The sequence below is a fragment of the Stieleria mannarensis genome (assembly GCF_014154935.1).
Taxonomy (GTDB): Bacteria; Planctomycetota; Planctomycetia; order Pirellulales; family Pirellulaceae; genus Stieleria; species Stieleria mannarensis.
The window spans coordinates 115,344-165,841 of sequence record NZ_JACEHH010000020.1 but is presented as its reverse complement, the minus strand read 5'-3'; the positions used below and the strand labels follow the sequence as shown (position 1 = coordinate 165,841).

Below are 50,498 nucleotides of genomic sequence, written 5' to 3'. Positions count from 1 at the left end.
GCTGGGAGAGACGGCGTTTGCGCAGCAAGCAAACGCCAGAGAGGGGCTGCGGCTTGCGAAAGTCTCGACGATTTCCGCTACGATCAAATTGGTCACTAAGACAATCGACGTCCCTCGCAACCGGTAACGAAACTCTTGGCGAGTTCCGCTACCCGATTGTTTGCCGGACATGCAAACCTCGAATCCAATCTCACCTTCACCCCATCCGATCCGATGAAAACGTCCAGTAAATCTCACTCTCCTGCCTTGTCGCGTCGCACGGTGTTGCGAGGCGTCGGTGTCACGATGGCGCTGCCGTGGTTGGAATCGATCCCCGTCTGGGGCGCCGAGACGGTCGTGGGGGACGACCCGGTCGCCGCACCGAAACGATTTGCGGCGGTGTTCATGGGATGCGGCATCAATCGCAAGCATTGGTGGGCCAAGGGCAGCGGTGGTGCGATAGAGCTGGGCAAGAGCCTGGCGCCGATGGAGCCGTTGAAGCACAAGATGAATTTCATCACCGGCTTGTTCAACCAGAACGCGACGCACGTCGGCATCCACCCAGGCCAGACCGGCAACATTCTTTCCGGGGCGCCCCTGCAAAAGGGATCCGAGCTGCGTGGCGACATCAGCATGGACCAAGTCCTGGCCAATCATTTCCAACAGGAAACGGTCGTCCCCAGTTTGGTACTCGGGTGCGAACAACCCGTCACGGGCTATCACGAAACCAATTTTTCGATGGCCTACAGCTCCCACATCTCCTGGCAAAACAAGACTTCGCCGGTGCCGATGGAGGTGTATCCGTCGCTGGCTTTTGACAGCCTGTTCGACAATCGTGGCAGCCGCCGTGACGAAAGCATTCTGGATCGTGTCGGTGAAGAAGCGGCGTCGTTGAGTCGACGGGTCAGCAAGAGCGATCAATTGAAGTTGGACGAATACTTGAACAGTGTCCGCGAAGTGGAAAAGCGTGCAGCGTCGATGCGGGCGGCGCGAGAGAAAGCGCGCCAGCGGGCCGACGACCGCGGCAAACCGCTGGCGGCGATGCAGCGTCCCGACGACGGATTGCCGGAAGACATTCGCGAGCACATGCGGTTGATGTGCGACATCGTGGCGATCGGATTCCAGAGCGACAAATCACGCGTCGCGTCGCTGCTACTGAATCGCGACCTGTCGGGGCTGTTCTACCCCTTTCTGGATGTCGAAAGCACGCACCACTCGGCGTCGCACAATGACCTTTCCGATGCTTACGAACGCATCTCGCGGTACTACTGCAGCCAGTACGCCTACTTGGCCAAACGGCTTGACGCCATGCCCGAAGCCGGCGGCACGGTCTTGGACAACGCCTGTTTGTTGTTCATTTCCAGCATGTGGTCTGGCAACGCCCACGATTCCAGCAAGGTCCCGGTTCTGTTGACCGGCGGTTTGGGTGGCACGCTGGAAACCGGCCGCGTGTTGGACTATGTGGGCAAGGACGATGCCGACCGAAAGCTGTGCAGCATGTACCTGTCGATCATGGATCGAATGGGCGTCCGGCAAGACACCTTCGGCGACGCCGAAACGCGTCTGGCGGGGCTGTAGTCCGGAGAACGTTCGAAAGACCTCGCGACGCTCGCCAACGCGTGGACGACAGCGGACGGGGGCATCGCGCAATCCATCTAAACTCTCTCCCTCGGGGAGAGACGGCGTTTGCGCAGCAAGCAAACGCCAGAGAGGGCCCGCGACTTGCGAATCTCTTGGCGAGTTCCGCTACGCGGGCGCCGGCGGTGCATTCAATCGGTCGACGGAAAAGAAATCCTCGTGGATCTCCTGGCCGATCGTGTTGAGCTGGCACTGGAACTGGTCGATGGACTGATGCAGACCGTCCTGGATGATGTCGTCGATGACCGCGTAGTCCAGGTTGGAGCAGAGCCGACCGAGAAGTTGCTCGGAGTGGTAGCAATACGTGTCGGATTCGCTGCCGGTGATCATCCGCATCGAATCGCGCGCCCGCATCACGGCGAAATGCATCGCCCTGGGGAATTTGCGATCCAGCATCAGGAATTCGGCGACGCGTCTCGGCACGATCTTGCCTCGCAATCGGCGATAGGATTCCAGGGCGCTGGCCGAGCGTAATAGCGCCGCCCAGCGGACCACATCCAGCGAAGGCCCCACGCCGCTGCCGTCGGGCAACAGGTTGTAATACTGCACGTCCAACAAACGAGACGTCTTGTCGGCCCGTTCGATCATTCGGCCCAGGCGAGAAAAATGCCAGGCCTCGTCGTGCGACATCGTCGCGTCCATGGCGCCGACCAACAGATGGCTTGTCAAGCGAACGCGTTCACAGAACTGCTGGGGTTGCTCGAGCGTTTCGGGGACGTGCCCGGCGGCTTGGACCAACAGGTGAAAGGTGTTGAGTTGTTCCCAAACCACGCTCGAAATCACTTCGCGGATCGTCCGCGCGTTCTCGCGGGCGCGGGCCACGCAACTGATCATTGAGTTTCCATTCTGATCGTCGAATGACAAAAACTGTAACACGTTTTCCCGCGTCGGCCTGTCATAGCGTTTGGCAAATTCGTCTTGGTCGGCCGTCGTTTCCAACAGCGGCGTCCATTGTTTGCTTAACGGTTCCGCTTCGCCGAGCGTCAGGTTGTAATTGACGTCGATGAAGCGAGCGATGTTTTCGGCCCGTTCGATGTAGCGGCTGAGCCAATAGACGGTTTCTGCGACTCGACTTAGCATGACGATGCCTCCTCTGCGTTCGATGTGGTCGCGGAGTTGGTCGCGTTACCGTTGCGCAACACCCAGGTGTCCTTGCTGCCGCCTCCCTGGGACGAATTGACGACCATCGACCCTTCCTGCAACGCGACACGTGTCAGTCCGCCGGGCATCACGAAAACCTCTTTGCCGCACAGCACGAACGGGCGAAGGTCCACGTGGCGTGGTTTCAGCTGATCACCGACCAGCGTGGGGACCGTCGACAGGTTCAACATCGGCTGCGCGATCCAGTCCCGCGGATTCTTACGAATCGCTTCGGCGCACTTGGCGCGTTCATTGGGCGATGCATGCGGGCCCATCAAAATGCCGTAGCCGCCTGATTCGTTGGTCGGTTTGACGACCAATTGATCCAGGTGGGAGAGGACATGCTCGCGTTGTTTGTCGTCGTCGCACAGAAACGTCGGGACGTTCGGCAGGATCGGGTCTTCGCCGAAGTAATATCGAATGATGTCGGGCACATAGGCATACACCGCTTTGTCGTCCGCGACGCCGGTCCCCGGGGCGTTGGCCAAAGACACGCGTCCGGCGCGAAAGACGTCCATCAGATGCTTGACGCCCAAGCACGAATCGGCGCGGAAACTGGCGGGATCCAGAAAGTCGTCATCGATGCGACGGTAGATCACATCGACACGTTGCAACCCGCGGGTCGTGATCATGTGTACGAAACCGTCCTTGACGACCAAGTCCGAGCCGTGAACAAGTTCGATTCCCATTTGCTGGGCCAGGAACGAATGTTCGAAATAGGCTGAGTTGTGGACGCCGGGTGTCAGCAGCACGGCCACCGGGTCGGACACGCCCGGGGGGGCACAGTCCAACAATGTTTTCAGCAATTGTTCGGGATACTCGTCGATCGGTTCGACCGACATGCCTTCAAACACGTGCGCGAACGTGCGTTTCATCAATTCGCGGTTCTCCAAGACGTACGAAACGCCCGACGGACAGCGCAGGTTGTCTTCCAAAACATACAACTGTCCGTCGGCGTCGCGAATCAGATCCACGCCGCTGATATGACACCAAACTCCCTCGGCAGGCCGCAGACCGACGCATTGTTTTCGAAGCGTTTTGGAGGACCCGACCAACGCTTCCGGGACCGCCTTGTCTTTGATGATCTTGCGATCGTTGTAGATGTCATCGACGAACAGATTGAGTGCCCGGATGCGTTGTTCCAGCCCGCGGGCGATCGTCGACCACTCGTCGGCATCGATGATTCGCGGCAGCAGATCGAACGGCCAGACCTTTTCGGTACCGGCCTGGTGGCTATACACGTTGAACGTGATGCCCATGTTTTGCAGATTCAGCTCGGCCGACTTCTGTCTTTGCTGGAGGCTCCCATCGGCCAGCGTTTCCAGCCGCCGGACGAAACGTTCCCCGCTGGCGCGGGGGCGTCCGTCGGGGGCAAACATCTCGTCGAATCCATCTTCCATCTCATACGGTAAAAGCAGCATCGCCCGTTCTCTGAAGTGATCAAAACACGCAAGGGTCAATTCAAGAACGCTGGATCCGCCTATCACAGCGACGACACGACGGCAAACAACCACTGATCCCGGCCGCGTCGTTCCAGTCTTTCACTGGTCAAGGGTTTACCCTCGGCACACGGCGCGCCATGGACGGGCGCATCGACCGGCCGTGGACTGCGACGCCCTAAGGATGCCCTAACGGCGACCGCGCAGGTCGCACCCGACGGCCGCTGTGCTCTATTGAGCATCATCACGCGCCAAGATCATTTGCAATTGCCGGACATCACGCGTTCACCAGCGGTTTTTGCAGTCTCCCCACAAGAGCGTGACTGAACCACGCACGTCGCGCGGGCGAATCTGCACAGCTTCGGCGCACCCTGTGCCGCCATGTCACCGACTTGCCGGCACGTCGTTGGGCAGCCCGTTGGTCAGGCCCTGCAGGGAGCGACAACACTTGTCGCTGCGACACGGAGCGGGAAACGATTTAGCCCACGGATGGCAGCGCGAACCCACAGATCTCCCGGTCGCATCACATCCGTGGGTTCGCGCTGCCATCTGTGGGCATCCAACGTCCGGAACAATCGGGGGGGGAAGTAATGAAAACGCATTACGATCGATGACCGAATCGCCCCACGACCTCGGCAGAGTGGGAGGTTGGCATTTCTTGACAAATCTGCACACCCCAGACGGTAAATCGCCACACTGTAGGAATAACGTAGACGGACAGCAAAACTGTGACCTGCAACGCTCGTCACAGGGCGGCCCCCCAGCAGGGACCAACCTCTGGCGCTGGTAGCGATGCCGGAGGGATGGCCCACGCCGTTTGGCGGGTGGGCCGGTACTTTCCAGCGAACCGGTGCTGTCCAGCGAGATTGCCTCCCCACGGAGTAGATGACGGGCATGAACCCCAGCGCACAGCCTAATCCCGAGACACCGTCGGCAAATGCTGAGATGCCGTCGGCGCGTGAAGCGCGGTACAGCGAATTTGTCAGCTTACTGGCGCGGCATGACCAATCGATTCGCCGGTTCGTCCGCTCGCTGCTGCCGTCGGCCCAGGGGGTGGACGACGTGATGCAGGAGACGGCGCTGGAGTGTTGGAAGAAATATGAATCGTTCACGCCCGAGACGACCGAAGACGCGGCCGAAGAATTTATTCGCTGGGCCTGCGTGATCGCGCGCTACAAGGTGCTCAGCTGGCAACGCGACCGCGGTAGAGACCGATTGGTGTTCCGCGAAGGTGTGATCGATCAATTGGCCCAGACCGCGATGCGTGACCTGAGTCAACGGGAGCGCGAGCGAGACGCGATCGAGGATTGCCTCAGGGAACTGGATGATGCGCATCGCCGCTTGGTCCTGAGCGTTCATGCGCCCGGCGAGTCGGTCGCGAAGATTGCCGAGGAAACTGGAATCAAGGTGCGGCGGTTGTACAGCAAGGTCAACGCGCTGCGGAAACGGTTGTTGGACTGTGTCCAACTACGACTGATGGAGGAGGGATGAGATGAATGATCATCTTCGCAACCTGATTTTTCAAGCGATCGATCGGACGATTTCGGACGACGATTTCGAATCGTTGCAGAATGCGCTGGAACAACACGAGGACGTCCGCAGCGAATACTTGCGAGCGGTCGGGTTGTACGAGTCGCTCGCGGAAATCGCCGCCGAGTCGGATGACCTGGTGGATCGAGATTTGGGCGGTCGTGACACGTCACTCCAGAGCCCCTCCGCATCGCCGCGCGGCGCCGGATCGTCCGATCCGGCGGCGTGGGCGTGGCAGCGGTGGGCGATCGCGGCGTCCCTTCTGTTGTTGGCCAGCGGTGCCGCGTATTGGTTCGGACGCATCAATGACCGCAGCGATCCGATCGCGGTCGATCTTCGGCCCCAGCAAGTCGTCCAGCCCGACCAAGTCGTCCAGCCCACCGAATCATTGATCGCCGGCCACGCGACGCTGCGGCGATCGGTCGATCTGCGCTGGGCGACCGGATCGGTCACTTATCGCGAAGGCGACGTGTTGCCCAACGGGCGGCTGCGATTTGATGAAGGCGTCGCCGAGATCGATTTCTTTTGCGGTGCTACGCTGATCGTCGACGGTCCGGCGGAGTTGGACGTCGAATCCGACTGGTCGGTTCGGGTGATTCAGGGCCGGCTGCGGGCGAGCGTGCCACCGGCGGCACGCGGGTTTATCGTCAAAGCCGCGGACTCGGAAATCATCGACCTGGGCACTGAGTTCGCCGTGGAGGTGTCGCCCCACCAAGCACGTGTCGAGGTGATTGACGGCGAGGTCGAACTTCGGGGCGGTAAAAATCACGGCGACCTTCTGGTGACCGGACAGCGCCAGTGGCTGAAGGGTTCCCAGTCCGATCCGGAATCGCTCGAAGGGCTCAGCACGGTCCGCGACCTCGAGCGCCGACGTGACGACGCCCAGGCACAACAGTTTCAACAATGGAAAACGCTTTCACGGCAGCTGAGCGACGACCCGCGACTGATCGCGTATTACCCGATCGCCCAGTCACAGTCGGACCGCTTCGTGCCCAACCGCGCCGCCACGGGTCATGAACTCGACGGCATCCTGGTCGGCCCCGTCACACCGGCCGACGGCCGATTCGGCCCTGCCTCGACCGGTTTGGAATTCGACCGTCCGGGGGCGCGGGTGCGGACTCGGATCGACGGCGAGTTTGCCGCGTTCACGTTCGCGTGCTGGGTCCGAATCGATAGCCTGGAACATCGCTACAACTCGCTGTTCATGGGCGACGGTTATGAAAACGGTGAACCGCATTGGCAGATTCACGAAGACGGCCGGGTGATGTTTTCAATCATGGTCGATGACACGCCGGGATCGGGACTGGGACCGGCCGAAGATGCCCGATTGCACCGGATCTATTACACCGATCCAATCTGGGATGTGTCCAAGAGCGGCAAGTGGTTGCATCTGGCAGCCGTCTATGACCCACAGGGCAGAACGGTCAATCAATTCGTCAATGGCGAACCGGTCAGCAGCGAACCGATCACCGATCAATTTCACGTCACGACACTGCGGATCGGAACGGCGGAGATCGGAAACTGGGGACAACCGCTTCGCGATTCAGCGTGGTTTGCCGTCCGCAACCTGAACGGCGCGATCGACGAATTGGCGATCTTTGACGCCGCGCTGACGCGCGAAGAAATTCAGACACTTTATGAACACGGAAAGCCGTTGGGGTACTAGCAACGCGGCCGACGATCCTTGCCATGGCAATCGCTGCTAAAACGTAGCTACCTTCGCCAGAAGGTGGATCCTCGGCGGCGACCACGCTCTGGCGAGCGTAGCTACTTTCGAGTCTCGCAATCCACACTTCACTCCATCCCCATCCCAATGATCTCTATGATTCGCCCCATCTTCGCCATCGCGTGCCTTGTGCTGCTGGCCTGCACCGGCCGCGGCGCCGACAAGCCCAATGTGCTGTTCATCGCCGTGGACGACCTGCGTCCGGAACTCGGTTGCTACGGTTCCGAAATCGCCGTCTCGCCGAACTTGGACGCTTTGGCCGACGATGGTCTGCTGTTCAATCGCGCCTATTGCCAACAGGCGATCTGTCGACCGTCGCGGGCGAGCCTGATGACCGGTGCCCGGCCCGAAACGACGGGATTGTTTCACAACTATGTTTCGTTGCGAGAACTGCAACCGAACATCGTCACGCTGCCCCAACACTTCATCGCCCACGGTTACGAAACCGCTTACTGCGGCAAGATCTTTCACCAAGGCGATACCGACGAAGAAAACTCGTGGAGCCGCAACCCGGTCAAATGGATCAAGGGAATCAAAAAGCCGGTCGGCGGCTACGCGCTGGCGGAAAACAACAAGATCAAAAGCGACAACATGAAGGAGATGCTGGCCAAGTATGGCGAAGCGGCACGGCGCGGGCTGGGCAGCGGCCCGGCGTACGAAAACGCCGACGTCCCCGACACCGCCTACGCCGACGGCTACAACACGCGGCTTGCGATCGAGACGATGAAGGAGATGGCGGCCGGCGATCAACCGTTCTTCTTGGCACTGGGGTTCAAAAAACCGCACCTCAATTGGACCGCGCCGAAGCGTTACTGGGACCTATACGATCCCGCGAAAATCCCGATGGCGACCCACACCGACGCGCCCGAGGCCGGTGCCGCGATGGGGCTGCACGCTTCGTTCGAATTGCGGACCCGCGCGGGGATTCCCAAGATCGGCCCGCTGGGGCCTGAACTGTCGCGGACACTTAAACACGCCTACCTGGCTTGCGTCAGCTACGTCGACGCGCAAGTCGGATTGATGGTCCAAGCCCTGGAGGACGCCGGCGTTCGCGACAATACCATCATCATCGTTTGGGGGGACCACGGCTGGCACCTCGGCGACATGGGCGTCTGGGGCAAAGCGACAAACTATGAAATCGCCACCCGTGTCCCGCTGATGATCTGGACACCGGGGATGAAATCACGCGGCCGACCGACCGACGCGTTGGTCGAATTGGTCGACATGTATCCGACGCTGTGCGAACTGGCCGGATTGCCGATTCCCGATCATGTCGAAGGCCACAGTTTTGCGCCGCTGTTGGACAACCCCGAAAAACAATGGAAAAAGGCGGCGTTCAGCCAGTACCCCAACCCGGCCCTCCGCGAATGGGCGGCCAACCCGCTGTCCCAAGGCATGCGCGAAACCTGGTTCGGCCCGTTAATCGAAGAGGTCGAACAGCGGATCATCAAGCAGATGGGATCAACGTGGGATCGCGAACTGTTCGAACAACATCTGATGGGTTACACGATGCGGACCGACCGCTACCGGTTGGTCGTCTGGCGTGACCACCGCAATCCGCAAACCGATCCGGTGTATGTTGAATTGTTCGATCACCACAGCGATCCGGCGGAATCGAAAAACATCGCCGATGATCATCCCGAATTGGTCCGCACACTCACCGAACAACTCGACGCCGGCTGGAAAGCGGCGTTGTAAGCGGCCTTGAAAGCGAGACCGTTCACTCGGTCCGAAATTCCCCCTCCGCGTCACCCCCGATCCGACGCGGCAGTTTGCACTGATCCAGAGAACTTCCCATGTCCACATCCGATTGGAAACCAGCCATCATGCTGCGATGCATTTTGCTCCTTTGTTTCATCGTCCTTCCCCAGGCCCTGCGCGGTGAAGAGATCGATTTCGAGGAACAGATTTTGCCGATTCTCGAAGATCGTTGTCTGTACTGTCACGGCGAAGACGAACAAGAGTCGGGACTGCGGTTGGACCTGCGTGCCCGAATGCTTCGCGGAGGTGATTCGGGGTTGCCGGCGGTTGTTCCCGGCAAGCCGGACAAGAGTTACCTGGTCGAGGTGATCAATCATGTCGATGAAGACATGGCGATGCCGCCGGATGACGATAAGCTGCCCGCGGAGGAAATTGATTTGTTGACGCGGTGGATCCAAGCCGGGGCGGTCGTCCCGGGACAGATGGAGGACGTCGCGAGCGAACGGTCCGATCACTGGGCATTCCAAAGCGTCGTGCGGCCGGAGGTTCCATCAATCGACGGCGTCGCTGCCGCGCCGAAAACACTGTCGGTCATCGATGCGTTTCTGCTGCGATCACTGGCCGATCAAGGACTGTCGTATTCCCCGCCGGCCGATCCGCGTTCGCTGATCCGACGCGTCTCGATCGTGTTGACCGGGATCGCCCCCACGCCGGAGCAGACCGACGCGTTCATCGAAGCGTCGAAGCTCGATTCCGAACAAGCCTACACCGAACTGGTCGATCGGCTGTTGCAATCCCCGCACTTCGGTGAACGCTGGGCGCAACACTGGTTGGACGTGATTCGTTGGGCCGAAACCAACGGGTCCGAAGCCAACCTGTATCGTAAGAACGCTTGGATCTATCGTGACTACGTGGTCCGTTCGTTCAACGAAGACAAACCGTACGACGAGTTTGTCCAAGAGCAGATTGCCGGCGATTCGATGGGTGCGGGCGAAGCGACCGGATTCCTGGTCGCCGGGCCACACGTGCCCGCCGCGACGGTCGGCCGCGAACCGGCGGCGATTCGACAAGCTCGCGCCGACCGCATGGACGAAATCATGCAGACCGTCGGTGCCTCGGTGATGGGCGTGACGATCGGCTGTGCCCGCTGTCACAACCACAAATTTGATCCGATCACGATTCAAGACTACTACTCGATGACCGGCGTGTTTCAAGACGTCGAATTCGGCAGCCGTTACCCGGAATTCGCCGCCGACCACCCTCGCCGTCAACGCGGCGAAGCGATCTGGAAAGAGATCGCCAAGCAGCGCCGGGTGCTCCGCCAGGCGGGAAGCTGGGAAGAGAACTGGGGCGCGTTCCGTGAAATGCACTTCCAACCGATCACGACCACCGCGATCCGCGTGCGATTTAAAATGGCCAACGTCGGTTTGGACGAATTGGAAGTGTTCGGCCCGGAAAACTACGGCGAAAACCTGGCCCACAAGCGACGCGGTACCAAGGTCTCGGGTTTCCCCGAAGACGGATTCGAAGGCCGCAACCCGATCCGACGCGTCAACGACGGCGAATACGGAACGATGACCTGGCGCGCCAAAACGGAAAAGGACGCCGAGCAAAAACCCTACGTCCGCTTCGATTTCGAACATCCCGAAACCATCAGCCGCATTCGATTGAGCAGCAATCGCGAGTACTACTTCGATACCGATTACTTGGACAAGAAACCGTACTTGCCACGCTACGAATACGACGTCGATATCATGAAAAGCGACGGCAGCTGGCAACCTTGGGTCGGGACTTGGCACACCAACACCCAATTGGACAAAGACCATCCGGAACGAAAACCGTCGCTGAAGAAGATCCAGAATCAAATCGATTTGTTAAGCGAAGAGGGGCCGCGGCCGAGTTTTGTCGGCCGTTTTGTCCGCCCCGACGTGACCCGTGTGCTGCTTCGCGGCAGCCCGGAAAACCCGCGTGACGAAGTCGACCCGGCGGGGCCGGCCATCTTCGGCGGCGACCTGGGACTGACCCAACAGGCGCCGGGTCCGAAACGTCGTGCCGAGTTTGCCAAATGGATCACCAGCGAGGAAAATCCGTTGACCGCGCGGGTGATGGTCAACCGGCTGTGGCACCACGTCTTCGGCGCGGGCATCGTGACGACGACCAGCGATTTTGGAACCGCCGGCGCCGCTCCGACGCATCCCGAGTTGTTGGATTGGTTGGCCGCCGAATTCGTCGATCCGACCGATTCGGCAAACGCCGCCTGGTCGACCAAAGCGATGATCCGCCAAATGGTCCTGTCCGCCGCGTTCCGTCAATCCAGTGCGCCGCGACCGGAGGGGCTGGCCAAGGATGCCGGATCGGCGCTGCTGTGGCGGTTCCCACCCAAACGCGTCGAAGCGGAGGTGATTCGTGATTCGATTCTGCAGGCGTCGGGCTCGCTGGACCGCACGATCGGCGGACGCAGCTATCGAATTCACAACGAAAAGAAGACCTATGCCCAGTGGGAAGTGGTCAAAAACTACGGCCCGGAAACTTGGCGGCGGATGCTGTACCAAGAACGCATGCGTCGCGTCGACGACCAGATGTTCACGGCGTTTGACTTTCCCGACTGCGGTCAAGTCCGCGACAAACGTCCGGTGTCGACGACGCCGCTGCAAGCATTGAATCTGATGAACAGCGATTTTGTGATCTCGCAATCCGAGTTGATCGCCGAGCGTGCCGAACGAGAATCCGGTGCGGAATTGAAGGCCGCGGTCATTCGCTGTTTTGAATTGTTGCTCGTCCGCCAGCCCGAACCGGACGAATTAAACGCCTGTTTGGAAATGGCCCGTCAGACGAGTCTGTCGCTCGTCTGCCGAACGCTCCTGAACACCAACGAATTCGCCTTCCTGCCCTGACCCTCGTGCGATGGCCCTTCCGGGCGGTCGCGTGTGAAACGCTTAACCGACGACCTAGAAAGGACGTCGTACAATCCATCCATCAAAGAACGACCATGACAAACCCAGAAAAACTCTCCCCGCTGGGCCGACGTCTGCTCGATCGACGCGGCTTCTTGCACACCGCCGGCCTGTCGACCAGTGCGTTGGCATTGACCAGTTTGCTCAGCGGCGATGGACTGTTGGCTGCCGACGTGAAAACCGCCGGCGGAAAGACACCGATCCGTCCGGAGATCGATCCCAGCCAACCCTATGCCGCACGGCCCGGCCACTTCGACATGCCCGCCAAACAGGTCCTGGTGATCTATTGCCCCGGGGCGGTCAGCCACGTCGACACGTTCGACTACAAACCCGCGTTAGATGATCTGCACGGCCAAAAGCCGCCGGGGATCCCCGAAGTGACCTTCGAAGGCCCGACGGGCAACATCGCCAAACCGTTTTGGGAATTCAAACCACGCGGGGAGACCGGCAAAATGGTTTCCGATTTGATACCGCATCTGGCCCAGCACGTCGACGATTTCGCCTTCATCCATTCCCTGACCACCGACACCAGTGCTCACCCGCAGGGCGAAAACTTCATGAACACCGGCTTCACGATGGAAGGCTTTCCGTCGTTCGGGGCCTGGGTCACGTATGCCTTGGGAACCGAGAACCAGGAACTGCCGGCCTTTGTCGCGATCAACGACCCACGCGGTTTGGCACGAAGCGGCAAGAATAACTTTGGCAACGGCTTCTTGCCGGCCGCGTTCCAAGGCACCGATTTCAGTGCCGCCGCGCCGCCGAATAACTTGCACCGCCCCGACGTGCTGTCCGCCAAAGAAGACCGATTGAGCGTCGATCTGCTGGCACGGCTGAACGCCAAACACCTGGAACAATACCCCGACGACGCCGATTTGGCCGGTCGGATCGCCAGCTATGAACTGGCCGGCAAGATGCAGACAACCGTGCCCGACGTGATGGACATCTCCGGCGAGACGGCGGAAACGCTCAAGGCGTATGGGGTCGAAGGCGGCAGCAAACTGCGCGGCCAGTACGCCCGCAACTGCATCCTGGCCCGTCGGTTGCTGGAAAAAGGTGTCCGCGTCGTGCAGTTATTCAACGGCAGCGACCCGGCCGGCGGCAACGGCATCACCAACTGGGACTCACACGCCAACATCCTGGAAACCCACGCGATGCAGGCGGAGATCATGGACCAGCCGACCGCGGCCTTGTTCGCCGATTTGAAACAACGTGGCATGTTGGAAAACACGTTGGTGGTTTGGGCCACCGAATTCGGACGGATGCCGTTCTTGCAAGGCAACGGAACCGGACGTGACCACAACCCCGACGCGTTCACTTGCTTCCTGGCCGGTGCCGGTGTCAAGAAAGGCATCAGCTACGGCGAAAGCGACGAATTCGGATTCAAAGCCGCGGCCAACACCACCACGGTCTACGACTTCAACGCCACGTTGTTACACCTGATGGGACTCGATCACGAACGATTGACGTACTATCACAACGGGCTGGAACGCCGGCTGACCAACGTCCACGGCCACGTTGTCAAAGACGTGTTGGCGTAACGGGTTCTCCCCATACGACGTCCCTTCCGGGGCGTCGCACTGAAAGCTCGGAACGTGAAGTGTCTTGCTGATTCATTACGATGCGTTCCCTCTCTAAAATGGCTCCCCTCTCCCCAACACAGATCGCGCGAAAAATAGTGATCAATCAGTGACGTTGACCGCGATCTGTTTTGGGGAGAGGGGAGCCAGAATCATCACTATCGTCTTGCAAAGAGACGCGCCGACCAACCTCTGTCTGGCAACATTGTCTTGCTTGCAAGTGTATTGGTCAGCAATAGATTTCACGTTCCCCAATTTCACCCCCACACACTGCCAGTACGACACTCCTGGAAAGGACGTCGCACCACCACGCACTGAAATTGGGAACGACACTTGCAGTGGACATTCGCGGCGGCCGGTCGGGGTGCCAACTCGGCTGCCGCACCTTGCCTTTGGGTGGCACTGGGCCTTCTCGCTGGCACCCAGGAGCGTCCGAGGACATCCGAGATGAACCATTTGCATGGGGTGGTGATCGGGGCGTGGCTTCTTGTGGGATTGCCGGCGTTTGCCGATGACGATCCAGCCAACGTGCCTGCGACGCGTCAGGTTGAGGCGGCGGCACCATCGACTTTGTCGCCAACGACGATCCAAGGCGGCGGGTTTGTCGAACCCAAGCCGGGACAAGGTTCTGGCAATCCCGTCCTCGGCGGCTGGTATCTGGGCGTGTACGGCCGTTACAGCACGACGGGATTGTTGCTGACAAATGTTTATCCAGGCACACCGGCGGCCAGGGTGGGATTGGAGGTGGGCGATCGGATCGTCGCGGTCAACGGACGCCGCATCGGCGTGTTGCCGCACGGAACGCTACGCATCGACACGGCGCTGCAGTGGTCGGCCAGTCGCTCTGGATGGGTCCGGCTATTGGTCAGCGATCGACGCAGCGGTCGGTTGATCAATGTCGACGTGCGACTGGTACGCGGCAGCGTCCACTTTTGAGCCGACGGTTGCAGTCGATTTGGCGACGGGAGATGGGGCAAAACGATGGGGGCAAAACGATCATAGCGAGAGAAGGAGGCAGAATGATGATGCACGTTCCAATTAATCCAACTCCCAACTCCCAACTCCCAACTCCCAACTCCCAACTCCCAACTCCCAACTCCCAACTCCCAACTCCCAACATTCTGCCTCTTCTCTACCGTCATCCTCACACGGGCCGCTCGCTTACGCTTCCCGCTGGCATTTCGCCCCCCCTCATTCTGCCTTCCATCGTTTTGCCCCCATCGTTTTGCCCCCATCGTTTTGCCACTCATTCTTTTGTCGCCGGCATCGCCGGCGCAAAAAGCGAGGCCGCGGCGTGAACCGCGGCCTTCGGGGGAAAAACACGGCACGGCGACGCCGTGCCAACCTCAACCAAAACGTCGATCAATCATCCTCCTTTTTCGGTTGCGAATCGGATTCCGACGCTTGCTCCTTCGCTTCCACCAGGTCGCTTCGCGTCAGAGCCAATTTGTCATAATCATCGCCGGGAATCACGTAGTACCACTGGGCGAAACGGCGGTTCAGCGTCTGGGCCTTCTCTCTACCTTGCGTGATTTTCTCCTGATAGGATTCCCACGCGTCCAAGTCCGAACGATACGCTTCCATCTTGGACTCGTACTCCTCCTTCAGCGTCTCAAGTCTCTCGGCCTGGGCTTGCTCCTCGGACGCTTCCTCACCGGATTCCTCAGATGACTTCGAATCGTCGGAATCCGCCTCCGCTTTCTCCTCGGCGTCTTGCAACTCCTGCGGCTTCTCCGGCTCGGTCGGTTTGGCAGGCTCATCGCCAAGAAATTGCGGATCGAAGTTGACGGTGACAAAAACGTATCGCCCCGGTTTCTCGCTGGCATCTTTATCGGAATCATTACCGACTTGCTCCGCGTTTCCGTCTTCTTCGCCCGTTTGATCGTCCGACGTTTGAGACTGATCGGCGTCGTCACCGGACTCGGCGTCCTGGTCGTCCCCGCCGAGTCCGATTTCCAGCTCCTCTTGACTGCCCGTAAAGACCCTTCCGAAGTACAGGTTGTACACCAATCCGTCATCGGTCGCCGTCGCCAGTTCACCTTCACGGGCGATCAACTTCAGTGTGTCTTGATTGTTCTGGTCGGGTTGCAGCAAGAATCCTCGCGACAGCAAGTCGGACTGCAGGCGGTCGACGTCGCGTTGTGAGGCGAGCGCGTTGCGATCGAGTTGCAACTCGGGAGTCAGGCCGGTTTGCTTGGGACGCACCCCGGCGATTTCCAGGTTGGCGATGGCATTGACGGTGTCGCGGATCGCATCGCGATTGACTTGCTCCGTTTCCTGGTCGATCCCTTCCATCTGCCAATCATCGACGGAACTTTCGCGTTGCAGCGTCGTCACCTGACGCTCGGTCACGGTACCTTTCAGTTCATCGAACTGGTAATCGTTCAGCGTGACGTTGACGACATCCGAGCTGTTGATGTCGAACAGGTCGGTGTCGATCCAATCAGAGAACTTCGTGGAAAGGTCGATGTTCAACGTCGCCACATAAACTTCGTCTTCGTCGGGATGACGAACGTAGTACTGGTCGGTCTGGTCCTCGACTTTTTTACCGATGATGTAATCGGCCAGCACCGAATCGTCTTCACCACGCAGGGTCAGTCGCTTGCCGACGCCATCGACCTGGCCGACTTCCAGCGAATCAGTTTTCGGGTTGACGACGCCGTAACGTGCATGATCGGCTTGCCAACGGGTGACCATGGCTCCGCGTTTGATTCCGATCACGCTGCCGGCGGTCCGCGCCAGTTGGTCGGCTGCATCGGCCGGGTAATTGTGGTGTGACGGGATCACCCACTGACCGTTTTCGGTCCGCCGCACGCTGAACTGTTTCGATTCGACCTGATCGGGATCGATGACCGCGACGTTCAGTGCCGAGGCCAGCGTGGGATCACGGAACTCGGGGTAGAACTCTTGGCCGACCTTGCCGTATTCGGCGATGATCGCAGGCCGGGTGGCCAGTTCGATCGCCCCGGTTGCCAGCAGGCACAGCAGCGCCACGCCGGCATACAGAACGGTTCGACGCGTCTCTGCTCCCATCGCGAGCCAATGACGTTTCACCGTTTGGGCCGTCGCATCAATCGTTTCTTTGGCTTGACCACCGGATCGACTGTCGCTGCCCGGTTGGGTGTGGTTTTGAGTTACAGTGGACATGGGAATTGATCGAGAAGTTTTCGGGACGTTGGTTAGCTGGACAGCGTCACTCTGACGGAACGACGCTCGCCAGAGCGTGGAACATGCCTGTGATCCACCTTCTGGCGAAGGTAGCTACATCGGGACGGCGATTCACGGTGTTTCATGGTTAAACTGGTGCTGTCCAGTGATTCGAGGAATGATTTAACATGCAATCTTGGGATCGCCGTTATTCGAACGCTCATGCGGCGTGTTTGCGACGGCGCGAATCGATGACGCTCGTCTGTTCGTCTCGTTTGCGTTGGACAAAGACGAAGGCGCCCAAGGCGAATGCGGGGATGGCCGGAAGACAGACCGACCAGAACCGGATCGTCGACTCCAGCGATTTGATCTGGCGATTGGTGCTCGCGCGGATCTTGCGGATCTCGTCGTTCTTTTGCTGTTCGATCTGGGCTTCCGCCAGCGACAATCGCTTCTGCTCGGCCTGTTGAGCCTGTTCGAGCATCTGCGCTTTGGCGATCGGATCCAGGTCATTGTTCTCCTGAATCTCTTTGACGCGTTTGCCCAATTGCTGGCGACGCAGCTCCAGCTCTTCGTCGGCTTGTTGGTCCGCTTCCCGTTCGGCCTGGTTGGCCGCTTCCAGGAACTGTCGCTTTTGTTGCTCGACACGCACCAGCGTTCGATGAGCCGGTCGTCGGCTGCGGAGTTCGATGAACGAGTCGTCACCGACCAGCGAATCGACGGCATTCAGCACGAAGGTGACGTTGTCGAATTGGGTGCTCAGGTTGCCGAGATTTCGCTCTTCGAAGAAGAAGTCGGAAATCATGTCGACGTCGGCGACGAAGATGGCGTTGACGTTGTGATCATCCGACTCGCGGGTCACGCGGGCGGCCAGCGTGTGCACGGCGGAGTCGATGACTCGAAACGGATTGCGCCGCGGGTTGGCCGTCCCCTGCATCGAAAAGAAGTTGAACCCGCCTTCGTCGACGAACTCTTCCCATTGCAGCACACCGGATTGTTTGCTGGTGTTCAACAGCGGACGAAAATCAAACTCGCCGCCCCGACGCTGCACCCGGCCGGGATACAACGCGATCACTTCCTGTAGCCCCTTGGTCGTTTCGTCATCGGGGTTGAACGATTCGGTGTCGCTGCCGCCGCGGGTCACGAAGACGTATTCGGCCGGCAGCATCGCGAATTCGGGGTGCGGGTTGTTGACGTCAAACACACACGCGTCGTATTGCCAATCGATTCCCAGCGCGTCCAACAACCGAGTCGCTCGGCCGCCATCGGCCTTTTGCTCCGGCGGCGGACCGCCTTGCCCCATGAATCCCGAGTGGGGCGAGCGTTTGGGTTGCCGCGGGGCACCGGTCACGCCGAACCCGTTGCTGCCCAACGACAGCGGGAATGGATCGTCGAACACCAACAGCGGGCTGCCCGATTTGGCATAGTCCACCAGATGATCCATCTCTTCACTGGTCAGCGACGAGGGCATCACGGCCAACAGAACGTCGAACGCGGTGGTGTCGATGGCCGACGACGGCGACACCTCTTGGACGTGGTATTGCTTCTTCAGCTCCTGAACGATCTGCCAATCCCTTGATCCGCCCATCAAGTTGGCATCGGTTCGCAGCACGCCGACGGTATGGCGTTTTTCATTGGCGACGGTTTGGATCGACCGTGTCAGTTCGTATTCAATCGGCAGCCCCTTGCCAAAGAAGGGGACGACGACCTTGTCATAGCTGCTGATGATCACGGCCCCCAAGTAGACGTCGGTCTCGCTGCGGCGACCATCCACCTCCGTCATCACTTGGACCGGTTCGATGCCAAAGTGCTCGGCTTCCTCGGCCTGTTGGCTGAACGGCTGGACGTCGACATAACGCACGTCCAAACTTTTCCCGCCCAGTTCGTCGAACTGTCGCAACAGCCCGACCAACCGCTTTCGTGTTTCGACGTATTCACGCGGGACATCGGGGCTGATGAAGGCCTGGATTTCGATCGGTCGCTCGGTGTCCAACTGGTCCAGGATGTCGTGCGTCGCCGCCGACAGGCTGAACAGTCGTTCGCCGGTGGCATCGACGCGCAACACGCTGTAACCGGCCCAGGTCGTCACACAGGACAACACGACCGCGACGCTGATCGCACGCACCGCATACTGAACTCCGATCGCCGGCTCGCTGCGGGTGTGCCAATGACGCCGAGTCATCAGGGTGTGGTTCAGATACAACATCACGACGGTGAAACCGGCAAAGTACAACAAGGCGGTCAGCGGGATCACGCCCATGCCGAAATCGCGGAACTGTTCTCGCAAGCTGAATCGGTCCAGCAGATCCCCCAGCCCGATCGTGGCGCCGATCTGACCGATGAACACCGGCAACGCACAGATCACGATTCCCAACACGAACGCGACCGTCATGTTGGCCGTCAACATCGACGCCAGCATCCCCGCACTCAACATCGCCGCACCGGCCAGCCAGTATCCGAAGTAGGTCGTTGCGATCAGCCCCCAATCGGGATTGCCCAGGAACATCAAAACGAACACGTGAGCCATGGAGAACACGAGCGCGACACTGTACACCGCGACGACGGACAGGTACTTGCCGATCAAGATTTCCAGTTCGGTCGCCGGCAGCGTGAACAGCAGTTCGTCGGTTCCCGACTTTCGCTCGTCGGCCCAGACACTCATCGTCACCGCGGGAACAAAAAACAGCAGCAACAACGGGTACCACTCGGTCAACTGGTCCAGTGTGGGTTCGTTGCCGGTGAAGAACCTGGCATTGAACGCCAGGGCGCCGCCGAGCACAACGAACACGACGATGAACAGGTAACCGAGGACGCCGGAGAAATAGCCGGCAAAGTTACGTTGAAAGATAGCCCGAATCACTTGTTGTCGAAGTTGCATGGTCGGTTCTCAATCGATTCGCTTCTTTTGGAGGTTAGGCGGCGACGGTCAATTCACGGAACTTTTCTTCCATCGCATCACTGTGCTCGCCGAGTTGGTCAGTCGGTCCGTCGAACACCAACCGCCCCTCGTTGATCATCACCACGCGGCTGCAAACGGCGTGGACTTCTTGCAAGATGTGGGTGGACAACAGCACCGTCTTGGTCTCTCCCAACTCGCCGATCAGCTCGCGGACGCCGTGCACCTGGTTGGGATCCAACCCGCTGGTCGGTTCGTCCAAGATCAATACGTCGGGGTCATGCAACAAGGCTTGCGCCATCCCGACACGCTGACGATAGCCGCGAGAGAGTTTTCCGATCGCTTTCCCCCAGACGTCGTCGAGCGAACATTGGCGGCGGACCCAGCCGAGTCGTTCTTGCAAGCGGTCGGGCGACAACATCCGCGCCTGGCCGACGTAACGGAGGAACCCGTGGGGCGTCATCTCGGAATACAGCGGACCGTTTTCGGGCAGGTAACCCAATCGCTGGGCTGCTTCGATCCGATCTTGGTGCACGTCGTGACCGGCGATTTTTGCCGTCCCCGCGTCGGGCGACAAAAACCCCGTCAGCATCTTCATCGTCGTCGACTTGCCGGCCCCGTTGGGGCCCAGGAAGGCGCAAACCTGGCCGCGGGGGACCTGCAATGAGATGTCCTCCGCCGCGGCAAACTCGCCATAGTACTTGCACAAACCGTCGGCGTGGATCATCCAAGGGAGATCCGTCGGTGCGTCCGCCATGGAGTCGTTTCCTCGTTGCTGGGTAGGGGAAAGGGGGGCAATGCGGTTGCAGGACCGATCGCATGGCAAGCGTCGTGCCAATCGTGCAATTCGCTCGTCACACGCAAATGCGATGCTCGTCGCCGTCGGCACGCCCCGTCACAGGCGACAAACTGTCGTGATCGACCGACAACTTGACGCGGTGAAGCAAGAAGAAACCCCTCCTGCCAGGAGGGTTTCTTTCAAAAATCGCAGGTCTCCTGCCGGGGAGAGTGACTTACTTGGTTAATGGTTCCATCTCTTCACTCGATGCGTCCTGGGCCGAGCAGCGCGGGGAGGCCGGACGCGACGATCGGCACAACGATTGCAACAGGGTCAAAGTCTGCGTCTTCGACTCTCACCCATCTGATGCAAGTTTGTTGGAGGAGAATCAATCGTGAAGGGTATCCCTGCCGTATTGGAACTGGTGGGCATCGATCCGTCGCGTTTTGATGAACTCGATGTCGCTCGCTGTGTGGCCCGGTTGGGCGGATCCATGATCGGACGGCAAATCGTCTTCAGCGACGCGTCACGACTGGACGCGGCGCTCGACGAATTGTTTGCACGCTTTGGCGCCCAAGCGTTCTCCTGTGGCGAGGGCGCGAGCGACCCCGCGTACCTCAAACCCGCGTACCTCGAATCCGAACACCGCCTGGAGGTCTCCCATGCCTGATTGGCCTGAAAACCTGTTGTCACTGACGTTGTTGTCCGGCGGCGTGGTCGCCGCGTTGGGGCTGGTCGCCCTGGTCACCTACATGGCGTTCTTCCAAAAACCATAGGCCCACGATCGCGCGCCACATGTCCGGCGTCCCCTGCTAGCGGGAAGCGTCACGGCCTGTTGATTGATTAGCCCGTAGCACTTAGCAAGGGGCGGGGCAGATCCGCTCGCTCGCGATTCGGGTTCCTGCTGTCCGGTTCTTTCATCGAATACGATTCAATCAACAGGCCAGTCTGCGAGCATCGCGCGCGAACGCTGGGAACATGCGAGGAGGCAGAATGATGATGCAGTCAAACGACGCAAGCTCGCTCAGGCATCGTCGTCCCGATGATGCATGTTCCAATTAACCCATCTCCCATCATTCTGCCCCCCGTCATTCTGCCTCTTCTCTACCGTCATCCTCACACGGGCCGCTCGCTTACGCTTCCCGCTGGCATTTCGCCCCCTCATTCCGCCTTCCATCGTTTTGCCACCATCGTTTTGCCACCCCGCCTCCCGCTGGCAGCCTCCGCTACGCTTCCAGTTCGTACTCTTTCAGCTTGCGTTGCAAGGTCCGCACGCTGATCCCCAGCAGCTCGGCGGATTGGGTGCGGTGGCCGCCGGTGTGTTCCAGGGTTCTTCGGATCGCTTCGCGTTCGATTTCGGCCAGCGTCATGCCGGGTTGGATGATCGCCTGCGCCGACTCGGCGCCGACGATGTGGGGCGGCAGGTGTTTTTCATCGATGATTTCATCCAGCGTCAACACGATGATGCCCTCGAGCGTGTTGCGCAGTTCGCGGACGTTGCCGGGCCACTTGTACGCCTTCATCGCCTCGAGCGCCGCGGCGGAAATGTCGCGCACCGGGCGCTCGTTTTCGGCGGAGAGCTGGTCGATAAAGTGCCGGATCAACAGCGGAATGTCGTCCTTGCGCTCGCGCAGCGGGGGCAGCGTCAATTCGACCACCTTGAGTCGGAAATACAGGTCCTCGCGGAACTCCTTGGCTTGGACCTGTTGCAGCAGTTCACGGTTAGTTGCGGCGACCAGCCGCACATCGACGTCGATCTCCTTGGACCCGCCGATCGGCATCACCGTGCGGTTCTCTAGCGCCCGCAACAGCTTCGCCTGCAGCGCGAGGTCCAGTTCGCCGATTTCGTCGATGAACAGCGTGCCGCCGGCGGCGGTTTCGAACAGTCCCTTGCGGTCGGAGGTGGCACCGGTGAAGGCACCTTTTTTGTGACCGAACAACTCGCTTTCGACCAATGATTCCGGCAACGCGGCACAGTTGACCGGGATCAGCGGCTTGTCGGCGCGACGGCTGAGTCGATGGATCGAGCGCGCGACCAGTTCCTTGCCCGTGCCGCTCTCGCCGGTGATCAACACCGTGCTCCTGGTGTCGGCGACCAGGCGGATTTTTTCGAACAGGGCGCGGATACTGGCGCTGGTCCCGATCATGTTGTCCAGACCGCGTTGCTTGGTCAGTTGGGACTGCAGGGCCGCGATTTGTTCGGCCATCGCACGGCGGCGGAGCGAGGATTCGATCCTCTCGGTCAGCTCGTTCAGATTCACCGGCTTGGGGATGAAGTCATCGGCGCCGGCTTTCAATGCCGCGACGGCCGCGTCAACGCTTTCGACACCCGAAACGACAATCACGATCGCGTGCGGCGCCCGCTTCTTGGCGATCTCCAGCAGCTCCAGCCCATCCGTCTTGGACATCCTCAAATCGGTGATGATCACCGCCACGCCCTCACCGATCAACTCCGCGGCCGACTCGCCGTCGGGGACCGCGACCGGGTTGTAGCCGCGGCGGCCGAGCCACTGGGCCATCGAGTCGCGGCTGCCGGGGTCATCATCGACGATCAGGATTTTCCAGGCTCGTGATTCAGTCATGGTGGGGCGTGACAGGGACTTCCTTGGGGAGGGGCCATCGGCACTGGCGGGATCATCCGCCAACGTTGCTACGCCGGCACCCGGCCGCCAGTTCGCCGGACATTTTGTCAGGTCGGCCGAAAGCCGTGTCGCCAATTTGACGTGATTTGCCGGCGCAGCAAGCATCGATTTTTCCCGCCGGAGTCCTCGCGTGGAATCGGCATAGAAGTTGCCTCCCAAAGTACGACGTTCCTTCCGGGTCGTCGCCACAAATTCCAAGCGAACGTTGGTGTCGCATCTTGAGGCGACTCCCGGTCGCTGTATTTCGGGGACCGTCATCCAGCCCTTCCACACGCCAATCGAACCATGTCCAAATCAAACGGGACAAAACGCCCTTCCAACCATCGGTTTCCGGCATTGCAAGAAAGGTCGCTTGAAGAGGGACGCAGCGAGCGGGTGCGGATTTTAATGGCCAGTCATCGGGCGGAGGCCTGTTTGACAGCGCCGGCGCCGGGGCGTGAGTCGGATTGGAGGGACAGCGTGTACCGGGCGCTGACGTTGTTGCGGGCCTCGATGGGCGAGGCGAGTGAGCGTGGGGAGTCGGCGGGCGGTTTGATCGCGGAGTTGAAGGTCAAGGGCGGTAAATACTATCACCGCGTGGATCGGCTGCAGCAGGAATTTGACGAGATGGTTCGGCGTTGCGAGGCGACGATCGAGCACTTGCGCTGCGAGGGCGAAGGCGAATCAATCGACTATGCCGATATCCGCCAGCGCGTCACCTGGTTGTTGACCTCGCTCAAGCACCACCAAGCCCGAGAGGCCGACCTGGTCTACGAAGCCCACGGCCTGGACCTCAGCATCGGCGACCACTAACAAGTGTAGAGCCGTTGTCCTCAACTGCTCCCCTCAAGATTCTCAGAATCGCCGATTCCAATGCCAATGGTTCGCGGCAAAACGATCCATGAGCAACCCCAGCGGGACGCATCCGGCCTATTGATGAACCCCGATCAGTCATCAGATCAGCCGCGAACGAACGGGCCTTGTTAGACAACGAAACCACACCAGGGCCGTAGGCTCACGCCCAATAGCCCCTCCTTTATGAGCCGACGGCGCTAGCGGCGGGCCTTGGATGCCCTTCGAGCCTTGTAAGGCCCTTCGCTGCGGACATCGGATCGTGCTTGCACATTACAATGGTCTTCGTTCCATTGAAGCCGGCCGGTTGGTACGAGTCCGCCGGTGTTTTGTTGACTCTTACGGGATGACCCTCCGATGCGACAGTCGTGGTTGGTGCTTGGAATGGCGGTTTGCTTATTGACCAGATCAGCGGTGTGCGGCGAAGTCACGATCACGCCCGATGTGGTCTATGGCCACAAGTCGGGGATGGCGCTGACGATGGACGTGTTCACTCCGACCGAAAATGCCAACGGGGCGGGCGTCCTGTTCATGGTCAGCGGTGGGTGGTATTCCAGCTGGCGGCCGCCGGAACAACAACAGCAGCGTTTCAAACCGCTGACCGACAAGGGGTTCACGGTGTTTGCCGTTCGCCACGGCAGCAGCCCCAAGTTCTCGATCCCCGAAGCGATCGCGGATGTGCGCCGCAGCGTTCGTTTCGTGCGTGCCCACGCGGACCGATTCCAGATCGATGCCGACCGGCTGGGCGTGTATGGCTACAGTGCCGGTGGGCATTTGTCGTTGATGCTGGGCACGGCGTCCGAGGAAGGGGATCCGACCGCGAAGGATCCGCTGGACCGGGTCTCCGATCGCGTCGCCGCGGTCGTCGCTTTCGTCGCGCCGACCGATTTGCGGATCATGGTCAAGGACGCGCCGGATCGGCTGCAGGCCTACAACCGCTTCCCCGCCTTGGACCTGGACCTGGAAAACGCGGCGTCCGCGTCACCGCTGGTCCATGTCACTCCCGATGATCCGCCGACGCTGTTGATCGCCGGCGACCAAGACGACTTGGTCCCGATCCAGCACAGTCGCAACATCCAGGCCGCGTTCGAGAAAGCCGACGTGACCAGCCGCTTGATCGAAGTGGCGGGCGCCGGCCACGGTTTTCAAGGGGAAGACGCGCGGCGGTCGACCGAATCGATGGTGGACTGGTTTGTGATGCAACTGGCTCCGTAGTGGCAGGGAACTTACATGGGAGTGGTGGAAGAGGTGGCAGAATGATACGGGGCAAAACGATGGGGGAGAAATGCCAGCGGGAAGCGTGACGGCCTGTTGATCTAATCAGCCGCACGGCACTAGCCGCGGTTCTCGCCGCCGCAAAACCGGGGCTAGCGCCCATCGGCTAATCGTTAGCTGTTTCATTTCGACTAAATCAACAGGCCGGTGAGCGAGCGGCCCGTGCAGGGATGTCGTACGTCAGAGGGATGGTAGAATGAGAGGGATGTGTTTTGAATCGCGCGGTCTTGGGTCGCGTGGGCAGGTCGGACCGACGGCGACTTGGCGAGAGGGTACAATCAGGGGGTGTAAGGATGACTCATAAGGTCCACGTCCCACTCCCCGGTTGCCTCCATCATGAGCGGTCCCCGCAGCGGCTCGGTCGATCCAGCCCCCCAGACGGCCGAACTGGTCGGGACGCTGTGGATCATCTTGATCGCCAGCCTGGCCGTGCACATGTTTTCGCTGTTTGCGGCACGGTGGTGGTTCGCGGAGTTGCGGTGGGCGCAAACGCCATTCCATTCGACCGTGGAGATGGCCGGGGCGATCGTGGCGATGGGCGTGGCCTGGATGCTATTGTCACTGGAACGGCTGAATGCAGGCACCAGCTACAACATCTGGATCGCATCGGCATTGGTCGGCATGGGCATCCTGGACGGCATGCATGGGATGGTTCCTCCCGATGAAACCTTTGTCTGGCTGCACTCGTTGGCGACGTTGGTCGGCGGATTGCTGTTCGCGATGGTGTGGCTGCCACCGCACTGGCAACACCGTGTCCGCGCCTGGCCCTGGATCGTCCTGGTCGTCTCACTGATCCTGGGGCTGGGGTCGATCCTGTTGGGCGACCGGGTTCCCGCGATGACCGAAGGCGGGCGGTTCACACCGCTGGCGTTGCAGATGAACATCTTCGGCGGCCTGCTGATGTTTTCCGCAACGGCGCGGATGGTGTTGACCTATCGGGCCACCGGCAATTCAGACGACCTGTTGTTTTGTCTGCATTGTGGGTTGTTCGGCGCCGCGGCGATCATGTTTCGGGAATCCAGGCTCTGGGATTTGCCCTGGTGGGGCTGGCACTTCTTGCGGCTGATGGCCTACGGCGTGGCGCTCTGGTTTGTGGTCAAGACGGACGCCCGCACGGCCAAGGCGTTGCGACGCCGCGCGGCCGACCAGGCGCGGGTCCAGGCGTTCAAGGAGAACGCGGACCAGCTGGAACAGGCCAACGCGAAACTGCGGCGTGAACAACACCTGATCAATTCACTGGTCAACACCATCCCCGACGCCGTGTTCTTCAAGGACCGACAAGGACGCATCATTCGCGCCAACGAGTCGATGGCCAAGGACGCCGGGTTCAACAGCGCCGAAGAACTGATCGGCAAGACGGACGATCAGATCTGGTCGGGGGACCTGCATGCCCAAACCGCCACCGACGAACAAAGGATCTTGGAAACGGGGGAACCGATCGTCAACAAGGAGGAAATGCCGATCCGCGAGGGCGGCCAGCCGCGCTGGGTGCTGGTCACCAAGATGCCGCTCTACGACGAAGACGGCCAGATCATGGGCGTGTTCGGCGTCGCCCGCGACATCACCGAAATCAAGCTGCAAGAATTCGAGCGTGAGCGACAGGCCGAGGCACTGGCCAAGGCCAAGGAGGCGCTGGAACGCAGCAACACCGACCTGCAACAATTCGCCTACGTCGCCTCGCACGACCTGCAGGAACCGCTGCGCGCCGTCGCCGGACATTGCCAGCTGCTGGAAATGGCCCTGGCCGACCAAGCCGACGACCGAGTCAAAATGTTTTTGCACCACGCGGTCGACGGCGCCAAACGGATGCAGGAACTGATCAACAACCTGCTTGATTACTCGCGGGTGGAATCGCGCGGCCGGGAGATGGTCGCGACCGACGTCAACGGCGTCGTCGATGACGCGATGAAGAATCTGGCCGTTGCGATCGACGAGCATAACGCGGTGATCCAATCGGGCGACTTGCCGACCGTCAACGGCGATCGCGACCAATTGGTCCAGCTGTTTCAGAATCTGATCGGCAACGCGATCAAGTTTTGCGGTGACAAGACACCGGAGATTCAAATTGAAGCCGTTCGGGAACAGGACGAGCGCGAAAGCGACCACTGGCTGTTTTCCATTTCCGACAACGGCATCGGGCTTGAACGCGAGTATCAAGAGCGAATTTTCGTCATTTTCCAGCGGCTTCACGCGCGGAGCCACTATCCTGGGACCGGCCTGGGACTCGCCATCGCCAAACGGATTGTCGAACGCCATTCCGGCCGGATTTGGGTCGATTCTCAACCCGGCGTCGGCAGCACGTTCTATTTCACCCTTCCACCGGCATAGTTCATGTCCGAATCCGAATTCGAGAGTCCTATCGACCAGAAACGCAAGATCGAAGTGTTGTTGGTCGAGGACAGTCCCAGTGACGCGATGTTGACGATCGAAGCACTTCGTGAAGGTTGTGTGACCGAATCGTTACACCATGTGGAAGATGGCGTCGAAGCTCTGGCGTACCTGCGGCGTTCGGGACAATATGCCAACGCCCCACGGCCCGACGTCGTCTTGTTGGACTTGAACATGCCGCGTAAAAATGGCCACGAAGTCCTCCAGGAAATCCGCGCCGATGACGCGTTGCAGTTTCTACCGGTGATCATGCTGACGACCTCTGACGATGAGCAGGATGTGCTGAAAGCCTATGGCGAAAACGTCAATTGCTACATCACCAAGCCGGTCGATCTGAATGCGTTCGTGCGGGCGATGCGATCCCTCGGCGACTTTTGGCTCAAATGGGTCACCCCGCCGCCTCCCACGGCCTAGTATTCCGTCTCGCCCAAACATTTGGGCAACTAGGAGTGGACGAGGCGAGGAGTCCTCGCCGCTGGCCATCCGAATGGACTCGTCGCCTCGTCCACTACCCGAATATCAAGCACTCCGGCGGCAAAAAAATTCCCGCGTTCCTCTCTCACCAAAGAGTCCCCTCCCGATGCCTTTGCGGCTTTTCATCCTGCTGAATCTCCTGATCGCGCTGGTGACACCCTTGACCGGCCAAAACACACCCTCCGAAATCGAATCGTTTGACACAGGCGGCGGCTTACCGCCGGGATGGTCGGTGGTGGCCGGTGACTGGAAACCGGCCAACGGAAAACTGGTGGTCCGTTCGCTGGACTCGGACAGCTACCTGACGTTCGGCGATCCGTCGTGGCGGAATTACCAGATCGAAGCCGAGGTGACGTTCTTGGAAGTCCGCGAATCGTCGCGTTGGCTTTCCTTGTTGGTGCGTGCATCCAGAGACGGCCAAACGCCTTGGTCACAGGTGCCGATCCGGTTTGACGCGACGCGTAAAAATGGGGTGGAGTTTGCCGTTCGAACGGCGGCCGATCAGTGGAGTGTCCGCCAGGTGGCCGCAGCAACTTCACCGTGCCGGATCAACCAACCGCGACGATTGCGGGTGACGGTCCGAGACAGCTTGGTCGAAGCGTACTTGGACGGCCAAAAGGTGCTCCAAAGCCATTACTGTGTCGACCGCACGCAGGGCTGTGTCGGGCTTGGCGCCAGCGGGTGCGTCGCCAGTTTCGATGACGTCTCGGTGCGCTTGCTTCCCGAGGACAGCAACAACGTGACGCCGCCGCCGAGTGGTGCGTGCGAGATCGTTGCCCATCGTGGGTATTCGGCCATCGCCCCGGAAAATACCTTGGCCGCCATCGACGAAGCGATCCGGGCCGGCGCCCAGGGATGCGAGTTCGACGTCTATCGATGCGGCGACGGAAGCGTGGTGTTGATGCACGACAAAACGGTCGATCGCACCACCGATGGCAAGGGACGCGTCATCGAACTGAGTCTAGAACAATTGCGCCAGCTGGACGCCGGATCATGGAAGGACAAGCGGTTTGCCGGGGAGCCCGTCCCGACCTTGAAGGAGGCGCTTGAACGGCTACGTGGAACCAATTGCCAACCGGTCATCGAAATCAAAATGGATGGCATTTCGCGACAGGTGATCGACGATGTCCGCGCCCTTGGCATGGTCGACCAGGTGGCGGTGATCGCGTTCAGCAAGACGGTGGTGCAAGAGATCCGCGCGCTCGAACCGGATCTGACATGCGCGTGGCTGTACGGCAAGACGGTGTCCGGGACGCCAAAGCAGCAAGCGGATTTTTTGCAATCCCAAGCCCGCCAGTGCAACGCGACGATCGTGGATTTGAACTACAAGCTCCTTTCGCCGGGGCTGGTCGCGGAACTCAAGCGACGCGGGCTGGGCGTTTGGACTTGGACCGTCAATGAAGCCGCCGTGATGCAAGCCCTGCACCGCTGGGGCGTGGACAGCATCACGACCGATCGGCCGAGCTTGATGACGGTCGAATCGGCCGGACGTTGATTCCGTTTGACTTTTTTGCGTCGCCACGCGATGAAGTGGACGAGGCGACGAGTCCATCCGCTCCGCAACAGTCGCCGAAAGCGAAGCGTTCCCCCCGCCGACCTCGGAGAGGACGGCGACTGTTCCGGGGGAAGGCCGAAAGCCTTGCCGGCTTCCGCTACGAATTGCTTGGAGCGGGAAAAAACGTGTTTTCTCGCTCCGACTCGCTCGTCGTCCAGGGCCAACAGGCGATCGGCGGGGTAAAAAAAGAACGGGAACAGTTATTGCAGAGTGGGTGCAACCACCACCGGAGGACTGATATACTAACGTTTCAGGCTTGTCCGCGATTGGGGCGTCGCACTTTTCAAATTCTCGCAATGATTGCCAGCGATGTGTAGCCCGCATCAAGAAACGTCGACCATCATTCCCGTGTCCGGGATGAGTGACGAACATCTGGCGGCAACCCAGCACACCCACTGTGACAAGCTTCAGTTGTTCTTGAAACGCTTGGAGGCATCGGGGACGTTCGATAGCGAACAGCTGCAGTTGATCGAAAACGAATACACGTCGCTGTGGCACGCGGAGGAATCGTTCGACCACATTGCGTTGCTTCAGCCCGGTGATCAAATCGAGCAGTTTGTGATCGATCAACAACTCGGTTGCGGCGGCGAAGCACACGTGTTTCGGGCTCACGAATCGGAAACGGGTCGCGTCGTGGCGATCAAAGTGCTGCACAACGCGCACACCAGCGAGCGATTCCACCGCGAAATGAAAATGGTGCAGCAGGTGGCGCACCCGAACATCGTCACCGCGTATGAGGTCGGCGAGATTCACGGCATGCCGTTCATCGCGATGGAATTGGTGCCTGGCCCCGATCTGAACGCGTTGGTTTATGACAACGGCCCGATTCATTGGCGGCAGGCGTCAGCGTACATTCTGCAAGTCGTCCGTGCGCTCTCTCATGCCCATTGCCGTGAACTGGTGCACCGGGACATCAAACCGGGCAACATCATGCTCAACGGCGACGATCAGGTAAAACTGCTTGATCTGGGGCTGGCGGCGATGCGTCTGAATTCGGAAAACGAAGAAACCCACTCGATCCACTTGACGCGTGAGACACAGATCGCCGGGACGTTGCCCTACATGGCTCCCGAACAAGCCCGAAGCCTTTCCAAGGCCGACGTCCGATCGGACATTTTCAGTCTGGGCGCCACTTGGTTTTATCTGTTGACGGGAAAGACGCGAGTGCGGGGCAAAACATTCTCGCGACAGTACAAGAACCTGGTGGCGAAACGCCGCTTTCGAGAGATTCCCGAAGACGGCTTGCCGCCGAATCTGCACCAGGTTTATTCGAAGATGGTTGCCTATGATCGCCGTCAGCGCTACCAGAGTTGCGAGGAGCTGGAGCGTGACCTGAGCCAGGCAATGTCGGAGTTGGGGCAGACGGTCACGACCAAACAGCTCAGTGTGTTGATCGTCGAAGACAGTCAATCGGACATGTTGCTGGCGGTCGAGTTATTGAAGATGGCCAACGACAGTGTGATGATTCACCAGGCGACCGATCTGGCTGAAGGGATCAGTTTGCACCGTGAGAATGAGGTCGACTTGGTTTTCTTGGACCTGACACTTCCCGACAGCGCGGGCGTCGCGACGGTCGAGCGTTTCCATGCCGAAGACCCCGACGTGCCGATCGTGGTGCTGACCGGGTTGTCCGATGAACAAACTGCCCAGGCCTGTGTCGCGGCCGGCGCCAGCGACTTTATCCCCAAAGACAATCTGACCGCCCACAAACTGGAACGAGTGATTTTCGTGACCTTCAGTCGCCACGCCGCCTCGGGCGATTAAGGCAGGACGCACGCTGGTGTTTCGCCTTCAGGCGATTTTCTGTCGCTGCGAGGGACATCGATTCAATTGCTGCAGGATTTGGCAACCGACTGAGATTCTCTCCCTCCGAGAGAGACGGCGTTTGCGCAGCAAGCAAACGCCAGAGAGGGCCCGTGCTACGAAAGGCTTTGCGACTTCCGCTACGATCAAATTCGTCACCGATACAATTGACGTCCCAAGCAGCGAACGACCGCCCGGAAGGGCCGTCGTACGGTGAGTAGCGAGCGATTAACGCATCGACGGGGGCAGCGAGTCGGCCAGCGGGCTCAAATACAGTGGGCTGGCCTTGTGGCGTTCCGGATCGGGACGGAGCAGATCGGCGGCCGCTTCCAACAAGTCGCGTCGACTGATTTGACCGACTAACCTGCCGCCGCTGACGATCGGCACCCGCCGGTAAGGCGAATTGAGGAACAGCTGTGCGATTTGCAGGATGTCCGCGTTGGGGCCCAGCGTCAGTGCGGCGGTGTCGGCAAATTCGCCGACTTGCTGCTCCCGAGCCGACTGTTTGACCGAGTCACTGGCGCCGCCACGGCGAATCCGATCGGCAACCTCGACCGCGATCCGGTGCTGGGCCCGCAAGACGTCGCGGCGGCTGACCTGGCCAGCCAGTCTTTCCCCGTGCAGGATGGGCAGCCGTCGGTACGGCGTCTGTTCGAACTTTTCCGCGACGTCGTGCAAGCAGTCGTTTTCGTCAATGATCCGGTTGCGATCCAGGTTCATATAGGACCCGACGCTGGTCCCGGGCACCTGGTCGTAAATCGCAGCGACCAACACCCGCATGGCCGTCTTTTCGGAAAAGATCCCCAGGAAGTTGCCCCGCTCGTCGACAACCGGGGCACCCGAAATGCGCTTGCTGAGGATGTGATCGATGGATTGAAAGACATCGTCGTCGCGGGACAGCGTGATCAAGTCGCGCTTCATGAACTCGCGGACCTTGGGCGCACTGATGCCCAATTCGAGTGCCGCGGCCATCGGGCCGCTCATCGCCCGCATACAGGCCTTTTCGCTAAACACACCGATGTATTGGCCTTGATCGTCCACCACCGGGGCCCCGGAGATGTTGTCTCGCAACAGCCTCGCGACGCCATCAAGCACCTTGGTGTGCGGGGAGAGCGTGACCAATCGGCGACGCATGAAATCCTGGGCCACTTTCACTTCATTCATCTCAAGTCTCTCACTGATTGAAGAATTGTCCTAAGTCCTCGATAGACGCTTGGGTTGAACACGCCCGTTCAGATCCCGAAGCCCACCCCCCGCAGTCGTCGGTCCCTCCCCTGCCAATGCAGCCGGTCGAAAAAGTCATCACAACGCCGCCGAACGAGCGTTGCTAGATAAGGCCCCCTGCAATAACTATAACGGCTGCACCGCCCGGATGCGACATTCTGTCAACTTGACGCCATTTTTTTGGCCCCTCGCCCCCGCGGGGACAGACCCCGCCGGGACAGCCCCCGGGCTCCCGACCGAGGATCGACGAACGAAAGACGGCGCGCCCGCTCAGGGAGGGCGGCGGTTCTGGTATACAGTTGGGACCCCCGCGGGCTGCGTGTGCGGCGCGCGATCCGATTTCGATTTTTGCGCTGGAAAGAACAACTGATGCGACACAACTTTTTGACCTTGGTTCTCGGGCTCCTGGTCGGCACCTGGAGCGGTGCGGGTGGCCCGTCGGCCCATGCGGCTGACGTCTACGACTATGACGGCGTGCATTCTTCGGTCAGTTTCAAAGCGAGGCACTTGGACATTAGCTGGATCCATGGCCGATTCAACGAGGTCTCGGGAACGTTCTCCCTGGATCGCCAGGATCCGTCAAAGTCCACCTTCGCGCTGACGATCAAGGCCGACAGCATCGACACGGCCAACAAGGCCCGCGATGAGCACCTGCGTCAGCCCGATTACTTCGACACGAAACAATTCCCCACGATCGAATTTCGCAGCACCAGCGTCAAACCGATCGACGGTGGTTACGAGGTGACGGGGGACTTCACCATGCATGGCACCACCAATCAGATCACACTCGTCTTGATGGGCGGGAAGGAGCATGATTTCAAGAAGGTCAAACGGGTCGCGTTCTCCACGGAGCTTTCGCTCAAACGCAGCGATTACGGTTTTGACGCGCGCGCGATTGGCCCGATCGGCGATACGGCGTTGATCATGATTGACTGCGAGGGCGTTCGCGAATAACTGATGCCAGATCCGATCCTGTACGCCCGGGCGATCCTAGCCGCCCTGATCGCCAGCGTTGTGATTGCCACGGCATTGATCTGGCCGCGGCGATCTGCGACGTCGGCCTGGATCAACGCGGCGTCCGGCATCGCGATCGGAATCGGCTTGATCGCGGGGTTGTGGGTCGGATCGGTTCACGTGTCGGTGCCGCCGACGACCGCGCTCGATCGGATGCTCCTCGTCATTCTGCCGGCGGTGCTGTTGGTCGAATGGACCGCAGCACTGCCGCGTGTGGCCACCGGCTTCGTCTGGCTGTTGCGGATCAGCTTGGTGTTGCTGGTCCCACGCATTTTGTTGCACGGTTCGGTTTACTTGACCGCCCCCGATGAATGGACGGCCTGGCAATCCGCGATCACGATCGGCCTGTGCTGGGCATTGCTGTCAATTTGTTGGGGGGGACTGCTGACGTTGGCCCGTCGCAGCCCTGGGATCTCGCCCCCCGTCAGTCTTTGTCTGTCCCTGCAAGCTGCCGCCGCAACGGTGATGATGGCGGGCTATCTCAAAGGCGGTGAGGCGGCGATGCCGATCACCGCCGCGTTGTTGGGAACGACGATCATGGTTGGGGCAGTCCACCGCCGCCGACACGGGCCGGTCAACGGACGGCTATTGATGGTTCCGCCTGTTTTGATCGGCGTCGGCGTGATCGGCCTGTTCGGGATCTTGTTCATCGGCCACTTTTTCGGACGCGTGACCGGCGGCCGAGCCCTGGCGATCGGTGTTGCGCCCCTGCTGGTTTGGGTCGCTGAGCTGCGGCCGTTGAAACGGCAACGGCCGTGGATTGTCGGCTGCATTCGGCTCGCTCTGGTTTCGATCCCACTGCTGGTCACCCTGGCGCTGGCCAAACGCGATTACGACCGCGATCTGGCACCGCTGGTCGTGATGAACTCGGTGGAGGTTCCCGCCGAGTCGGCACTCGGCTCGCCGTGACCGCCTGGTTCTGCCCATTCTCAAGTCGAGCCCCAGTCATCTGGGGACAGCCCCAGTCATCTGGGGACAGCCCCCGGACTCCCTCGACCTCGGGCTCCTGCCGGATTTGGTTCGCCCGGGAGGAGGGAGGAGAAGGTCAGCGCCCCCCCCGCGGATAGCTGGGCGTCCCCACGGATGTGACACGGCGTGGGATCCGTCGGACGCGCTACCATCCGTGGGCAAAAACGTTCTCAGGACTGTCCAGGGACAGGACTGTCCAGGGACAGACCCCAGGGTCCCCGGGGACAGACCCCAGGTCCTCGGGGACAGACCCCAGGGTGCTCGGGGACAGACCCCAGGGTGCTCGGGGACAGACCCCAGGGTCCTCGGGGACAGCCCCCAGGGTCCTCGGGGACAGACCCCAGGGTGCTCGGGGACAGACCCCAGGTGCTCGGGGACAGACCCCAGGGTCCTCGGGGACAGACCCCAGGGTCCTCGGGGACAGACCCCAGGGTCCTCGGGGACAGACCCCAGGGTCCTCGGGGACAGACCCCAGGGTGCTCGGGGACAGACCCCAGGGTGCTCGGCGTGCTCTCGCACTTAAATTTTGCCTAGTCTTCCAATTTCGACATTCGTGCGTCAGGTCTCCCGCGATGCGCGGTTCGTTTGGGGCGGTTGAAAGACTCGCTTAGGGCGTTTTGGCGACCGGAAAAACCGGTGGACGGGCGTTGAGGTTTCCGTCAAGTCCGATGGCTTTCCCGATCTGAATCTTTTTTCGCTACTCCGCTTGCAAAAAAGAACACGGCTTTCCAGAATCTTTGTCGAGAACAATTCTCATTAGCGTTAGCTAGTGAACCATTCGAGTCGATTTGTCTTCCGCCGTACCACGATGCCGGACCGTCCCTGCCGGGACGGGCGTCCTCCGAGGAGATCTCCCACCATGCCAGCCCCGCGCCCTAGTTTCTTCCTGCCGGTCACCCGCCGGCCCCAACGAAACGCCTTCACCCTGGTGGAGTTGTTGGTCGTGATCGCCATCATCGGCATCCTGGTCGGGCTGTTGCTGCCGGCCGTCCAAGCGGCCCGCGAGGCGGCGCGGCGGATGAGTTGCACCAACAACATGAAGCAGATCATCTTGGCCGTTCACAACTACGAATCGGCGACCAAGCGGCTTCCCCCGGCTTGGACCCGACCGGCGATGACCGGTGACGGCTGGTCGACCCAAGCCAGGATCTTGCCGTATGTCGAAAACATTTCGTTAGCGTCGGCGATCGATTTCGGTGCCGGCTATGGAGCGGCCCGAATCACGGTCGACGGCGAATCGATCAAGGTTTCCAGCTTCCGCGTGCCGGTTTATCTGTGTCCCAGCGATGTCAACGACTTTGAACGCACCGACGACGACGGCAACCCCTATCACTACCCGCTCAGCTACGGATACAACGCCGGCCCCTGGTTTGTGTTCAACCCCAACACGAACGAAACCGGCCCCGGAGCGTTTGCCACCGGCCGCCCGTCGCGGTTTCGAGACGTGTTGGACGGATTGAGCAACACCCTGGGCTTCGGCGAAGTCAAGGCTCGGACACCCTACTACCGTGACGTGGAGATCGCCGGGAAAATTGACATTCCGACCGAACCGGCTGACATTTGTGCCATGGGTGGCAGTTTGAAAACCGACACCGGGCACACCGAATGGGTCGATGGACGCGTCCACCAATCGGGGTTCACGACAACATTTTCCCCCAACCGTAAGGTGCTCTGCACCGACAGCGGTCGCGAATTCGATGTCGACTTTACAAACATCCGCGAAGGCAAGAACACGACGGCGTTGACCCAAGCCGCCGTCACCTCTCGCAGCTATCACCAAGGCGGCGTGAACGTCACGATGATGGACGGTTCGGTTCGCTTCATCACCGATTCGATCAACCTGGAACTGTGGCGAAACCTGTCCACCCGCGCCGGCGGCGAAACCGTGACCGTGCCGGAGTAAACGGCACATGCCGGTTGGATTGACCAATCTGGCGTAGCGGAACTCGCGGAGAGTTTCGATCGCCCTAATCGCAGTCGTGCTGTTGGCGAGCCGAAAGCCTTGGCGGCTTCCGCTACGCATTGTGCTGTTGGCGAGCCGAAAGCCTTGGCGGCTTCCGCTACGGATTGACGAAGCAGGACCGGAAGCCTTGGCGGCTTCCGCTACGCGTTGGCGAAGTGATCGGCGACGGCATCACGCGTCGGTCGGGTGATCACGCCGCGCTGGGTGATGATGGCGGTGACCAATTCGGCCGGGGTGACGTCGAAGGCGGGATTGAGCACGCCGACGGCGTCGGGAACGATGCGGACGCCGTGCGGCGCGGCGATTTCTTCGCGGCCGCGTTGTTCGATCGGGATGTCGTCGCCGCAATCGAGTTCCAAATCGAACGTGTTGGTCGGGGCAGCGACGTAGAACGGCAACCCGTGATGCTTGGCCAACACCGCGACAGGATAGGTTCCGATCTTGTTGGCCACGTCGCCGCGGGCGGTGATCCGGTCGGCCCCGACGATCACGGCTTGGATTTTTCCCTGACGCATCAATGATCCCGACATCGAATCGGTGATCACGGTGACATCGACACCGGCTTGCGAGAGCTCCCAAGCGGTCAAGCGTCCGCCTTGCAACAACGGGCGAGTTTCGTCGGCGAAGACTTTCGGGGCGTCCCCGGTTTGGTGCAAGTGATAGATCGGCGCGAGCGCGGTCCCCCAGGTCGATGTGGCCAAGCCGCCTGCATTGCAATGCGTCAGCACGGTTTCGACGTCGGCCAGCAAGGGGGCGCCGTTGCGTCCGATCGCGTGGCACATCTGGCGGTCTTCCTCGTGAATCCGCGTGGCCTCGGCGACCAACGCGGCCTTCAATTCCCTCTCCGGCGTGGAATCGACGATCTGGCGCATGCGGTCCAGCGCCCAGAACAGATTGACCGCCGTGGGGCGGCTGGTCGCCAAGGATTCGATCGCGTCGATGTACCGAGATCGATCGGGGGTATCGGTTTCATCGGACGGAACGGCCAGGCAAACGCCATAGGCCGCCGCGATGCCGATCGCCGGGGCGCCGCGAACGACCAATCGCCGGATCGCGTCATGCGTCTGTGCGACGGTGGTGCAAACCAGCTCGGTCAATTCCCCCGGCAGCTTGGTTTGGTCGATCAGAATCAAACGGTGGTTTTCGAAGCGGAGTGTTTCGGGGGCGGTCATGAATCGGATGACGACTTGGGAGCGGTGACTGGGAGCGGGTTACTGGGGTTCACCCGAAGGCGAATAGACAGAACAATGTAGACCATGCCTGCGCCGCGGCGAACATGCCTTCAAGATGGCTTCACGGCGGCGAACACGTCCAGCCATCGGATCGATGGGCTTGCCCTACATCACGAGACCGTTTCTTTGATCGCTTTTTGGATAACGCTACCGATCGAGCTGCGATTGATGTTGCTGGCCGTGATCGGAATCGCGCTCGGCGCGGTGGCCAATTGGGCGATCTATCGACTCGCTTGGGACGCACGTTGGATCGGCCCCTGGTCCCCGGCCGACCCGCAAGCACTGCCGCGAAAGTCATCGGATCGAATTCCGATCCTCGGTTGGTTGGGCCTGCGTCGCGAAATCCCCCTGCACGGCAAAGCGTTTTGGGTTCGCCCGATGTTGATCGAGTTGTCGATGGCGATCGGGATCCCGTTGTATTACTGGTTCGTCACGCAGACGGGGATGTTGCTGCCGCCGGCCGATCGCGTTCCGGTGGCGGTCGCCGGGAATGAACCCTGGATGACGGCGGTGTTCGCATCGCACCTGATCTTGATTTCGTTGATGGTGGCGGCGACGTTTATCGATTTCGACGAACAGACGATTCCCGACGAGATCACGATCCCGGGGACGTTGATCGCGTTGGTCGTGGCGTGCCTGGCGCAGAAAGATTCCTTTCTGCCGGCGTTGGATCTGGACGGCGTGCTGGTTCCTGTGGCGTTTTATTTGCCAGCGCCGGCCGCGGATCCGAAGTGGTTCGGGCCGACGGGCTGGTGGACGGGCGTGGGGATTTGGACGATGTGGTGTTTTGCCCTGTCCAATCGCCGGGTGATTCTGCGTCGCGGTCCGCTGAAGGCGTTCGAGTATTTCTTCGCCTCGCTGGTTCGCAACAAGCCTTACAACCCGTGGAAGCGGTTGCTGGCGATGTGGTTGATCGGTGCGGTGATCATCCGCATCATCTTCGGCGTCGCCGGCGATGTGTGGATCGGATTGTTGACGGCGTTGATCGGACTGGGGGTCGGCGGCGGGGTGGTTTGGGCGATTCGGATCGTCGGCAGCGTCGCGATGCGTCGCGAGGCGATGGGATTCGGCGACGTGACGTTGATGGCAATGATCGGCGCGTTCATCGGCTGGCAGGGGGCGGTGATGTCGTTTTTTCTGGCCCCGATCGCGGCGATCGCGATCGTATTGGTGTATTTCATCATCACCCGCAATTCGGAGATCCCGTTCGGTCCCTACCTGTGTGCGGGGACGTTACTTTCCGTTTTTGGGTGGGATCGGCTGGTCAATGGGTGGTTCTTGGGCAATCTGGCGATCCTGGGACCATTTATGCTTTGGCTGTTTCTTGCCCTTACGGGTATCATGGGAGTGATGCTTTATTTCTGGCGGGTCACAAAGGAGACGCTGTTCGGTGAATGAGAACATGAACAATCGCGATCGCGGGGACGGTTTTTCGAACATGGCTTCGGCCGGCGCGAGATGCCTGGCCGGCGGTGTGATCATCGCGCTAACGTGTGGCTGCGTCGACACACCGGTCGCATCCAAGCCCGTCGTCACCGAACCCACCGAACCGGTGGTCCTGGTCGGCGACTCGTCAGCGCCCGAAACCAAACCCGAGTCTGCAAGCGAGCCCGTGAAAACGACGAGCAGCGATGAAGCGTCCAACGAGAAAGCCCCCGAACCGGAAAAGCGAACCGTGACAGAGTCGAACGAAGAACCGGCGCCGAAGCAAAAGTTGGATTTCGTCAAAGAGTACAACGCACTGGATCGCAACGCGGCGTACGTGATCTTGAACAAGGGCACCGAACCGCCGGGGCCGGGCGGCTACACGATGACCAAGGACCCGGGCACTTACATTTGCCGCCAATGCAACGCTCAGCTGTACCGCAGCGATGACAAGTTCGAAAGCCACTGTGGTTGGCCCAGTTTTGATGACGAAATCAAAGGCGCGGTCCGGCGTCAAAGAGATGCCGATGGTTATCGCGTTGAGATCGTGTGCGCCAATTGTGACGGTCACCTGGGACACGTTTTCCAAGGCGAACGGCTCACCGAAAAGAACACGCGGCACTGTGTCAATTCGATCTCGATGAAGTTTATCCCCCAAGGCAAGGAGTTGCCGCCGAAGCTGGTAATCGAAGACGACAAGAAGCGGCGAAGGGATGCGGAGACGAAACAGAACTAGCGGGCAGAAGCGTTGATGCACAGGCTTTAGCCGCCATGGTCGCTGCGAATGCAGCGACGGGAATCGCCTCAAGGCCAGACACCAACGGTTGCTTTAATCTCCCTTTCCCCTTTATTAACAAGGCGTCTGTTCTGATGCTGGTTTGGATCGATCGAATCTTGCTTGTGGCACTGGTGATGGTGGTTGCCGTGCTGGTGTTCACTTCTTGGCCGGCCGCCATGGATGAGCAAACCCTCGACGGCCAGGCGTTGCTGGCACACATGATGGCCAGCGGAGTGCTGGTGATGGGGTTGCCGGTGTTCGCGTTGTTCTTCTTGAGGTATCTGCCGGCCAAGCGGACGACGTCCTGGTTACAGATCTTGGGCTACCTGGCGACGGTGGCGGCCGGGCTGGTCGCGATCGCCACCGTGTTCCTGTGCATGCTGCCGGTTCCATCGACCCACCAGATGCATTCACTGATGTCGATTCACGGCTGGGCGGGATTCATGATGATTCCCGCGATCGTGGTGCTGTTGATCGGGACGCGGGCTACACGATCAGCATCGCATCCCCATAGCTGAAGAAACGGTATTCGTTCTCGATCGCTTTAGCATACGCCTCGAGAATCAACTCGCGGGTGGCAAAGGCGCTGACGAGCACCAGCAACGTGCTTTTGGGCAGGTGGAAATTGGTCATCAACGCGTCGACGATCTTGAATTGATAGGGCGGGCGGATGAACAGATCAGTCGTCGAAGTCCAAGCCCGCAGGTCGCCCGAAAGCTCCGCCGCGGCACTCTCGAGCACACGCACGCTGGTCGTGCCGACGGCAACACAGCGGCCGCCGGCGGCCCGTCGCTGGACGATCAAGTCGGCGTTTTCTTCGGTGATCTGTCCCCACTCGGTATGCATCTCGTGCTCCGACAGCGTCGCGGTGCTGATTGGGCGGAACGTTCCCAGCCCCACGTGTAGCGTCACCGATGCGGTCTCGGTGCCACCGTCGGCGATCTGGCCGAGCAGGCTGGGGGTGAAATGCAGCCCGGCGGTCGGCGCGGCCACGCTGCCGGGCGTCTTGGCAAACACGGTTTGGTAGTTGGACACGTCGGCATCGACCATGTGCCCGTCGCGAATGTACGGCGGCAGCGGCACGCGTCCGAAACGATTGAGCCACTGATCGGCGCTGGCGGATTCTGACAATTCGGTCTCATCGCCTGCGAATGCCAGACGATCGGCGGGGGGACGAGGCAACACGAGCATGTGCCCGTGTTCGGTCCGCGCGACCACTTCCAGCCGCATGCCGGGCAACCCGTTGCGGTCTTCAATCGTGATCGTTTCCCCGGGAACCAGTTTGCCGCGGGTTTTGGTCAACACCTCCCAGATCCCCGTTTCGGCGTCTTCACGCAAAAACAGTCCCTGCCAGCGACCTTGGGTCCGCGTGCGGAACCCGACCATTCGCGCCGGGATGACGCGGCTGTCGTTCAGCACCAGGGTGTCCTCGCTGCGCAACAGGTCCGGCAGATCGCGGACATAGTGGTGTTCGATCTCGCCACTGCTGCGATGGACTAACATCAGCCGGGCGTCGCTGCGGGTCGCCAGGGGTTCCTGGGCGATCCGCTCGCGGGGTAATTCGTAGTCATAGAAATCGATTTCGCTCATGGCCGAAGTGTAGCAGCCGGCCGTGCGATTGAAGATGGGAGGCAAAACGTGGCGACCGCTACGATCCGGGTCAAGTGAACGATTTGAATGGGGGTCAAACGTTCGATTGCGCGGTGCCGAAACTGGTGGAGGAGGCGTAGACATCAAGTGCAGACGTGATGCCATCGATCCATTGCCCCCCGCCCAGCCAGAGTTCATGCGGTTTCCAAATTCACCCTCCCTGGCAGGGTGAATCGGGCGCAGCGAGGGGCATGTGCATCAAGTTAAGACTTAACCCTCCCCGGAAGGGAGGGTCGAGCGTAGCGAGGGGAGGATCGAGCGGTGGCAGTTGGGTATCACTGAGCCACAGCAAACCCTCCCCGCTCCGAGCGCTCACTCCTCCGCGCCCCTCCCAGAGGGAAGGGTGATGTCTTCACTGGAACGCCCCCCACTTATTCAAGCTGTGATGCCGTACTTCGACGTCGATGAACTTCGCCGAGCTGCGATGGGGGGGTGGGGCGAGATCCTTAGTTCCGCCGGCATCCCGGCCGCCGTTTTGGATGGCCGCAACCACCCCTGTCCCAAGTGCGGCGGGCGCGACCGATTCGCAGCCTTTCGCGATCTTCCGCAACGTGGGGCGGTCCATTGCCGACGCTGCTTTACCCGCGGCAGTGCGATCCGCCCCGGTGACGGGATCGCCACGCTGCGCTGGTGGCTGGGCTGTTCCTTTGCCGAATCGCTGGCTTTCCTGGCCGATGCGGTGGGCGTCCGACCGACCGTCGGCAGTCTCCGCAGCCGGACCGCTGCGGCTCCATCGTCCTGCTCAACAGGCTCGATCCCCATCGACCAGTCTGCCGAAGCGATCGACGCGCACACCACCTTCGCCCGCGACGCCCATCGCCGCATTGATGCAGCCACCCGCCGCCGGCTTGCCGAACAGCTGACGGTTTCGGAGCACGCCCTGCAGAGGCTTCGGGTCGGTGTGACGACTGATGGCAACAGTAGCACGTGGCCGATGCGAAACGAACACGACCAGGTGATCGGAGTTCGCATCAGTGGATTGCCTTGGACGCAAAAACGGAACTCCAAATGGTCACGACGCGGTAGCCAAAGCGGGATCTTTGTCGCCCGTCGGACCGCCGGACCAAGCACCGCGACAGAAACTCAGGAGACGCTTTATATCACCGAAGGAGCCTCGGACACCGCGGCGGCGATCACGTCAGGCTTGTGGGCGATCGGACGGGCCAGCTGCAGCGCGTCCACCTTCTTCGTCGACCGCTACATCCACCGGCACCAGCCCCGGCGACTTGCGATCATCGCCGACAATGACGATGCCGGACGAAGCGGCGCCAAACGATTGGCCAAGTCACTCTGCCAAGCCCTGCCAAGGTCCTTGAGCGAAGTCGACGTGATCGCTCCCCCCGCACCGGCAAACGATCTCCGCGCCTGGGCGGCGACGTCTGCGATCAATCTGGCCGACGCCACCGCGATTGCCACGATTCGGCCGAAGACGCAGAAGACGTTTCGCTTTTGAGTCTTGAGTCTTAGTTCTTGTCACCCATTTTCCTGTCCTCATTCTCTCCCGGGCGTCCATTTTTCTGCCCCCTATTTTTCTGTCAGACCGTCCCAGCTACTCGCCAATAAAAAAAGCGTCAGCGGGTCCGCTGACGCTTTTCGATGATTTCGATTTTCGTTCGTGGCTTAGAAGCACACGGCTCGGTCGCCGGTGTGGATCTTCGTCAAACTTGACGGGTCGGTGACGGTGGCGACCGACTGGCTCCCATTGACGCTGTTGATCAGCAGGTGTGCGACCAAGCGTTCGCCGGTCAGGTATTGGTGGTACACGGTGACCGAGGCTCCGGGCCGCATGGCTTGGCCGCTTCGCAAGATGACGCGGCCCGATTTCTGATCGACTCCGACCACCGTGGCAATGACGTTCTTTCGTGCGGCCGGTTTGGGGGCGATACGAGCGTGATCGACTTTGGCGGCCTTTTTGATGGGCAGTGCGACCGGCATCGGCAATGCCTGAGTCTTTTGCTTCACCGTCGACTGGGGCTTGGCCGCATTGTCACTGAGCGACAACGAGACCGGTTGACCGGCGGGTCGGGCTGTTTGAACGTCGGACGTTGCGGTGACCGGGGTGATCGTCACGGGCTGGATCGCCATGCCGCCGATCATTTTGACCTGACCGACTTCGACTTCCGACCGTTCTACCTTGGCGGCTTGAAACAGTTTCAACCCTTCCGCCGTCGTGGTCGTCTCGACACCGGCGGCGCCGCTTTCGGCTTCTGTGTCGTCTTCTTCAATCGGGGCTTCCAGCACTTCGGCACCGGCACCTTCGCCTTGAATTCCCTCTGGCTGCTCGGCACCTTCACCGGAAATCGGATCCGGGACGACCGGCGGCGGAATCAACTCTTCGGGCACATCTTCCTCGATCGGGCCGGTCGCTCGGTTCGGGCAGCACACGCACAGGGCTTTCGCCGCGGCGGCACGAACGTCCGCATTGGGCTCCAAGTGGCAACCGCTGTCGTCGCGTTCGTAAGCGATTTCGCTCAACCGCTTGGTGACCTTTTCGCTGCAGCAGGACGTCGATCCGCACTTGCTGCACCCTTCGCCATTGGCTGCCGTTTCGATCGCTTCGATCGCGGCCAATCGCACGTCCGGCGTGCAGTCATCCATGGCTGCCAGCAGGGCGTCGGTGATCTTGCCTTCCTTGTCGTAGCATCCACAGCCCATGTCGGCCAGGAACTTGATCGCCTTGATCTTCTGGGCCTTCAAGTCCTCGGCTTGCTTGATCTCCGCCGCCGCTTTGATCGCCGGGTTGGGCGATTCCAGGTTGGCCGGGTCGGCGATGCGTTTCAGCGGCGGTTTTCGTTCCAGACCGGGATGGTTCCCACGCCGGTTGGTCGTCACGTCACGGATTTTTTGGATGCCCTGAGGGATTCCGATGAACCGCCAGATGGTCGGTACCGGGGCCTCGGTCGGGACCTGGGCGTCGGACGGGGATGCGGTGGAAATGGCTAACGCTGCCACCGAAATCCAAATGAGATGATTCGTTTTCACCGTGGCATTCCATTGCGGTTTGTGTTTCGATGGCGTTTCGCGAGGGCGATCGAGTGGCTCCGCCGAGCGTCGATCCCATCGTTTCGCACATACACCCGTGCATGTGTCCTTACTATGGTGATCGGCAAATCACCCACGTCAGTTCATTTGCAAAATGCGGCTGAAGCCAATCACGGCCCGGTTTCTGGTGAATCCTGTGAAAGATTGCCGATTGCGAGGGTTGCAGGACGGGCGGGGGAGAGAAAAGGTGCCGAGTGCTGTGGCCGAAAGGCGTCCGAGGGGGCAGAATCCGCAGTCGAACGATCGGCGATTGCCAGTTTCACGAGCCTTGTTTCATGCGGTAGGGTTCGGCGGAAAAACTGAACTGGTCTCAACCGGTTTGCGCACTTAGTCCCGTTCCTTAACGGCCTGCGGAAAAAGGGTAAGAAGATTTCGGAGGTAAGAAGATGATGAATTGCGCTCTCCATCGAGTCTCGCCAATTTTCCTACCTCCAAAATCTTCCTACCTCTCGCCCCGACACGACGGGGACACTGGGAAGGTTGGCAGAATGATTCGCACACAGAATGATAAAATGCCCCGGGCGGACAGCTGATCGCAAGGCAGTTCAGCGGAATCGAAGCCGTCAAAACCCCGCGGCCAAATATTCACAACACCTCCAGCTTCAGATTGCGGAATCGAACTTCGGTCTTGCCGCCGCTGTGAAGTTGGAAGGCGATGATGCCGGTTTCGGCGCCGTCGGGATCGTGCAACTCGACGCAGGGCTGGTCGTTGAGGAATGTCTGGATGTGGTGTCCGCGGGCGACGATTTCATACTTGTTCCACTCGCCCGGTTTGACGTGCGACTCGCCGGATTGGTCCCACAGCAACTTGCGTCCGTGTTCTTCGTACAGCTTGCCCCACCATCCGGGGCCGATGTCGGCTTGGTATCCGGAAACTTCGCCGTCGTGTGCGTGGCTGCGGAACTGGATCCCGCTGTTGCCGGCGTTGTCGACCAGTTTGACCTCGACGGTCAATCGAAAATCCGCGACCGACAGATCACTGACAATCCAATCGTTGCGTTGCAGCCCGTCGGTCCGCCCGACCAATTCCCCGTCTTCGACCGACCACAGGGACGGATCGCCATTCCAGTGCGTCAGATCGGTCCCGTTGAAGAACGCCGCGGCATTCTCTTTGGTCGCCCGCATCGGCACCTGTTGTTTTCCGCGCAGGTAGGCGATCAGCGAACGGACTTCGTGTGGCGAGAACTGTTTCAACTGATCGTCGGGCATCATCGATTTGTCGGCCGTCGCTCGTTGTTCGATTTCGTCTTTGGGGATGACAACGACGGCATCGGAGGTTTGGATCGTCAGCGAGAACTCGTCTTCGGCCTTGACCAGCCCGTTGACCACGCGTCCGTCATCGACCAAGACCACTGTCGGCACGTATTCTTTGGCCATCACGGCGCTGGGGTCGACGATGTTGGACAACAGGTACTCCAAGTTCGCGCGATTCGATCCGGTCAGGTCCGGTCCGACTTTGAACCCGACGCCGTACAGGACGTGACACTTCATGCAGGTTTTGGCAAACACCGCGCGGCCGAGCTCCGGGTCTGCCGGCGGATGGTCGGTCGACGCGACCAGTTGCGTGTACTCCGCGATCATCGCCAGTTTGTCAGCGGCCGATTCGCGGGCGACGCCCCAGACGTTGTCCAGCATCGCATCGATTTTTTTGTTGTCCAAGAATTGCAACTGACGGACCAGATCCGCGGTCAGGTCGGTGCCGGGGATCTGCTCGGCCTCGATCGCCGTCAGCAGTGCGATGCCGGGGGCGACCCTGGAACACAGCGTCGCCAGCGCCGAACGCTTCTGGGCGGGACTGAGTTGCTCATAGACCGTTAGCAAGGCTGGGGCGATGGAATCGTCGTCGTATTGTGCCAGTCCCCGGATCGCGTCGTCCCGCAGCGGTGAGTCGACCTTCAAAAGACCGACCAGGGTGGGAACCAAGCCGGGATCATCCATGTCCAGCAGTGACTGCAAGGCAACTTGTCGGGTTTCCAGGGGCGCGGACGCATCGGCGACTTGCGTTCTCATCGCCGCGAGCGCTTGCTTGTCGCCGAACGTGACGCCCAGGGCGATCGCCTGCAAGCGGACCTCATGATCCTTGCTCGACAACAATTTTCGCGCAACGAGCGTCCATTGCGATGGCGGCTTGACTTGGCGTCGTCCTTCCAGCGAGGACCGGATCGCGTTGAGGTACGTCAGTTGCGTGGCCGCATCGCTGGCGCCACCGAGTGCCACCACCAGAACGGACAGCGAGTCCTCGCCGCTTTCGCCGATTCGTCGCAGCATGAATTCTCGCAACAGCGGGATGCGCTCGCCCGCCGACATCGCCAACGCGATCGCGCGCGAGGCATCCAGATCCGCCAGCGGTTCAGCCGCATACCAATACATCAGCGGCAGGTTGTGGTCGTCGGCGTCTTCGGCGTGCGACGTCAATGCCTGCAACAAATCCCAACGCGAATCCAAGGCCAGTTTCTGGGCCGCGGAGGCGAGGTACAGCCGCACGATCGGTGAATCATCCTCGCCGGCCATGTCGACGAATTGCTGTGTCCATACCGGGGACAGGTTGCCTGCGGTCGATTCCATCACCAATTGGATCGCCCAACCGCGGACATAGGGGCTTTTGTCAGCCATCAGGGAGAGAGAAACCTTTGAATCCAAATTGCCGGTCACGTGCAGTGCCCAGGCGGCGCGCAACCGACGCGTGTCGTCGCTGTGTGTCGTGGCGGTTTGACGGAGCCACGTGACGGCTTCGCTGGCGATTGGTCGTTCGACGGCCCGTTCTTGCAACACGCGTCGGCTGTGGCGGACGTACCAGTCGTTGGCGTGAAGCGTCAATTCGGCCAGTTCCAGATCGCTGGCCGTGGCAAGGTCGATCTCCGGCGCGGCGGTGCCTACTTCGTCACCGTAGCTGATTTTATAAATCCGGCCGTTGCTACGATCGTGCAGCGTGGATTCGCGACGGTGACAGGCCTGCATGTCGTACCAATCGATCATCCACGCGTTGCCATCGGGACCGTATCGGAGGTTCAAAATCTGTGACGCTTGGTCGCCGGTCAGCAGAAAATCAGGGCCGTGGCGTCCGACATAGCCTGAACCGGCCGGTTCCAACACATCGACGTTCAACCGTTGGCCGTGAATATTGTTCATCATCAGCTGGCCACGGTATTTTTCGGGCCATGTGTCGCCCAAATAAATCATCGCCCCGGCGTGCGCGTGCCCGCCGCCAGCGGAATCCGACTTGCTGTTGCCCCCGTGCGGCGTCGCCCCCAGGTAGTGCAGGTGATCGGCGATGGTGACGATGTCGCGGTAGGTGTGGGGATTGAAATGACGTCCGCCTTGGCGTTGATAGCGGGCACCATCGATGATGTGGTACAGGTGCGGGATCACACAGGCGGTGATGAAGGCTTGGCCGTGATCGTTAAAGTCCACGCCCCAGGGGTTGCTGGTGCCGTGGGCGAACACTTCGAATTCGTGTCGCGTGGGATGGTATCGCCAGACGCCGCAATTGATCGGTGTCCGCTGGTCGTCCGGCGTTCCCGGTTTGCCGACGCGGGAATGGGTGAACACTCCGTGGCAACCGTACAGCCATCCGTCGGGCCCCCAGATGAACGCGTTCAGGGTTTCGTGGGTGTCTTGATAGCCCCAGCCGTCGAGCAGGATTTGGGGGTCGGAATCGGGAACGTCGTCACCGTCTTTGTCGGGAATGAACATCAGGTACGGTGCCGCCCCGACCCAAACGCCTCCGAACCCGACTTCCAGTCCGCTGACCAGGTTCAGCCCTTCGGCAAACACCTTGCTCTGATCCAGCGAACCGTCGTTGTCGGTGTCTTCAAAGATCAAGATTCGGTCACGTCCGACGTCACCTTTTGCTCGCGTCGGATATTCGTACGCCTCCGCGATCCAGACGCGTCCGCGATCATCCAGGGCCATCGCGATCGGTTGTTTCACATCGGGTTCGGCCGCACCCACGGTGACGTGAAACCCATCGGGGACACGCATCGCGTCGGCGGCCTGCTGGGCTTCCAATCCGGCGTGCGGGTACTCGTCGGCGGTCAGTGCCACCATAGCCGGCGTCGGTCGAGCGGGGGCATTGGCGTGCAATCGGAAATCGTCAAAATTGACGTGTCCCCAGCCGCCGGTGTATTCATCGACAAGCCGGACCATGACTTCCTTTCCGACGTGGGCGCGCAGGTCGACGATGACGCGTCGCATTGTTTCGCTGTTGGTGCCGTTGCTTTGATAGAACACGCGCCCGCTGTCTTTGCGCAGCAGCTCGACGCGTGTGGATTCGTGGTCGCCGCCGTTGGCCAAGTAGGACGCATAGGGTTGTGAGACGATGAACGGTGCCGAGGTGAGTGTGCCGGTGGGCTCGTCGCCGACTTTTTCGTAGCCGCCGATCCAAAACTGGCCGTCATGGTTGCTGTGCATGTCTTGGCGACGTGCGTGAACCGTGTCACCCTTGATCGGTTGACCGTCGAACGCGGTGCCGGTCGCCGTCCAGTCGTCCAGCGTGCCGGTTTCGAAATCCAGGTTCAGCACCCGGCCGTCACGATTTTTGGGACGAATCCCGGAGGTCGCGGATGCGTCGTCCGCGGTGGTTTTTCCGGCCGCCGCCCCGGCGACATAGCTGCCGTCGGACTTTTTGATCCGCAAATAATCCAGCGCAAACATGTACGCTTTCTTGGCGGTGGGATTCGCGCCGACGATTGTCACCCCCAACGTGTGCTTGTTCCCTTTCAACGTCAATTTCGGATAAGACAACACGCCGGTCGTGATGACTTGGCGATCGAACAGATCGATCGGTTCTCCTAGCGGTTGATCGTCAAGCGACAACTGAACGATTCCGTAGTCCACCGCACAGGTCAGGACCACCTCCAAGTCGACGACTCCGGTGACCGGCGGCAATTGAATCGTCAGCGTGTCGCCGGGCTTGGCATCGGTCCACCACAACTGCGACTTGCCGCTCCAGTTGTCGGCTTTGAAGTTCGACATGTCCTGCGGACGCGCGTCGCCTCCGCTGGCGCGAAACTTCAACGATTCGCCTTCGATGGCTCCGGCGGCCCGCGCGGTTTTGGGATCGATCTTGGATTTCGGGCCGCGTTTGGCGGTCGCTCCTTCGGCGCTGGGCGGTTTGGGACCCTGGTACGGTTTTGGTTGGGCGGCCAGCCACCGGTCCTGGGAAACCGGGTGTTGGGTGTGTTTCAGCACGTGCGCGCCTTTCATGCCGCCGACGATGATGTCCGGGTTGCCGTCGGCGTCCAAGTCTTTGACGACGACCTGGCGTCCGATCCCCGCTTCACCATCGGCTTGATAGGGAACCCAATCGATGCCGTCTACGCCGCGAACCAGACGAAACCAATAGACCACCGCACCGGCGTCCCACATCGGACTTTGTCGATGGTGCGACCAATAGGTCTTTCCCGTCACGATGTCTTTCAAACCGTCACCGTCGATGTCGGCCAATTCCACCGAATGCGGTTCGCTGAACAGCACCCCGTATTTGTTTTCCGACGGGTGCGAACCCATGATTTGGTGTTGTTTGAAGGTACGTTTGTCTCCATCAACGATCTGTTCGAACCACGACAATCCAAAATTGTGGGCCGAGTCGCTGGTGATGATGTCGTTGTCGCCATCGCCATCGACGTCATAGGCGTACATTTCCGCGCCGCCGCTGCCGCCACACAGTCGGACGTCGTGATGCATCCAACGCGATGTCAGCGCATCGCTTTCCGGTTGTTCGTACCAG

32 protein-coding genes (1 of these 32 only partly in view) are annotated in these 50,498 nt (G+C 60.4%); 21 read left to right on the top strand and 11 right to left on the bottom strand.

The window, feature by feature from the left end; all coding sequences use genetic code 11:
• Positions 1 to 213 precede the first annotated feature (213 nt).
• Positions 214 to 1,557, top strand: a complete 1,344-nt coding sequence (locus tag H1B37_RS15305; protein WP_182867526.1) for a DUF1552 domain-containing protein — start codon at positions 214 to 216, stop codon at positions 1,555 to 1,557.
• A 168-nt stretch (positions 1,558 to 1,725) separates the two neighbouring features.
• Here H1B37_RS15305 and H1B37_RS15300 read toward each other — a convergent pair whose 3' ends face one another.
• Both H1B37_RS15300 and H1B37_RS15295 read right to left on the bottom strand, forming a co-directional pair.
• The gene (locus H1B37_RS15300) at positions 1,726 to 2,697 is read right to left on the bottom strand and encodes an alpha-E domain-containing protein (RefSeq protein WP_182867525.1); all 972 of its coding nucleotides are present in this window, start codon (positions 2,695 to 2,697) and stop codon (positions 1,726 to 1,728) included.
• On the bottom strand, positions 2,691 to 4,178 hold the full coding sequence (locus tag H1B37_RS15295) for a circularly permuted type 2 ATP-grasp protein (RefSeq protein ID WP_182867524.1): 1,488 nt from the start codon (positions 4,176 to 4,178) through the stop codon (positions 2,691 to 2,693). Before H1B37_RS15295 ends, H1B37_RS15300 begins: the two co-directional genes overlap by 7 nt.
• Before the next feature lie 912 nt (positions 4,179 to 5,090).
• On the opposite strand from H1B37_RS15295, the gene H1B37_RS15290 reads away from it, so the two are divergent.
• From H1B37_RS15290 to H1B37_RS15265, 6 genes are all read left to right on the top strand, one after another.
• On the top strand, positions 5,091 to 5,687 hold the full coding sequence (locus H1B37_RS15290; RefSeq protein WP_286177783.1) for a sigma-70 family RNA polymerase sigma factor: 597 nt from the start codon (positions 5,091 to 5,093) through the stop codon (positions 5,685 to 5,687).
• A 1-nt stretch (position 5,688) separates the two neighbouring features.
• On the top strand, positions 5,689 to 7,392 hold the full coding sequence (locus tag H1B37_RS15285) for a LamG-like jellyroll fold domain-containing protein (protein WP_182867523.1): 1,704 nt from the start codon (positions 5,689 to 5,691) through the stop codon (positions 7,390 to 7,392).
• Between the two features lie 156 nt (positions 7,393 to 7,548).
• Positions 7,549 to 9,150 (top strand): sulfatase, encoded by a 1,602-nt coding sequence (locus H1B37_RS15280; RefSeq protein ID WP_182867522.1) that lies wholly within the window; start codon positions 7,549 to 7,551, stop codon positions 9,148 to 9,150.
• A 98-nt stretch (positions 9,151 to 9,248) separates the two neighbouring features.
• Positions 9,249 to 12,047 (top strand): PSD1 and planctomycete cytochrome C domain-containing protein, encoded by a 2,799-nt coding sequence (locus H1B37_RS15275; protein ID WP_286177782.1) that lies wholly within the window; start codon positions 9,249 to 9,251, stop codon positions 12,045 to 12,047.
• A 95-nt stretch (positions 12,048 to 12,142) separates the two neighbouring features.
• The gene (locus tag H1B37_RS15270; RefSeq protein ID WP_182867521.1) at positions 12,143 to 13,645 is read left to right on the top strand and encodes a DUF1501 domain-containing protein; all 1,503 of its coding nucleotides are present in this window, start codon (positions 12,143 to 12,145) and stop codon (positions 13,643 to 13,645) included.
• A gap of 486 nt (positions 13,646 to 14,131) precedes the next feature.
• Positions 14,132 to 14,620, top strand: a complete 489-nt coding sequence (locus H1B37_RS15265; protein WP_182867520.1) for a PDZ domain-containing protein — start codon at positions 14,132 to 14,134, stop codon at positions 14,618 to 14,620.
• Positions 14,621 to 15,046: 426 nt separating this feature from the next.
• Here the strand turns inward: H1B37_RS15265 and H1B37_RS15260 are convergent, their stop codons facing one another.
• From H1B37_RS15260 to H1B37_RS15250, 3 genes are all read right to left on the bottom strand, one after another.
• Positions 15,047 to 16,831 carry a DUF4340 domain-containing protein gene (locus tag H1B37_RS15260; RefSeq protein WP_182867519.1) on the bottom strand — a complete coding sequence of 595 codons (1,785 nt, stop codon included), beginning with the start codon at positions 16,829 to 16,831 and terminating at the stop codon, positions 15,047 to 15,049.
• A gap of 220 nt (positions 16,832 to 17,051) precedes the next feature.
• Positions 17,052 to 19,709 carry a Gldg family protein gene (locus tag H1B37_RS15255; RefSeq protein ID WP_182867518.1) on the bottom strand — a complete coding sequence of 886 codons (2,658 nt, stop codon included), beginning with the start codon at positions 19,707 to 19,709 and terminating at the stop codon, positions 17,052 to 17,054.
• 34 nt (positions 19,710 to 19,743) lie between these two features.
• Complete coding sequence (locus tag H1B37_RS15250) at positions 19,744 to 20,484, bottom strand: ABC transporter ATP-binding protein (RefSeq protein WP_182867517.1); 741 nt, start codon at positions 20,482 to 20,484, stop codon at positions 19,744 to 19,746.
• 415 nt (positions 20,485 to 20,899) lie between these two features.
• Between H1B37_RS15250 and H1B37_RS15245 the strand changes: the two genes are divergently transcribed.
• Positions 20,900 to 21,175: a hypothetical protein gene (locus tag H1B37_RS15245; protein WP_182867516.1), complete on the top strand. Its 276-nt coding sequence runs from the start codon at positions 20,900 to 20,902 to the stop codon at positions 21,173 to 21,175.
• Positions 21,176 to 21,731: 556 nt separating this feature from the next.
• On the opposite strand, the gene H1B37_RS15240 is transcribed toward H1B37_RS15245, so the two are convergent.
• A complete protein-coding gene (locus H1B37_RS15240; protein ID WP_182867515.1) occupies positions 21,732 to 23,087 on the bottom strand; it encodes a sigma-54-dependent transcriptional regulator in 1,356 nt (451 codons plus the stop codon).
• 345 nt (positions 23,088 to 23,432) lie between these two features.
• Here H1B37_RS15240 and H1B37_RS15235 point away from each other — a divergent pair, with 345 nt between their 5' ends.
• From H1B37_RS15235 to H1B37_RS15210, 6 genes are all read left to right on the top strand, one after another.
• The gene (locus H1B37_RS15235; RefSeq protein WP_182867514.1) at positions 23,433 to 23,939 is read left to right on the top strand and encodes a hypothetical protein; all 507 of its coding nucleotides are present in this window, start codon (positions 23,433 to 23,435) and stop codon (positions 23,937 to 23,939) included.
• A 396-nt stretch (positions 23,940 to 24,335) separates the two neighbouring features.
• On the top strand, positions 24,336 to 25,193 hold the full coding sequence (locus tag H1B37_RS15230) for an alpha/beta hydrolase (RefSeq protein WP_182867513.1): 858 nt from the start codon (positions 24,336 to 24,338) through the stop codon (positions 25,191 to 25,193).
• Positions 25,194 to 25,589: 396 nt separating this feature from the next.
• Positions 25,590 to 27,581: an ATP-binding protein gene (locus H1B37_RS15225; RefSeq protein ID WP_182867512.1), complete on the top strand. Its 1,992-nt coding sequence runs from the start codon at positions 25,590 to 25,592 to the stop codon at positions 27,579 to 27,581.
• A gap of 3 nt (positions 27,582 to 27,584) precedes the next feature.
• On the top strand, positions 27,585 to 28,055 hold the full coding sequence (locus H1B37_RS15220) for a response regulator (protein ID WP_182867511.1): 471 nt from the start codon (positions 27,585 to 27,587) through the stop codon (positions 28,053 to 28,055).
• Between the two features lie 166 nt (positions 28,056 to 28,221).
• Positions 28,222 to 29,610: a glycerophosphodiester phosphodiesterase gene (locus H1B37_RS15215; protein ID WP_182867510.1), complete on the top strand. Its 1,389-nt coding sequence runs from the start codon at positions 28,222 to 28,224 to the stop codon at positions 29,608 to 29,610.
• 369 nt (positions 29,611 to 29,979) lie between these two features.
• A complete protein-coding gene (locus tag H1B37_RS15210; protein WP_182867509.1) occupies positions 29,980 to 31,434 on the top strand; it encodes a protein kinase domain-containing protein in 1,455 nt (484 codons plus the stop codon).
• Positions 31,435 to 31,701: 267 nt separating this feature from the next.
• Here H1B37_RS15210 and H1B37_RS15205 read toward each other — a convergent pair whose 3' ends face one another.
• Entirely contained in the window at positions 31,702 to 32,637 is a 936-nt protein-coding gene (locus H1B37_RS15205; RefSeq protein WP_182867508.1) for a CBS domain-containing protein, read from the bottom strand.
• A 429-nt stretch (positions 32,638 to 33,066) separates the two neighbouring features.
• Between H1B37_RS15205 and H1B37_RS15200 the strand changes: the two genes are divergently transcribed.
• From H1B37_RS15200 to H1B37_RS15190, 3 genes are all read left to right on the top strand, one after another.
• Positions 33,067 to 33,651: a YceI family protein gene (locus H1B37_RS15200; protein WP_182867507.1), complete on the top strand. Its 585-nt coding sequence runs from the start codon at positions 33,067 to 33,069 to the stop codon at positions 33,649 to 33,651.
• 3 nt (positions 33,652 to 33,654) lie between these two features.
• On the top strand, positions 33,655 to 34,620 hold the full coding sequence (locus tag H1B37_RS15195) for a hypothetical protein (RefSeq protein WP_182867506.1): 966 nt from the start codon (positions 33,655 to 33,657) through the stop codon (positions 34,618 to 34,620).
• A 919-nt stretch (positions 34,621 to 35,539) separates the two neighbouring features.
• Positions 35,540 to 36,583, top strand: coding sequence for a DUF1559 domain-containing protein (locus tag H1B37_RS15190; RefSeq protein ID WP_182867505.1), 1,044 nt, complete (start codon positions 35,540 to 35,542; stop codon positions 36,581 to 36,583).
• Positions 36,584 to 36,783: 200 nt separating this feature from the next.
• Here H1B37_RS15190 and mtnA read toward each other — a convergent pair whose 3' ends face one another.
• A complete protein-coding gene (gene mtnA / locus H1B37_RS15185; RefSeq protein WP_182867504.1) occupies positions 36,784 to 37,815 on the bottom strand; it encodes an S-methyl-5-thioribose-1-phosphate isomerase in 1,032 nt (343 codons plus the stop codon).
• 186 nt (positions 37,816 to 38,001) lie between these two features.
• Here mtnA and H1B37_RS15180 point away from each other — a divergent pair, with 186 nt between their 5' ends.
• The 3 genes from H1B37_RS15180 to H1B37_RS15170 all read left to right on the top strand — a co-directional run bounded on the left by H1B37_RS15180 (position 38,002) and on the right by H1B37_RS15170 (position 40,596).
• A complete protein-coding gene (locus H1B37_RS15180) occupies positions 38,002 to 39,273 on the top strand; it encodes a prepilin peptidase (protein WP_286177781.1) in 1,272 nt (423 codons plus the stop codon).
• A gap of 4 nt (positions 39,274 to 39,277) precedes the next feature.
• Entirely contained in the window at positions 39,278 to 40,036 is a 759-nt protein-coding gene (locus tag H1B37_RS33850) for a methionine-R-sulfoxide reductase (protein ID WP_286177780.1), read from the top strand.
• Between the two features lie 134 nt (positions 40,037 to 40,170).
• Positions 40,171 to 40,596, top strand: coding sequence for a hypothetical protein (locus tag H1B37_RS15170; RefSeq protein WP_182867503.1), 426 nt, complete (start codon positions 40,171 to 40,173; stop codon positions 40,594 to 40,596).
• On the opposite strand, the gene queA is transcribed toward H1B37_RS15170, so the two are convergent.
• A complete protein-coding gene (queA, locus tag H1B37_RS15165; RefSeq protein WP_182867502.1) occupies positions 40,565 to 41,668 on the bottom strand; it encodes a tRNA preQ1(34) S-adenosylmethionine ribosyltransferase-isomerase QueA in 1,104 nt (367 codons plus the stop codon). The two genes, H1B37_RS15170 and queA, sit on opposite strands and share 32 nt — an antisense overlap.
• A gap of 406 nt (positions 41,669 to 42,074) precedes the next feature.
• On the opposite strand from queA, the gene H1B37_RS15160 reads away from it, so the two are divergent.
• Positions 42,075 to 43,181 carry a primase-helicase zinc-binding domain-containing protein gene (locus tag H1B37_RS15160; RefSeq protein ID WP_182867501.1) on the top strand — a complete coding sequence of 369 codons (1,107 nt, stop codon included), beginning with the start codon at positions 42,075 to 42,077 and terminating at the stop codon, positions 43,179 to 43,181.
• A 167-nt stretch (positions 43,182 to 43,348) separates the two neighbouring features.
• Here the strand turns inward: H1B37_RS15160 and H1B37_RS15155 are convergent, their stop codons facing one another.
• Together H1B37_RS15155 and H1B37_RS15150 are read right to left on the bottom strand one after the other, a co-directional pair.
• The gene (locus tag H1B37_RS15155; protein WP_182867500.1) at positions 43,349 to 44,680 is read right to left on the bottom strand and encodes a hypothetical protein; all 1,332 of its coding nucleotides are present in this window, start codon (positions 44,678 to 44,680) and stop codon (positions 43,349 to 43,351) included.
• A gap of 675 nt (positions 44,681 to 45,355) precedes the next feature.
• On the bottom strand, positions 45,356 to 50,498 hold the 3' portion of the coding sequence (locus tag H1B37_RS15150) for a PVC-type heme-binding CxxCH protein (protein ID WP_353620848.1). It continues 671 nt past the right edge of the window; 5,143 of the gene's 5,814 nt are visible here — the last part of the coding sequence; its start codon lies beyond the right edge, outside the window; the stop codon is at positions 45,356 to 45,358.

Coding starts and splice junctions, on each gene's coding strand:
- H1B37_RS15305 (WP_182867526.1), top strand. CDS start 214: ATGAAAACGTCCAGTAAATCTCACTCTCCTGCCTTGTCGCGTCGCACG.
- H1B37_RS15300 (WP_182867525.1), bottom strand. CDS start 2,697: ATGCTAAGTCGAGTCGCAGAAACCGTCTATTGGCTCAGCCGCTACATC.
- H1B37_RS15295 (WP_182867524.1), bottom strand. CDS start 4,178: ATGCTGCTTTTACCGTATGAGATGGAAGATGGATTCGACGAGATGTTT.
- H1B37_RS15290 (WP_286177783.1), top strand. CDS start 5,091: ATGAACCCCAGCGCACAGCCTAATCCCGAGACACCGTCGGCAAATGCT.
- H1B37_RS15285 (WP_182867523.1), top strand. CDS start 5,689: ATGAATGATCATCTTCGCAACCTGATTTTTCAAGCGATCGATCGGACG.
- H1B37_RS15280 (WP_182867522.1), top strand. CDS start 7,549: ATGATTCGCCCCATCTTCGCCATCGCGTGCCTTGTGCTGCTGGCCTGC.
- H1B37_RS15275 (WP_286177782.1), top strand. CDS start 9,249: ATGTCCACATCCGATTGGAAACCAGCCATCATGCTGCGATGCATTTTG.
- H1B37_RS15270 (WP_182867521.1), top strand. CDS start 12,143: ATGACAAACCCAGAAAAACTCTCCCCGCTGGGCCGACGTCTGCTCGAT.
- H1B37_RS15265 (WP_182867520.1), top strand. CDS start 14,132: ATGAACCATTTGCATGGGGTGGTGATCGGGGCGTGGCTTCTTGTGGGA.
- H1B37_RS15260 (WP_182867519.1), bottom strand. CDS start 16,831: ATGTCCACTGTAACTCAAAACCACACCCAACCGGGCAGCGACAGTCGA.
- H1B37_RS15255 (WP_182867518.1), bottom strand. CDS start 19,709: ATGCAACTTCGACAACAAGTGATTCGGGCTATCTTTCAACGTAACTTT.
- H1B37_RS15250 (WP_182867517.1), bottom strand. CDS start 20,484: ATGGCGGACGCACCGACGGATCTCCCTTGGATGATCCACGCCGACGGT.
- H1B37_RS15240 (WP_182867515.1), bottom strand. CDS start 23,087: ATGACTGAATCACGAGCCTGGAAAATCCTGATCGTCGATGATGACCCC.
- H1B37_RS15235 (WP_182867514.1), top strand. CDS start 23,433: ATGTCCAAATCAAACGGGACAAAACGCCCTTCCAACCATCGGTTTCCG.
- H1B37_RS15230 (WP_182867513.1), top strand. CDS start 24,336: ATGCGACAGTCGTGGTTGGTGCTTGGAATGGCGGTTTGCTTATTGACC.
- H1B37_RS15225 (WP_182867512.1), top strand. CDS start 25,590: ATGAGCGGTCCCCGCAGCGGCTCGGTCGATCCAGCCCCCCAGACGGCC.
- H1B37_RS15220 (WP_182867511.1), top strand. CDS start 27,585: ATGTCCGAATCCGAATTCGAGAGTCCTATCGACCAGAAACGCAAGATC.
- H1B37_RS15215 (WP_182867510.1), top strand. CDS start 28,222: ATGCCTTTGCGGCTTTTCATCCTGCTGAATCTCCTGATCGCGCTGGTG.
- H1B37_RS15210 (WP_182867509.1), top strand. CDS start 29,980: ATGTGTAGCCCGCATCAAGAAACGTCGACCATCATTCCCGTGTCCGGG.
- H1B37_RS15205 (WP_182867508.1), bottom strand. CDS start 32,637: ATGAATGAAGTGAAAGTGGCCCAGGATTTCATGCGTCGCCGATTGGTC.
- H1B37_RS15200 (WP_182867507.1), top strand. CDS start 33,067: ATGCGACACAACTTTTTGACCTTGGTTCTCGGGCTCCTGGTCGGCACC.
- H1B37_RS15195 (WP_182867506.1), top strand. CDS start 33,655: ATGCCAGATCCGATCCTGTACGCCCGGGCGATCCTAGCCGCCCTGATC.
- H1B37_RS15190 (WP_182867505.1), top strand. CDS start 35,540: ATGCCAGCCCCGCGCCCTAGTTTCTTCCTGCCGGTCACCCGCCGGCCC.
- mtnA (WP_182867504.1), bottom strand. CDS start 37,815: ATGACCGCCCCCGAAACACTCCGCTTCGAAAACCACCGTTTGATTCTG.
- H1B37_RS33850 (WP_286177780.1), top strand. CDS start 39,278: ATGAACAATCGCGATCGCGGGGACGGTTTTTCGAACATGGCTTCGGCC.
- H1B37_RS15170 (WP_182867503.1), top strand. CDS start 40,171: ATGCTGGTTTGGATCGATCGAATCTTGCTTGTGGCACTGGTGATGGTG.
- queA (WP_182867502.1), bottom strand. CDS start 41,668: ATGAGCGAAATCGATTTCTATGACTACGAATTACCCCGCGAGCGGATC.
- H1B37_RS15160 (WP_182867501.1), top strand. CDS start 42,075: ATGTCTTCACTGGAACGCCCCCCACTTATTCAAGCTGTGATGCCGTAC.